Consider the following 43532-nt stretch of genomic DNA (forward strand, 5'->3'; position numbering starts at 1 on the left):
TAAAACTTGATAATATGCTTTCTTTGGTTGTAATTTGGAATCAAATAATAAAGGATAATCCGTTCTTCCGCTAATAGGGAAACCATTTAACCAAGACTGCATATCATTAACTCCCCAGAAGGTAACTCTGCTTATTTTGTCTTTGTGTTTTAGAAATAGTTTAAAGATATCCTCATAACGTTGCGCAAGTTTAACTTGCATGGAATCCGGTAATGATTTAGGATAAGGATTCATTTTTTCATTATTTTCAAATCGCTGACTCACTTCAGCTCCTTGCAATCCATAAGGACTTGGTAATACAGAAACATCAAGTTCAGTAATAGCTACTTTTACACCTAAACTGGAATACGCAAGAATACTTTTTTCTATTTCCTGAATTGTAGGTCTATCAAGATGCCAGTGTCCCTGCATGCCAATACCGTCAATTTTAACTCCTTTTTCCTGTATTTTTTTTACCATTCTGATTACTCCCTCTCTTTTTGCGGGATTTGTCATGCTGTAATCATTATAATAAAGATCAACTTTAGGGTCAGCTGCTGCTGCAAGTTGGAACGCCTTAGCTATAAAATCTTCCCCAAGTGTTTTTAAAAAAACCGATTTTCTTAAACTTCCATCATCGTTGACTGCTTCATTAACAACATCCCAAGAATTAATTTGACCTTTGTATTTTTTTACAATGGTAGTAATGTGATTTTCGAACGCGGCATTCATTTCAGCACTGTCATTTATTTCAGAAAACCATTTCGGTAATTGGCTATGCCAAATCAAGGTATGACCATGGATAAACATGTTGTGCTTTTTTCCAAAGGCAACATATTTATCTGTTGTTTCAAAATCAAATTTGTCTTTTTGCGGATGCACAAACATTGATTTCATAATGTTTTCAGCAGTAATAGCATTAAACTCATTCGAAATTAATTGAGTTGTTTTGGAATCTTTCTCCTCAATTTGATTCACATCTAGTGCCGTTCCTATATAAAAATCACCATTATAGGCGTTTTTAAGCGAAGTATTTACAGCAGATTGGTTGTTAATTTTATTATTGCAGCTACTTAAAGCAAATACTGCTGAGAAGAATAATAAAAAAGGTTTGGTTGGTTTCATATTTAAAATTTAATATTTTGAATTATTTTTTATGTTCAAACTTTGAGGTGGTCCTAAATAGCTTTGTTTTAAATTACTTTCTTCTGTTTCTATAATGATTTTTTGAAGTACCAAGCCTTCGTCAATTCTAAAATAATTTAGAATATGATTGCCTTCTTGAACATCAAATTCGGTTGTAATCACTTTTATATTATCCGATACATTCTTATCCCAAAATTTAGGTACTTTTCCGTTATAATCAAAAATATTAGGTTCTGAGGCATAATTTATTTGACTAGGTTTTTCGTTGTCAAAAGATAATCCATAGTAAAATCCTTCTCTTGTAGAATAGTTTATTGTTGGAGAAAAATACAGCTTAACTTTTACTTTTCCAGCCTTTTGAAAATTCACTTTATAGGAAAGTTTAGGTGAATTTTCAGTCAATGCTACGCGTCCTTTTTGGATAGGTAAGGATATAACTCCTGCGGTACTTTTGCCTAAATTTTCTACCACTTCCCATTTGAAATCTTCAAGCTCTGATTTGTCTGAGAAATTTTCTGCATTAATAACAATATAACCATCATTGGCTACAAAACCTTTAATACCTTCTTTACTGCGATTATTCGTTGTTATTTTTACTGGAATTTTTTCTCCAATTCCTGAAATTATGATTTCTGATGTTTGAATACCTTTAGGTGCTTTTTCCCAGTTTATAGTTACAACAATGCGTTCTTGTTGGTCAATTGTCCCTTTTGTTTTAGAAATTTTTATCCAATTAGATTTTGTACTGATAGTATAATTAAAAGATTTTGAACCTCGATTAAAAATATCAACGTATGAAATACTGTTGGAAAACGCATTAAATTCAGGCAAAACAGCAACTTCGGAGGAGTAAGGCCACCATTGTGTACTGCCTTCAATAGCAATTCCCATTTCCGCTTTTTCCGGAATTGTAATTGTTTTGGTTTCTGGTATAATGTTAGTTCTTGGTTCTTGCCAATTGGTGTAGCCAATATGAGTTTGAGACATCATATGATTCCATTTTCCATTGGCCATTGTTTTGTGGTAATAGTTAGAAAGTTCAGCATCTTTGTCAAACAATGTTTTTACTTTTTCAGCATATTGATTAGTAGCGGACCTTCCTTGGCTGGCATACCAATTATTTTTTGCTGCCGTAACATACAATTCATTTAAATTAGCACTTGCCAAGACAGGATACAATACTAATTGATAAAAAGCATCTTTATATTCAGGACTTAGTTTCGCGTTTATTTCTTGTGCTTTTTGAACCAATTCGTTGTAGCTTGCCACTACGTTTTCGGCTTCTTTATAATTCACTAAACTATAGGTTGAAGCATTCAATAATTCAGGTTTTCTATTTGAATTGTATTTGGTGTACATTTTCAAGATAGTTGCAATGTCATTTGCATTTTGTTCTCCAAAATTTGCTGAAGCCCATTGGATATAATAGTCTTGTAAATTTGTGGCATTCCAATATTCTGGATTCCAAGCATAATCCAAGAAGAATTCAATAGGGAATTCAACAGGTTTGATATCGCCTACATTTACAATCCAAACTTTGTTTGCGCCATGTTCATAAGCGAGATGCATTTGTTCCCAAGTACGTTCAATTTGGTTGGTATTAATCCATTTGTAATTTCTGGGACCACCTACGTAATCAAAGTGGTAATAGATTCCAAAACCTCCTTGACGCGGTTTTGCATTCAATTCAGGTAGTTTTCTTAAATTTCCCCAGTTATCATCGCAAAGTAATAGAGTTACATCGTCAGGGACTTGCATTCCTTTGTCATAGTATTCCTGAACTTCTTTGTATAATGCCCAAATTTGAGGGGTTTTATCCGCAGGTTTTTGGGTTACGTTACTTATGATTTCGCGTTGTGTTTTTACAATTTTTTCTAAAAGTTCTATGGCTGTACCTTCGGTCATAGGTTCATCTCCATCACCGCGCATACCAATGGTAACCAGTGTTTCTTTAGTACCCATTCGTTGCATTCCATCTGTCCAGAATTTCTTTAAACCTTCAGGATTTTTATTAAAATCCCATTCGCCATTAACAGCTTTATTCCATTCCCCATGGGCTTTGGCTAATGGTTCGTGATGCGAAGTTCCCATGACAATACCATATTCGTCAGCCAAAATTCCGTTTTGAGGATCATCAGCATAAAATTTTTCATTCCACATGGCTGGCCATAGATAATTGCCTTTCAGTCTAAGGATTAACTCAAACACTTTATCGTAAAATTTCGCGTTGAATTTTCCATAATTTTCACGAACCCAACCGGTAAGTGCAGGAGCTTCATCATTGATAAAAATGCCTCGGTATTTTACTTTTGGTTCTCCCAAAGTATGAATCCCTGGTAAAACATGTAATTCCGATTGTTTTTTTACAGGAACATCAGCCCAAAAATACCAGGGAGAAATGCCAATTTGATTTGATAAATCATACATGCCGTATATGGTTCCTCTTTTGTCTGAACCTGTTATTACTAAAGCTCTTTTTATGTTTTTTGTTGGATTTTCTACAATTTGAGTGCTGAATTTCTCCCATTTTCCAGTTAGTCCAGCGGCATTTATTTTTCCATCTTTCACTAATTGGTCAATGATAGCACTATGTCCTAATGTACCAATGATAATGACATTTTCTGTTTCCTGATTATTATTATCTAATCTTTTAGCATGCAAATTAGTTACATTATAAAGATCATTTTCTAAATGTCCTGCAACACGTAAAACACCTGCAAAATCATTATCACTTACTAAGATTGAGGCAACTTTACCTTTGCTTACAATAGGAAAACTTCCTGTTGTAATAGAATTAATCACATATTTATTAGGATTGATTGCATAGTTTCTCTGAACAGTGAGAATCAATACTGTCAATAAAGTATAAAAGCTATATTTTTTGATTATGTTGTTCATTCTATTTTTCAATTCTTTATTCTAATTTGTACTATTGCTATTTTGTCAATTCTGAAATGCTGTTTTTTATTAATTATTTCCCGGAGCAAATGGGAATTTGAGTGATTCAAAATACTCTAGGGTTTGTGTGGGTTTTTCAACCCCATTTGGTAATTCTTTACCAGAAAATTGTTGAAAATACAATAAGCAGGCATCACGCCACCATTTGGCCTCTTTGTGTTGAATATTTAAAAGCATTTCCACTTCGTGAAAACGTTGTTCATCAACATAAGGTTTCATCTTGCCCCAAGTACTTTGCATATTGCCAACTTGATTTACACCTTCCTGATATTTTTGTGCTAATCCGTCCCAAAGTGTTGCCCCATTTTTTAGTTTATAATCCCAGGATACATGATGAAACCATAATAGATCTTTTTCCGGGCACTTGGCTATATCGTTAAATTCTTTCGCTATTTCGGGAGCGTATTGTGCTGTTGCATTGCTTCCAGTTGAAGAACGGTCGAATCCAATTCCATTTTTATCGGCTTTGTGATAATAAACAGGATTCCATTCGGGTCTCGATAAATTGCTCACCCATGGTCCGGGACCATAATGATGTCCGGTATCCATAATATGGTGTAAACCTAGTGGTGTCATGTAATTAACTACGGCTTCTCTGGAATCTATCATCATTTCTTGGACTGGTTGAACAAATTTTTCATTATTAGAAAATGTCATTCGCAACCATTCTTCTGCAATAGTTTTGGAGTCTAAATTAGGATTCCATGCCAAGCGTCCAAATCCATACCAATTCGCTTGCGCAAAAGGATGTCCGCACCAATTGATATCGCTACCAATATTAGCAACACCAGCCATTCCGGTAAGCTTATGAGGGTCTAATGAACCATCAATTATTTTAGCTACTGTAGAACCTTTTCCTTTGCTGTAGGTATCTGATTGTAAAACTTCCTGGAATAATTTAGGAAGAAAAACCAAATGTGTACTAAAGCCTAAATATTCTTGAGTAATTTGAAACTCCATCATTAAAGGAGTTTTGGGCATAGCTCCAAACATAGGATGAAAAGGTTCGCGAGGTTGAAAATCGATAGCGCCATTTTTAACCTGTACAATTACATTATCTCTAAATTTTCCATCATAAGGAACAAATTCGCTATAGGCTTGTTTGGCTCTGTCATCAGTATTGTGTTCAGAATATACAAAGGCTCTCCACATCACAATTCCCCCAAAAGGAGCTAAGGCATCTGCAAGCATATTGGCTCCATCCACATGATTTCTGCCATAATTTTGTGGTCCGGGCTGTCCTTCTGAATTGGCTTTTACAAGAAAACCTCCAAAGTCAGGAATTGATTTATAAATTTCAGCGGTTTTGTCTTTCCACCATTTTTGTACTTCAGGGTCATAAGGATCGGCAGTTTTTAATTTTCCTATTTCAATAGGTGCTGAAAAGCGTGCTGTTAAATATACTTTTATTCCATAGGGTCTAAAAGTGTTAGCTAAGGCAGTTACTTTTTCAAAATATTGTGGCGTTAATATTAGGGCATTGGCATTTACATTATTTAAAACGGTACCATTGATCCCTATAGAAGCATTAGCGCGCGCATAATCAATATAACGTTGATCAATAAAATCAGGAAGTTTTTGCCAGTTCCAGATAGAGGAACCTGCATAACCACGCTCAACAGTTTCGTTAAGGTTATCCCAGTGGTTGAGTATTCGAACATTTATTTTAGGAGCATCTGTAATAGCCAAATTGCTAATAGATTGATTGGTTTGTAATAATCTTAAAAAATGAAATACACCATATAAAACAGCTACATCCGTTTTTCCAGTTATTAAAACTTGTTTGTTGTTGTTTAAAGTTTTGATAACATAACCTTCATTGTTTATGATTCTGATGTCTTTTTGTATGTTTTGCTGTAATTCTGCAGAAAGTTCAGATGTCTTTCCTATTACTATTATATTTGCGCTGTTTTCGTTATTTATTTTATGTATTTCTTGTCCTAATAAGCTACTTAAACCTTGTTCTATTTCTTTTGTTGCTATAGCAATCGTCTCTGAATTCCCAAAGGCATGAACTCCTTTTATAGTAGATCGATAACTATTAAGGATTGTAGCATCTTCTACCTTATTGTATTGCAACCATAATTTATAATCTTTTTGAGCAGACATTTTCTGTAAACTCAAAAGTATAAACAGGAATAGAACTGCTTTTTTGTAATTACCCAATATTTGAAATTTTAGAGACATTATCTATTACTTTTTTTATGAAATGAATTTTTGTTTTCTGGATTTGATAATTTACGATTTTAATTTTTTTGTAAATTTAATTTATTTTCCTGTATATTTGCAATCGGTTGCGTAAAAGTAAAACATTAGAATATATAAAAAAAATTTTACTGTGTTTTTTTTATATTCGTAATAAAAACATTAAAAAAACTGATAAATGATAAAGTTATGAGGATTAATTCTAGGTATTTCGTTTTGGTATTGTTGTTGTTTATTGATTTTTGTTGCGTAGGACAAATAACAGCTAATAAAAATCAATCAATGGCTTTTTATAATACATCTTTGTCTATTGATGAGCGGGTACAGGACCTAATATCAAGATTGACATTAGAAGAAAAAGTAAGTCAAATGATGAATAGTACTCCGGCAATAGAACGTTTAAATATCCTATCTTATGACTATTGGAATGAAGCTTTGCATGGAGTTGGACGTTCAGGAGTGGCTACTATTTTTCCACAAGCTATTGGTTTAGGAGCCACTTTTGATAGTGATTTAGCGTATCGGGTTTCTTCTGCAATATCCGATGAAGCAAGAGCAATGTATAATGTGTTTAATGACAAAGGATATCATTTTCAGTATGGAGGATTGACCTTTTGGACACCCAATATTAATATTTTTAGAGACCCAAGATGGGGGCGAGGTCAAGAGACTTATGGAGAAGATCCTTTTTTGACTTCAACAATAGGAACTGCTTTCGTAAAAGGTTTGCAAGGGGATAATCCAAATTATTTAAAAACAGCAGCTTGCGCCAAACATTTTGCAGTACACAGCGGACCGGAAAAATTAAGACATGAGTTTAATGCCGAAGCTACTGCAAAAGATTTATGGGAAACTTATTTGCCTGCTTTTCAATCTTTAGTCGAAGAGGCTCAAGTAGAGTCAGTGATGTGTGCTTACAATAGTACTAATGGAGAGCCTTGTTGTTCTAATAAATATTTAATTTCCGATGTTCTTAGAAAACAATGGAATTTTAAAGGGCACGTAGTAACTGATTGTGGCGCAATAGCAGATTTTTTTGCTGCTAAAGATAAAGGCGGTCATGGAGTTGTTACTACCAAAGCTGAAGCTGCAGCTCTTGTAGTTAAAAGTGGTGTTAGTTTGAACTGTGGAAATTCGTATGATGCATTGCCTGAAGCAATAAACAAAGGCTTGATTACAGAAAAAGAAATAGATGCTCAACTGGGCACTCTTTTAAAAACACGATTCAAGCTAGGTTTGTTTGATAAAATTGGAAGCAATCCTTATGATGCCATACCTTATAAAGTGGTTAATAGTCCGGAACATAGAGCTTTGGCCAAAGAAGTGGCGCAAAAAAGTATAGTTTTGTTGAAAAATAATGGTATTTTACCATTGAGAAATGACCTCCAAAAATATTTTGTTACAGGTCCTAATGCTTCCAGTACAGAAGTGCTTTTAGGAAATTATTATGGAATAAATCCTAATATGGTTACAATATTAGAAGGAATTACTGCGGCTATAAAACCACAAAGTAAATTAGAATACCGATTAGGTGCTATGCTGAATAAACCTTCGATAAACCCTATTAATTATGCTACTGGAAATGCAGGAAATAGTGATGTAACTATTGTTGTATTAGGTGTTTCTAGTACTTTGGAGGGAGAAGAAGGCGATTCTATAGATTCTAATTCAGCGGGAGACAGATTGAATTATGATTTACCTGAAAATCAAATAGAATACCTTAGAGATTTAAGAAAAACAGCTAATAAAAAGCCGGAAAATAAAAAACCAATAGTAGTGATTATTACTGGAGGTAGCCCTATTAATTTAGCGGAAGTGCAAGAACTAGCCGATGCTGTTTTGCTAGTTTGGTATCCGGGAGAAGAGGGTGGAAACGCAGTAGCGGATATTCTTTTTGGAAAAGTTGCCCCTTCGGGAAAATTGCCAATCACTTTCCCAAAATCTTTAGATCAATTGCCTCCTTTTGAGGATTATTCTATGAAAGGCAGAACCTATAAATACATGAATGTTGACCCAATGTATCCTTTTGGTTTTGGGTTGAGCTATACTAATTTTACTTATAGTGGAGCTAAAATTTCTAAAAATAAAATTTCTAAAAAAGAAGACGTAACTGTAACAGTAAAAGTGACCAATACAGGTCAGGTGAAATCAGACGAAGTAGTACAATTGTATGTCTCCGATTTAAAAGCTTCAGTTGATGTTCCGAATTTTCAATTGAATGCAATCAAAAGAGTTAGCCTAGAGGCAGGCGAATCTAAAGAAGTATCTTTTCAGTTGACACCAAAAGCTTTTGAAATTGTGAAAATGGATGGTTCAAAAACAATAGAATCAGGAGAATTTAAAATTTATGTAGGAGGTTCCAGTCCAATGAAAAGAAGTTTTGAATTGGGTGCGCCAAAAATGGCTGAATTAGTAGTAAATGTGAAGTAATCTAATAAAAGTAACGCAATGAAAACAATCAAAAATTTATTTATAGCTTTATTTTTTGTGCAGGTGGGTTCCTTGGTTGCTCAAATTAGATTACCAAAATTGATAAGTGATGGTGTTGTTTTGCAAAGAAATGAAAAAGTAAAAATTTGGGGTTGGGCTGCGCCAAATGAATCCATTCAATTAGAATTTAAAGCTAAAACATATACTGCTAAAGCAAATGCAGAAGGGAATTGGAATATTGTACTTCCTGCCCAAAAAGCAGGTGGACCTTATGAAATGGTTTTTAAGGCAACTAATGAAATCAAAGTAAAAGATATTTTGTTTGGTGATGTTTGGATTTGTTCAGGGCAATCTAATATGGAGTTGCCAATGGAACGTCTAAAAGAAAAATATGGTGCCGTAATTAAGAATGCTAAAAATTCTAATATTAGACAATTCTTAGTGCTTGATAAATATGATTTTAGCCAAGAACAAACCGATTTAGATGCGGGGGAATGGGTTTCAGCAGATCCAAAAACGGTGCTTGAATTTTCTGGAGTTGCTTATTTTTTTGCTAAAGCAATATATGAAAAAGAGCAAATTCCTATTGGTTTGATCAATTCAGCTTTAGGTGGTTCTCCTATAGAATCCTGGTTGAGTGAAGATGCCTTAAAGGCTTTTCCGGAAGCGTATCAGGAAAGTCAAAAATTTAAAAATAAAGAGTTAATCAAAGAGATTGAGTCTGGTGACAAAAAAAGAAATGATGACTGGTATAATTTATTGAATAAAACCGATTTGGGTTTGGGAAATCACTGGGATTTAGCGGGAACTTATGATAAAGATTGGGATATGATGCAAATACCAGCCTATTGGGCTGATTCTTCATTAGGAAATGTAAATGGAGTAGTCTGGTTTCGCAAAGAAATTGAGGTTCCAAAAGCTATGGTTGGTAAGCCAGCTAAATTATTCATGGGACGTATAGTAGATCAGGATTTTGTTTATGTAAATGATCAATTAATTGGAACAACAAGTTATCAATATCCTCCTCGAAGATATGATGTCAATGCTGATGTATTGAAAGAAGGAAAAAATACTATTTCGATTAGAGTAATCAATAATTCAGGCAGAGGTGGTTTTGTAGAAGACAAGCCTTATTTTCTGGCTGTAGGTAATGATACCATTGATTTAAAAGGGACTTGGAAATATAAATTAGGAGCTACAATGAAACCTTTGCAAGGGCCAACATTTATTCGTTGGAAACCCGAGGGATTGTTTAATGCGATGATAGCACCTTTGACTAATTTAAAAATTAAAGGAGTGTTGTGGTACCAAGGAGAATCAAATGCGGGAAATCCAAAAATGTATGCTAAAGCATTGCCTGCTTTAATTCAGGATTGGAGAAAAAAATGGGGGCAAGGAAACTTTCCTTTTTTATATGTTCAATTGCCTAATTATATGGAAACTTATGCCGAACCAAGAGAAAGCAATTGGGCTGTTTTAAGACAAGCACAGCTTGAATCTTTAAGTGTTCCTAATACGGCTATGGCTGTTGCTATCGATTTGGGGGAATGGAATGATATTCATCCTTTAAACAAAGAAGACGTTGGAAACCGTTTGGCATTGTTGGCTCGTAAAATAGCTTATGGAGAAAAGAGTTTAAATGCCGAAAGTCCGATGCCCTTACAATCTGTGTTTGAAAAAGATAAAGTGATTATTACTTTTAAAAATATTGGCGGTGGATTGATTGCTAAAAATGGAACAGAATTAAAATCTTTTGCGATTTCCAATGATGGTAAACACTTTGTTTGGGCAAATGCTAAGATAATTGGAGATAAAGTGGAAGTTTGGAATGATAAAATAAGCAATCCCACTGTAGTCCGATATGCTTGGGATAATAATCCGGATGAAGCTAACTTATATTCTAAAGATGGTTTACCTTCGACTCCTTTTGAAGTAAAAAAGTAAATAAAAAACTCATTGATAATCCAATTTGTCAATGAGTTTTTTTTCAATTATTTTCTTTTAGAAGATTCTCTTATTAGTACTTCGGTATTTAAAAAAGTAATTTCTTTAACATCTTCTTTTTTAGGAGATTTTATGTTTTTTAAAATAATTTCGGCCGAAATTTGTCCCATTTTAGCTGCGGGATGTGTAATTGTAGACAAATTAGGATCAATAATTTCTGAAATAGGATCATTATTGAAACCAATAATTGCAATATCTTCCGGAACTCTCATTCCTTTTTTCTTGGCACTTTGTATAGCACTTACCGCCATAATATCTCCTGAAGCAAAAATTCCGTCAGGGGGAGTTTTTAAGCTCAGTAGTTTATTACTTGCTTTTACACCTTCGGTGTAGGTAACCGTCTGAAGGTCTACAATGAGTTCTTTACTTTCAGATAAATTATGTTTTTTAAGTGCGTCTAAATAACCCCGCATTCTTTCGGTATATAAATTTCCAAATTTAGATCCTGCCGTGAGATGCCCAATTCGGGTGCATCCTTGCTCTATAAGATGTTCTGTAGCTTTAAAACCTGCAGCATAATTGTCAATGATTACCCTAAATGTATTAAATTCTTTTGGAACCCTGTCCACAAAGACTAAAGGTATATTATTGCTTACAAATTGTTGAAAATGAGAAGTGTCAGTTGTTTTCATTGCTAATGAACAAATTACACCACTAACTCTGCTCCCGTATAATGATTTTGCCATACTGACTTCTGCCTCATAGGAGTCATTGGATTGCATAATAATAACATTATAACCTGACTTTTGTGCGGTTATTTCTATACCACTAATTAACGAAGATAAGAAAGGTTGTGTTACAGTAGGAATTAATACGCCTATTGTTTTTGTTTTGTTACCGCGTAATCCTGCTGCTAAAGTATTAGGAACATATCCCATTTCTTCAGCAGTTTTTTTTACTTTTTTTATAGTTTTTTCACTAATTGAATGGTGGTCTTTTAAGGCTCTCGATATAGTGGATGTTGCTAAATTTAACTTGCTTGCTATATCGTAGATAGTAATGTCTTTATTTTCTTCCATAAAAATTAGTGTATGAATTGCAAATGTACATATTTTAAAGTTTAGTTGTAATGCTTATAGTTTAGTTGTAATAACAAAATATAAACTCATTTTCAATCTGTTGCCTAAATTAGGAATAAAGTTTAATTGAGCAAAAAAGCTAACAAAAATTGTTATGGTAAATTTAACAAAAACAGTGGCAGAACAAAAAATCAGCAATAGCAAGGTTGCTTCCGGTAATATTTTACAATGCGGAAACCTTTGGGTTATGATTGCTTCATTACGTATTTGTTCTAACTGGTCTTTCTGCCCATTAACAGTAAGGCAACACCAATACCAATTCCTGTAAATAAAGCCAGACCGAGTTTATGAGTTGTTTTTGACGGCGGATTTCCGTACACCCGTAAAGGCTCTTTAGAATTTGTTATTATATTTCCGGGGTCATTTTCTTTGTTTTTATTCAGTTTCATTTTCATTCGCAGTGCTGCAGATGCTGAATTCATAATAAGTTTTGGAAATAATTTATAAGTCTTTGTCAGAGCGGCGGCTCTTAAATCAGGAAAACTGTCTTTTTTGGGATGTTTTGCTAAATCTACCATTGCAGCTGCGGTATCACGTGGGTCTGAAGCAATAAAAGGGATGGAGATATCAAAACCGGAATATTTGGCTGAATGTAAATTACCGGTAGAGTTTTGTAACTGCGGATACAGATTACAGATATGGATATGCTTTCGGTTTGATATTTCTCCTTGCAGGCATTCCATCATTCCTCTGATTCCATATTTAGTAGCGGAATACACAGCACTGTATGGCGCAGGCATAAATCCTCCAATGGATACATTATTAATTAAAATGCCTTCGTTTTGCTTTTTAAATATTTTGAGTGCAATATAAGCTCCGTGCATATAGCCAAACAAATTAGTTTTAATGAGCTGTTGGTGAATTTCCAACGGGATTTCTTCAAATTTTCCACTTGCCATTACGCCGGCATTATTTACCCATATGTCAATTTTTCCACCCATTGAAAGCGCTTCTTCAACTACTTTTTCAACATCCTTGGCAACAGACATATCAGCATATACACCCACCGCAAGAACATTTAATGTTTGACAGTATGCTACTACATCATCTATTCCTTTTTTACCTCTTGCTACTGCTATTATATTGCATCCCTGAGCGGCAAAAGCTTCTGCAGCTGCACGACCAACACCACTACTGGCACCTGTAATGACAACGTTTTTTCCTTTGAGACTGTTATTTGTGTTTTTTATATCTTCCATAATATTAACTGTTTATAGTTTAGATGTATTAAATTACTAAAATATTTTTTGGTGTGTATCCATTTAAGAAAACTTTAATTATAAACAATCGTCTTTATTTAAAAAGAAGTAAAAAATAAATAAACTAAATCTTCGATGATGAACTTAGTTGCTTTAAAAAGTTTGCTAATGGCGTAGTTTAAAACCGTTATTTTTTAATTTCCACAGAGACCTAAAAAATAAATTTTATTAAAAACAGTATAAAAAATCATTCAGTTATTAAATAATTATATGCTTATAGCTTAGATTTACTGTTTTTTTATATTTTTATAAAATGGAATTTAGAAACTTACTTTTGATTGATGATGATACTGATGATCAGGAAATATTTATCAGTGCCATCGAAATTATATCATCTGAGATGATATGTACAGCTATGACAGACGCAAGTGCTGCTTTAGAAAAATTACTGACTAGTGAACTACAACCTGATGTTATATTTGTAGATTTAAATATGCCTATTATGAACGGACAGGAATTTGTTTCCAGGCTTAAAAAAGTTGAGCAATTCCAGTCGGTGCCAGTAATCATATTTTCAACTTCGGCAAGTCCGGAAACTATTGCAAATACTAAGGAATTAGGAGCTGCTGATTTTATAACGAAGCCTAATAGTTTTAATGACCTGGTAAAAATTCTTTCATCATTATTCACTAATTAAATAACTGGTCTTGGGTAAAAAAAAATATGAAGACTTTCTCAGTGGAGGAGGAGAAATGGGAGCATTGATACGCGATTTTGACTGGGAAAATTCTCCTTTAGGAAGCCCGGATAAGTGGCCTTTGAGTCTGCATATTACTTTGGCTACCATTCTTCATTCAGCCTTTCCCATGTTTTTGTTTTGGGATGAAGATCATTTTTGCTTTTATAATGATGCTTACAGACCAAGTCTGGGTCAGGCAGGGAAGCATCCTATGATTGGAAAAAAAGGAAAGGAATCCTGGACCGAAACCTGGGAATTTATAGGACCTCTTATAGAAAAAGTAAAAGCTACGGGAGAATCCTTTAAATATGAGGATATGTTAGTACCTATTTACAGAAACGGTTCGCTCGAAGATGTGTACTGGACATTCACTTACAGTCCCGCTTATGGAGACCTTGGCGAAATAAGAGGGGTGATTGTAACCTGTATGGAAACTACAGAAAAAATGACCACATTTAATATCATTTCTGCTGCTAATGAAAAGCTTCGGCAAAATGAAAATCTTCTTCAGCAAAGCAGAGACCAGTTACAATTTGCTATTGATGCAGCAGAATTAGGAACCTGGGAACTGGATCCAGTGACGAATAAATTCAGAGGTAATTCCAGACTAAAGGAATGGTTTGGGTTACAATCTGATGAAGAAGTACAATTATCTTCAGGCATACAGGTTATTGCTGAAAAAGACAGAAAAAGAGTCAGTGATGCCATATCATATGCGTTATCTTATGAATCCGGTGGAAATTATGATATTGAATATACCATTGAAAATCCGGTAAGCGGGAAGGAAATTATTGTAAAAGCGAAAGGGAAAGCAATATTTAATGCTGAAAAGCTGCCTTATGCGTTTAATGGTACTCTTGAAGATATCACAGAACAAACTAATATTAAGCAGCAACTGGAATTAGAAGCAGCTGAACAGAAAATAGCCAAGCAGAAACTGGAAGAAGCTGAATTATTTTCAAGAGATATATTTGAAAATTCTCCGGTAGCTAAATTAGTGCTTTTAGGCCCTGAAATGAAAATTGACAGAATTAATGAGTATATGCTTGAAATTCTTGGTCGGGATCGTTCGGTTGTTGGTTTGCCGTTTTACACAGCAATACCGGAACTAATGTCAACAGAGCATAAAAATCGTTTAGAAAAAGTATACAACAGTGGCGAAACCTTTTATCAGCTTGAAGAAGAGATTACAATATTACGTTCTGGCGTACCTTATACCGGATACTATAATTATGCTTACAAAGCACTTTCACTATCAGGCGCTATTTACGGTATAATAGTTACGGCAACTGAAGTTAGCAGGCAGGTAGAATCCAGACGCATCATTGAAGCAAAAGAGAAAGAACTTAGGGATTTAATTACAGCTGCACCCATAGGAATATGTGTGGTGAGCGGTGATCCTGTATGGGCAGAGGAAATAAATGACCGCTTTTTGTTAATATCCGGAAAAACAAGAGAGCAGTATGCTACTAAACCTTATTGGGAAGTCTTAAAGGAAGTGGAGGCTATTTTTAAACCCGAACTCGATAAAGTGTTTCAGACAGGAGAAAAATATTCAACAGAAGAACATGAAATGCTTCTTATTCGCGACGGAATAGAAGAAAATATTTACCTGACTTTTGATTATATACCGCTTAAAAATAAAGAAGGAATTACCATTAAGGTTATTATTTTAGTTGTTGAGGTCACACATCAGGTTGAGACACGCAGAAAAATTGAACTGGCAGTGGAAGAACGCACAAAAGAACTGGCAGAAATGAATTATAGCTTAATGCGTTCGAATGCTGAACTGGAGCAGTTTGCCTATATAGCTTCTCATGATTTGCAGGAACCTGTTCGTAAAATCAGTACTTTTCTTGAAATGCTGCACCATAGTCTGGGCGATATAAGCGAAAAATCAGAAGGCTATTTTAAAAAGATACTGAATTCTACCAACCGCATGACCCAATTAATACGTGATGTACTGGCTTATTCCAAGGTATCAGAGAATAACGATGCTTTTGTCGAAGTAAATCTTAACTCAATTATAGAAACGATAAAAACCGACTTCGAGCTACCCATAGCAAGTAAAGGGGCTATAATTAAAACTAAAAATTTGCCAGTCATTGAAGGAATTCCATCACAGTTGGTACAACTTTTTAGTAACTTACTGTCCAATTCCCTGAAATTTGCCAAACCGGATATCACACCGATTATACAAATTTCAGCAGTTGTAGCCGGAAAAAAGATAATCGAAAAATATCCTGAACTTACTCATAAAGAATACTATCATTTACAGTTTAAAGACAATGGTATTGGTTTTGATCAGGATTATGCAGACAGAATTTTTAAGATTTTCCAACGACTCCATAATAAGATGGATTATGAAGGTACCGGTATCGGATTATCCATTTGTCGCAAAATTGTACAGACTCATAAAGGACATATTTCGGCAAGTTCCAGTGAAGACGGAGGTGCTACTTTTCATATTTTGTTTCCCAAATACTGAAAACCAACCGACTGGACACATTTCAAAATTAGATCGTTTAGTATCATAATATTTTGATTTCGTCTACTTCCCGATACAGAAATTTGCAAAAATATTCCCAAGTAACTCATCGTTAGTCACCTGCCCGGTAATCATTCCGAAGTGGTATAAGGCTTCGCGAATATCTAATGCCATCAGATCACTGGAAAGATTGGTTTCAAGACCAAATCTTACTTTCTGGATTTCATCCAAGGCTTTTAAAAGCGAATCATAGTGACGGGTGTTAGTCACAATTGTTTCGTTGTTGCGTAAAGCTCCGGTGTTGACAAAAGATAGGAGTTGGTTTTTGAGTTCGTCAATTCCTACTTTGTTTTTGGCAGAAATAAATTGAAGTTGTGTGTTATGTGTTGTGAGTTGTGTTTCAATTAACTTAATTTTTTCTTCTGAAAGTAAATCCATTTTATTGATAACAATCAAAAGTGGTTTTAAGGGAAATTGGTTTTTAACTTTTTCAATCTCAATTTTTAGTGCTTCCAAACTCACAACGGACAACTCATAACTGTCAACTAAATATAAAACCACCTGAGCCTGTTCGATTTTTTCGAAAGTTTTTTTGATTCCGATGCTTTCTACTACGTCTTGAGTTTCACGAATTCCGGCCGTATCGATGAAACGGAATCCGATTCCGCCAATGACTAATTCGTCTTCGATAGTATCACGTGTTGTTCCGGCAATGTCCGAAACAATGGCACGTTCTTCGTTCAATAAAGCGTTTAAAAGTGTTGATTTCCCAACGTTTGGTTCGCCTACGATGGCTACAGGAATTCCGTTTTTGATGACGTTCCCAATAGCAAAGGAGTCAATCAGTCGTTTTAAAACAAATTCAATGCGGTTAATCAGTTCGTTAAACTGAGTTCTATCGGCAAATTCGACATCTTCTTCAGCAAAATCCAGTTCGAGTTCGATTAAAGAAGCAAAATTCAATAGTTCTTCACGCAGTTTGGCAATTTCATTCGAAAATCCGCCGCGCATTTGCTGCATTGCAATTTGATGCGAAGCTTCATTATCAGATGAAATTAAATCGGCAACCGCTTCGGCTTGCGATAAATCCAGTTTTCCGTTTAAGAAAGCTCTAAGTGTAAACTCCCCTGCATCGGCCATGCGACAGCCTTTTCGAAGGAGTAACTGAATAATCTGCTGCTGGATATAAGTAGAACCGTGACAGGAAATTTCAACGGTATTTTCGCCCGTATAAGAATTAGGCCCTTTGAATATAGAAACCAATACCTGATCCAGTGTTTTGGAGCCGTCAATAATATGCCCCAGATGCAGGGTATGGGATTTTTGCTTTGTTAAATCTTTGTTTTTGATGGATTTAAATACCGAATTGGCAATTACAATCGCATCCTGACCTGAAATACGAATAATTGCTATGGCGCCGGAACCGGAAGCTGTGGCCAGTGCTACTATAGAATCGTTGTTTAGCATTTTCTTAATTATTGGCTGTAAAGGTACTAAATCTACTGAAGTATTGTGGAAAGCCTGAATATAAAACCACAATTTTTTGGAAACTAAAGCGTTAAAATCGTATCTTTAATTCAGTTACCGAATGTTTAATTTTAAAAGCTGTTTAAAATGAAACGTATTTTATTTCCTACCGATTTTTCTGAAGCGGCAACGAACGCATTTGTACATGCTTTAGAATTTGCTAATAGTGTTGACGGTGAGCTGGTATTATTACATGCCTTTGATTTGCCTGTTTTTGACAATCAGTATTTTCCCGAAAATTACATGATCATTTACGAATCAGTAGAATTGAGTCAGTTTGAAATGTTTAAGGATGAATTACCTAAACTTAGAGATATTGCCCAAAAACGCAATTTAGATGCTGTTAAAATGACACACCGCCTAATGGATGGGAGTTTATTATACAATATTGAAAAAACAATTGCAGAAGACCAAATCGATTATATTATTATGGGAACCGAAGGAGCATCAGGCTGGTCTAAATTGTTTCTGGGAACCCACACGACCGATGTTATTTCGGATGTCTCCATTCCGGTGCTGAGTATTCCTCTGAAAGCACATTATAAATCGGTTAAAAATATTGCTTTTACTACCCGTTACCGACCTAAAGATAAAGCTGCGTTGAGAGAAGTTATAGCAATTGCTAAAAAAATGAAGGCAAAAGTCAGACTGGTGTATGTCAAAACCAGTTATTCGGATGTGAAAAAAGAAACAATGAAAGAATGGGAAACTGAATTTGCCGGTGAACCCGTAGAATTTAGCGTTATTTACAGTGATGATGTAAAAGAAAGTATCACCGATTTTATTTTGTTTAAACAAATTTCAATTTTAGCGATGCTTACCTACAAACGAAACTTTTTTGAAAGTTTATTCCACCATAGTCTCACCCAGGATTATGCTTCAGAATTGGATATTCCTATTTTAGCCATTCCCATTAAATGAATTTTAGCTGTTGATTTTGCAGATTAAATTTAAAATATGCCAATTTGAGCTTTAGCTCCTTTATATTTGTATTTCATTTGATACATTATGGATATTTATAAGTCTAAAGTTGATTTTTTTACTGGCGAATTAAGCAAAATTAATACAAGATATAACACTGTTAGTGTGCTACGGCTTTCCAGCATTGTGCTGTTGCTGTTTGCTTTATATTATTATTTTCAAAATCAGGAAATTACTTTATTGCTTGCAGCGGTGCTGTGTTTTACAGCCTTTGTTGTTTTGATGCGAATGCATTCGAAATTACAGTTCAAGCGAAAAATCACTCAGGCATTATTCAGCATCAATCAGGACGAGATTCATTTTCTGGAAAGAAAAACAATTCCATTTGAAAATGGCGAAGAATTTCAGGATTTTCAGCATCCGTATGCGTATGATTTGGATATTTTTGGGAATCATTCTTTGTTTCAGCATCTTAACAGAAGTGCCACATTTATTGGAAAAAAAACACTCGCTAAAGATTTATTACATATAGCAGGCAATCATGATATTCTGGATAATCAACAGGCAGTAAAGGAACTGACTCAAAAATTAGACTGGCGTCAGGAGTTTTTGGCTTTCGCCAAAGTAACTAATGACAGCGAATCCAGTTATAAGACATTATTGCAGTGGAGTACTTTCAATAGTGAGTCTTTGCCTAAATGGCTGGTGTTTTTTTCCTATGTAAGTCCGTTGTTTTTTGTTGTAATTTTTCTAAGTTATTTATTTACTTCTAATCTTTTTTTACTGAGTTGTTTGTCGTATTTGTTTGTTTTGAATTTGATGGTTCTGGGGCGGTTTTTTAAACGAATTCAATTAGAAATTGCTAATTCAGATAATATTGATAAATTAATTGGACAATATGGTCTATTGCTGGAGAAAATAGAAACAGAGCAATTTGTATCTAAAAGTCTTTTGGATTTACAGCAAAAACTAAAATTCAAAACTGAAAATGCCAGTGTTCATTTGAAAAAATTATCCGAATTATTTTCCAGAAATGATGCTATTGCCAATTTATTTACGGCTACTTTATTTAATGGAACTTTCTTGTTTAATATCCATGTTTTAAAAGCATTATTACAATGGAAAAAGGAACATGCAGCAGCTCTGGAAGATTGGTTAATTGTAATTGGCGAATTCGAGAAATTAAATAGTTTAGCTAATTTCTCTTATAATAATCCTGATTACGTCTTCCCGGAATTGAATACTGATTATAAAATTAATTTTTCTGATCTCAGCCATCCACTGTTAAATCCGGAAACCAGAGTAGGGAATGAGGTGGCTTTTCATCCGCAGTCGTTTATGATTTTAACCGGCTCTAATATGTCCGGAAAAAGTACGTTTTTGCGCAGTTTAGGAGTAAATATGGTTTTAGCGGGTATAGGTTCAGTGGTGTGCGCCAGTGCAGCTCATGTGTATCCTTTACCGGTTTTAGTATCCATGAGACTTTCAGATTCTTTATCAGATAGCGAATCTTACTTTTTTGCCGAAATCAAACGCTTGAAGCAAATTATGGATGCTTTAGAACAACAGCCGGCATTTGTTTTACTGGACGAAATTTTAAGAGGAACAAATTCGGATGATAAACGAAACGGAACCATCGAAGTACTGAAAAAAGTAATTGCTAAAAAAGCCATTGGTGCCATTGCGACGCATGATATTGAAGTTTGTCTAACTACTAATGATTATCCCGAAATTTTAAGTAATAATTGTTTTGAAGTGGAAATACAAGACAACGAACTGCATTTTGATTACAGACTAAGAGAAGGTGTTTGCCGCAATAAAAGTGCTACTTTCTTAATGAAAAAAATGGGAGTTATTTAAATTTCAGCCACGAATTCACGAATGTTTTTTTAACACTTATGTATTTGGGATTAAATTTCTCCAATCAGACTTTTGATAAATATGATTTATAAAAATTTATTCTTAAACAATTTGTGTATTCATGATTACTAATCAAAAAAAAACCGCTTACCTAATGGATTCGCGGTTTTTTTAAATATAAAAAATGGTTGGTTAACAGTGCAATAGTAAGTATAAAATTTGGATATCAAAAATTTTATACCAAAAAAAATGCAATATTCTTAACTATTTAGCATAACAGGCATAACAAGCATCGTTACTGTTTCACCATCTTCTAGCCCGTCTACAGGAGTTAAAATTCCGGCACGGTTAGGCAATGACATTTCCAGCATGATCATGTCTGATTGTAAGTTAGTCAGCATCTCAGTCAGGAAACGGGAGTTGTAACCTATTTGCATATCGTCTCCCTGATAATCACAGGTCAGGCGCTCTTCAGCCTTATTAGAATAGTCGATATCTTCTGCAGAAACATTCAATTCAGCTCCTGCAATTTTTAGGCGAATCTGATGCGTAGTTTTGTTAGAAAAAATAGCGACACGACGTACCGAACTCAAAAACTGAGAGCGGTCAATCATTAATTTATTTGGATTTTCTTTTGGAATTACTGCTTCGTAATTTGGATATTTTCCATCAATAAGACGGCACATCAATACATAGTTGTCAAAAGAAAAAGTAGCATTCGAATCGTTGTATTCAATTTTTACTTCAGCATCAGATGTGGACAGAATATTTTTTAAAATTGTCAACGGCTTTTTAGGCATGATAAAATCAGCTACCTGAGAAGCAGTAACATCGGTACGGGCATATTTAACTAATTTATGAGCATCTGTTGCTACAAAAGTCAAACCTTGTGGAGAAAACTGGAAGAATACTCCTGACATAACCGGACGTAAATCATCATTACCGGCAGCAAAAATAGTTTTACTTACTGCAGTAGCTAATACATCAGCAGGCACTAATGTTACAGATGGTTCGTCTAAATTTACGGCTTTAGGGAATTCTTCGCCCGGAGCATACGCTAAGGCATATTTTCCTGAATTTGAACTTATTTCTATAGTGTTGTTTTCTTCTACTGTAAAAGTCAACGGCTGTTCCGGAAATGTTTTCAGGATTTCCAAAAGCAATTTTGCCTGTACAGCAACACTTCCCTGGCTCGTAGAATCGATAGACAAAGTAGCAGACATGGTTGTTTCTAAATCAGAAGCAGAAACGGTTAACTCGTTATTGTCTAATTCAAATAAAAAATTATCCAGGATAGGTAATGTATTGCTGCTGTTGATAACACTTCCTAAAACTTGTAATTGCTTTAATAAGTACGAACTCGATACTATAAATTTCATATGAAGATTATATTTGTTTTTTTATTGGAATTTGGTCACCGTCATTATTTGTGTTTGAAAACAGAACGGTTTCAGCTCTTTTATTTTATTTTTTAAGTATTTTTTTTTAAAATTGGCAAAGGATACATTTTTACAAATATATCGTAAACAAATCTAGTTTTGAAAAATTTTTATTAACATCTATTTGCTGTATTTGTATTTTCTCATAAAGCTGAATGCTACGCCAAAAACACCTAAAATTAGGATTGGAAGCCCGATAGTTAAGACTTGGGTTCGGGTATAATTTTGATAAACTTTCTCTTTGTCCAATAAAGGTAAATCTAAATCCTTAGAACGAATGTTAATAAGTCCCGTATCATCAAGCAAATAATTAACGCAATTGAGCAGAAAATCTTTGTTATCATATACATTTCCGGAACGTTGATCAAAACCCAGTTCTACGGGTTCGTAATTTTTGTCCAGTTGATTTTTGATGACATCACCATCTGAAATTACAATCATTTTACCGGTTTTTCCAGTAGGTTCAAAATTGCTCTGGTCAAAAGCTAAAACCCGGTTTTCAAATGCCGAATGGAAGTTGCCTTCTAGTAAAACCGCCATAGGAAGATTTCCAGTATTTGGGTAATGATTTGGACTGGTTTCTTCGGTTACAATATTCAAATTAATTTCGGCAGGTGTTCCCACTTTTTTAGAATACTGAGATGATTTTAGCAACACTGTTTTCTTGATTCCGTTTTTCAAAGTATCAATTGGATTAGCAAAATCAAATTTAATACCGCCCAGATTTTTCACAATTGGATGCTGGCTTTCCGGATATACCAATGGTGCATATTTCCAGTTAAAAGTCTGGTATTGTGCAGCGCTTCCTTGTTCTCCCGTAGCCAGTTTTATGGGACTTCCCTGCTCGTCTTTTACAATATCAGGATTGATTCTGATGCCGTATTTGAAAAACATATCGTTTAAATTCAAATCTCTTGGAAAAGCAAAAGCAGCTCCAGCATCGTTGTATAAACTATCCATTTCTATGGCAACCTGATCTAAGAGCCAGATTGTTTTCCCTCCATGAATAATGTATTGATCTAAAACCTGTTTTTCTGCATCGGTGAATGTTTCGGTAGGTTTGGCAATGATAGCCAAATCATATTTTTTTAAAGATTCTAAAGTTGGCACAGGACTTTTGGCAACAGAATCTAACGTAAAAGGACCAATGTGGTAGCTTTCTCTTATTTGCAATAAAAATTTAGCTATAAAAACATCCTGAATTTCTCCGTTTCCTTTGATTACAGCAATCTTTTTTTGTTTTTCTTTAGTCACTTTATTCAAAGCATCGGCAATAGAATATTCTAAATGCTGTACAGACCCGATTACTTTTTCAGTCGTGGAAGCCCCCATGATATTTTTGAGCAAGGGGATATTCACTTCTTTATTATGATAAACCGCAATTGCCCACGGAAAAACCATTGCCTGAGACTGCTTTCCTTTGTCGTCTACTGTTATGTTTACAGGAGTCAGACCTTTCATGTACAACGCTTTTATGTTGTCCATACTGGCTTCTTCATTTTCTAAAGGATTGACAAATTCAAAATTAATATTCGAATTATATGCCTGGAATTCTTCGAGTAATTCTCGGGTTTCCTGTTGCAGTCTTTTGAATTCAGCCGGCAAATCGCCTTCCATATAAATTTTTACTGAAAGGGGTTCCTCTACCTGTTTAATAATATCTAATGAAGTTTGTGATAAAGTATACCGATGATCCTTAGTTAAATCAAACCGATGAAAAAATGAGTTTCCTGTAATATTTAGAATGAGTAGTATTACTACGGTAACTAATACTGATTTCAGATTTCTTTTTTTAGTTGCTTTCATTACAGTTTAAAAGATTTAAGTTGGTAAACAGTAAACGAAAGAAAAGCCACCATAAGGCTTATAAAATAAAGGATATCACGGGTGTCAATGACGCCCCGACTCATACTTTTAAAATGATTTTGCATTCCTAAAACCGAAATTAATGATGAAAAAGAAGGGATTAGAGATGAAAATCCTTCGAATCCAAAATAAAAAAAGAAACATAAAAAAACCGCCAGAATAAAAGCGACAATCTGATTGTCAGTAAGGGCAGAGGTGAAAATTCCGATAGCGGTGTAAGCACCAATTAAGAATAAAAGTCCAAAATAAGAACCAATTGTACTTCCCATATCGATGTTGCCTTCGGGCATCCCTAAATTAGATATAACAGCAACATAAGTAAAAGTAGGGATGATGGCGATGATAATTAATAAAAGAGCTCCAATAAATTTTCCGTTTGCTATTTGCCATACCGATAATGGTTTTGTTAGAAGCAATTCAAGAGTTCCCTGTTTTCTTTCATCAGAGAATGAACGCATAGTGACCGCCGGAATTAAGAAAATAAAAATCCATGGTGCAAGGGTGAAAAAGGGAGTCATATCGGCAAAACCCGAATTCAGAATATTGTAATCACCTTCAAAAACCCACAGGAATAATCCGTTGATAATAAGAAAAATGGCAATCACTAAATAAGCTGTCGGAGAACCAAAAAAGGATTTAATTTCACGTAATAATAAGGCTTTCATTCTTCTTTAGTTATGAGTTATGAGTTGTGCGTTAATTCTGTTTAGATATTTATCAAATCTGCAATCTAAAATCATAATTCTTAATTCTTAAATTCGATAGTAACTGCGTCGCGATAATTAAGTCCTAATAAGCTACTGGCTGAACCAATTTTAGAAGGATTACTTCTGAAAATGGCAATTTCTAAATACCCGGCTTCATTAAAAATGGCGAGTTTTTCACCTTCGTAATTTTTAATTGGATATTTATCTGAAATAGCAATTGCCGAATAATTAGGTAATATGGTTTTGATGTTTTTAGTTTTCATCTGGATTTCGTAGGGTCTTCCTTTGGCTACTTCCAGAAATTGTTTTTTGGTAATATTAGTCACCACATTCCCAAAATGATCAATGTAAATCACATGACCTTTTAAGCTGTTATTATCATTGGCAGTCACGGCTTTCATTTCGGTGACTTCTTTTACCGAAGGTATTTCCCTGCCAATAACATTCAGTAAACCACCTCTGGCAATATGACAGGCCACAGTTACAAAAACATCCAGTCCCGAAGCATCGCTGGGCAAACGGTCGTGAATGTTGATAGCAACAATTTTTTGCGGAACAATCTTTTGCGAAAGCATACTTAAAATTCCATTATCGGCAGCAATAAAGTAAGAATCATTCCATTGCATTACGATATGCTGATTTTCTTTGTTTAATTCCATGTCAACCCCAATAAGATGTACCGTTCCTTTAGGGAAACTGGAATAGGCAGCACTGATAATATAGCTGGCTTCTACGATATTAAACGGATCTATGTCATGTGAAATATCTACAATCTGTGCTTCCGGATATTCCGATAAAATTTTCCCTTTCAATGCACCTACAAAGTGATCTTTTAAGCCATAATCGGTAGTAAGGGTAATTATTGACATATTTTTGTTTATAACTATTGGTGAAATCTAAAATTAATTTTCATTAAATTTGAGAAATGCAAAGCTAATAATAGTAATCTCAAAAACGCAAAAAAGCCAAAATAAATTCTAAATAGTAACCAAATAAAACCAGGATGAAAGACATTTTGGAAGAGTTTTTAAATTGAATTAGTAATACTATAAAATTATACCCTTTGAACGAAAGAATTATCGAGCTCATAGACATCGCTCCAAAAGAGTTTTGGGGTGCTCAAGACACTCATCTTGAAACGATTAAAAAATATTATCCAAAATTAAAAATAGTTGCCAGAGGGACAACTTTAAAAGCATTTGGAGAAAAAGACATTCTGGACGAGTTCGAAAGGCGTTTTCAAAGATTAATGCTTCATTTTACCCGTTACAATAATATTGATGATAATGTAATTGAGCGTGTAATATTAGGAGACGTACAGGACGACAAACGCATGAGTCCAAATGACAAAATTTTAGTTCACGGAGTAGGAGGCAAAATTGTAAAAGCCATGACTCCTAATCAACAATTACTGGTAGATACCATTAATAAAAATGACATGGTTTTTGCAGTTGGACCGGCTGGTACCGGAAAAACCTATACCGGTGTGGCTATGGCGGTAAAAGCTTTGAAAGAAAAACAAGTCAAGCGTATTATTCTCACGCGTCCGGCAGTGGAAGCAGGAGAAAATTTAGGATTTCTTCCAGGAGATATGAAAGAAAAACTGGACCCTTACATGCAGCCGCTTTATGATGCGTTGCGTGATATGATTCCGAATGAGAAACTGGAAGATTATATTTCCAAAGGAATTATTCAGATTGCTCCATTGGCTTTTATGCGGGGGAGGACTTTAGATAATGCTTTTGTAATTCTGGATGAAGCTCAAAATACGACGCATTCGCAAATGAAAATGTTTTTAACCCGTATGGGGAAAAATGCAAAATTTATGGTTACCGGTGATCCCGGACAGGTAGATTTGCCCAGAAGAACCATTTCCGGACTTAAAGAAGCCTTACTGGTTTTGAAAGATATTGAAGGAATCGGAATTATTTATCTGGATGATAAAGACATTGTAAGACACCGATTAGTTAAAAAAGTAATTGATGCTTATAAATATACTGAAAATCAGGATTAAACAGTAATTGATTTCTCCGTTTTACATCATTTTTAGAAAATAATTCTAAAAGAAAACCGGTGAAATTTTTTTTAATCTGTAGTTAATTTTGTTGTTTTGCCACAACTTTATTGATAATGTATAGTAAAAAAATAATATTCTAACTGCGGCCTCAACTGAGGTCGCATCTTTTTAATAAATACCACAACTATTGAAGAACGTAATCATAACAGGCGCATCAGGAGGAATAGGAAAGGAATTAGCGGTACATTTTGCAAAAAATAACTGGAATGTTATCGCTACAATGCTCTGTTTGGAACAAGGAAAAGAATTAAGAAACATACCTAATATTCACTGCTACTTACTCGATGTAACTTCGACAGAAAGTATAACTGTAGCCAAGCAAAAAATTCTGCAGGATTTTAAAACCATTGATGTGGTTATAAATAATGCCGGAATAGGATACAGAAGTTTTGTTGAATTCTCCGAAGATGAAGAAATTAATAATATAGTTGATGTCAACTGGTTAGGAGTGGTTAAAGTTTGTCGCGCTTTTACATCTGTTTTCAGAAAGCAGAATAAAGGTCATTTTATTAATATTTCTTCTATTGCGGGTTTAGTGAATTTACCATTAGGGAGTTTTTATCATTCTACCAAGCATGCCGTGGAGAGTTTTTCTGAATGCATGGCATATGAATTAATGAATTTTAATATCAGCGTTTCTACAGTACAATTTGGAAATACACCTTCTAATTTTCAAAAAAATGTAACCAGATGTAATCGTACTCCTGTGAAATGTTACAATGAACTGATGGAAAAAATAAGTACGGTTGTAGAAGGTAAAACCAAGAAAAATGTAGATTTAAAACAAAATATTATTACTAAAGTATTCGAAATCGCCGAAAATCCACCTAAGAAATTTAAGCGTAATACTATTGGTTTTGATGCCAATGCTCTGAACGTGTTGCGTAATTTCCTTGGATACAGATTGTTTGGAAGAATTATACGGTATTCGGTTTTTAAATGATACCTGATTTAAGTAACATTTTATAGAGTTTTTTTATATTAACAATTCCCTATTTATACCTGTTCCCTTTTTCAAAAAACATTCAACTTACAAGAAAAAACTGCCTCCTGACTCAGCAGTTGTACTTCATTTTGTAAAATAAAGTATTAACTTGTTAATTTTTTTAATTTTTGACTTTAAACGTTTTTTTACGTCCTTAAACGATTAAATGGTCCCGGATTTATTTTATGAATAAGTAACTTTATATAAAGTTATGTTTTCTTGAAATGCTTATTTAAGTATTAAAAAACAGATAATTGGAATACATTTCTTGCGAGCTTTTTATTTACAAATTTGAAATAAAATGAAAATAAGATACCTCTACATTATCTACTGTACACTTTACTGCAAATTTAGTTTTGCACAAGAGATTCATGATATTCAATTTACGCCACCACCACCGGGACTTCCCCCACCACCCGGATTGCCATTTAAAGCTGGAATTGAAATCATTTTCATTACAATCATCCTAGGTTTGTTTTTGATTGCAAGAAAAGTAAGGTAAAGAAATACTCCTAATTCTACAGAAAGAAATAGTTAGATAATAAGAAACCGTTTAATAAAGTATCAGGGATGAAGAATAAAATTTTACTTTTATTGCTGAGCATAACCACAAGCAGTATTTCTCAAATATATTTTAGTCCAAACGCTAATATGTATGTGAAAAATGAGGTTCTGTTCGTAAATCAAAATGTCAATTTAGATACCGGTTCTAATTTGTATCTCAGGAGTAATGGGCAGCTGGTACAAGGGACAAACGCTACTTCTGCTAATAGTGGGGAAGGGGTAGTTTCTGTTTATCAGGAAGGTACTGCGGATAATTTTGATTACAATTACTGGTGTTCACCCGTGGGTACTGCCTCTTCAGGATCAGGAAACGGAAACTTTGGGATAAGCATGCTACAACAGCCTCAAACCGCTGTAACTTCTAATCCGGTAACTATTTTAAATTCTGACCTTGATGGTATTTCTAATCCTTTATCAATTTCAGCACGCTGGATTTATAAATTAGTAAACGCAAGTGGTTATTCTCAATGGACATTAGTTGGTTCGCTTTCAAGCTTAGCACCCGGTGAAGGATTTACAATGAAAGGTACCAGCGGAACAGATGCAACTGATCCCGAAGGTACCGGGATTGTTAATAATCCCGGAAGTGCCCAGCGATATGATTTTAGGGGCAAACCTAATGATGGTACTATTACCATTAATCTTGGAGCTAATAATTCTACTTTAACAGGAAATCCATATCCTTCCTCGTTACACCTAAATGCTTTTCTTTTAGACCCCGGCAATACTGCTACTGGTGGTATCGCTTATTTTTGGGAACAGGATAAAACGGTAAATTCGCATTATCTTGCGGATTATCGTGGGGGATATGGGGCGTATTCGCCTATCAGTCTGGCTTCAAACGGTATTTATGTTCCAGCGACTTTTAATTCTTATAATCCGGATGGTTCTCTTAATACAGTTGGTTTGTCATCAGGGCTATCCATAGAGCGCAAATATTCTCCTATCGGACAGGGATTTATTATTTATGCTTCTGCAAATGGTACAGCAACATTTAAAAATGCACACCGTGAATTCTACAGAGAAAGTAATGCTTTGTCCCAGTTTGAAAAACAGACGTTAAAAGCAGATAAAACAGCTGTTGAAGAAAACTCCGGGAACGAAGTAACAGAAGTTTCTCATTTTAAGTTAAACACCATTATCAATAATCAGTTTACGAGACAACTGGCATTGGCTTTTGTTCCGGAAGCTACTGATGGAGCAGACCCGGGAATAGATGCTTTACATTTGGATGAAGCATTACCCAATGATGTAACCTTTCTGATAGCTAATAACAACTATATTATTCAGGGAATTCCATTTGATAATACCAAAAAAGTACCCTTACGGGTAAAAGCCGCTGTACCTACAACTTTAAAATTCTATGTACCGGAAGTTGTTAATTTTGATTCTTCTCAGCAAATTTTCCTCTACGATTCCTTAGATAGTTCTTATCATGATATTAAAAATGACAGTTACCAGATAACAGTTGCTGCAGGCGTTTATTCTGAGCGTTTTAAAATTGCCTTTAAAGACGAAAATATATTGGCAGAAGAAAATAAAAATACTCCAAAAATAATAATTGTTCAGGATAATAAAAACCGCATTATTAAAGCTTATAATCCCGAAAATATAACTGTAGAATCATTTATACTCTATGATATGCTGGGCAGAACAGTGATTTCAAAGAAGGATTTACCACTTCGTCAGGAGTATTCTTTTTCTACCGGGAATTTGCATAATGGAATTTATATTGCAAAATTGATTACTGCTGATAAAAGAGAAATAAAACAAAAAGTAATCCTGAAAAACTGAGATATTAATTAACAAACCAAAGAATATGATACCTAAAAATACCTTAACCAATTACAGAATAGTTTTACCGTTACTTTGTTTTTTAATGAGCTTTTTGGTAAAAGCACAAATAGGAATCGGTACGACCAGTCCGGCTGCTTCTTCTATGCTTGATATTCAATCTACTTCTAAAGGATTGCTAACACCAAGAATGACCACCTTACAACGAAATGCAATTACGAGTCCTGCCGAAAGTTTACTGGTTTTTGATACTACCGAGAAAGCATTTTACTATTATAATAGCACCACATCTTCGTGGATTAAATTAGCGGATGATAGTATCAAGAGAAATAATTATAAACTGGTAAAATCAGCAGCAGATTTGGCACCGGAACTGGCAGCGGGAGGAGGAACAACTTATTTATTAAGTACCAATACTTATTATGAAATTAATGGAACCATAACCTTGACAAGATCTATTAATTTAAATAATGCCTACGTTTCCGGACTGGATGCTAATGAAGATGTTCTGTCTTACACCGGTGGAACAATTTTTCAGGGAAATACAGGAGGCAGTGTCAGAAATGTGACATTAAGAGGAGGTAAAGCTTTTGAAATTACAGGTCCAGGAATAACGTCTTCATCCTCTTTACTCGTTCAGAATACTGTTGTGTCCGGTATGACTACCAGTGTAGGAAGTATATCAGGAATCGGACTTTATTTTGGTAATATTATTCAGTTTGTGAGTAATACGACCGGTATTACGTATTCAAATATTGGTAATTTACTTCTTAATAATCAGGCCTGGCTGGATAGTAATAATGGTACATTTGAAACATTTTCCGGTAACTTTGGATTAATTCAAAAAGCCAGTGGTTTTAGTACGGTAAATGGTAGTGATGTTGCAATGGATGTTAGTACTGCAGGATTAAATGTAGGAACCGGTATTGTAGAAGGAACTGTTTTTTCAGGTACTACTTCAAATGCTTCCGGATATATAAGAGGTTATGCCGCAGCCTCGACTTATCCGGGCTATTATTTTAGTACCGTCTGGACAGTAAATGCTCCGGGTATTCCCAGAGAAGGAGACGAAGTGGCTACAGGGGATATTAATCTGGATGCAGCAGTAGGAAGCGGTCAGGTCACTTCTTTCACGGGAACAGGAACATCGAGCAGAACAAAATTAGTTGGTACTACTACTTCTAATAATTTGTTTCGCTTTACAAGGGATGGAAATAACAGAATTACATACAGAGGAAATAAAACGAGATATTTTCAGGTAACCGCTTCGGTTTCCTATCAGGGAAGTGCTGCCGATATGACTTTAATTCTTTATTTTGCCAAAAACGGTACAGTGATTACAGATACTAAAGTTTATGGAAGACCCTCTACAGGATTCTTTTCATCAGCAGGTATCTTAGCGTTACCCATAGTAGGAACAGTACAATTAAAGAAAGATGATTATATTGAAATCTGGGGTGAAAGATATGACGGAAGCGGAAATATGTCTACCGTTTCATTAAATCTAACTGCCAGATAATTTTAGCAATACGTTAATTTGCTGTTATTTCAACCTCTGTTTACTACGCCTTCTTCTGATTTTCAATATTTTTGTACTGAATTAGAGTATAAGAATATATGATAAAAGAAAATATAAAAGTAATTATAAGCGACTTAGACGGAACATTACTTAACAGTGATCACCGAATTTCAGAATATACCAAGGAAATTTTCAGAGAATTACACAATCAGAATTATTTAATCATTGTAGCCACAGGACGTCATCATCTGGATGCGATGCCGATAATTGAAACATTAGGTTTTCCAATTTATCTGGTTACTTCTAATGGTGCCCGAATACATTGTCCCAAAAAAGAATTGCTTTTTTCTATTAATATGGTAGCCGAAGCCGTAAAATCAGTTCTGGAGATGGATATTCCGGCTGAATATACTACGGTGCTTTTTAAAGAAAATGTATGGCAAACGAATAAACACAACGATAAATTACTGGAATTTCAAACGGAACTGAATTATATTCCTGAATTAGTAAACTACAAAGAAGTGACTGATTTTGATGTAATAAAAATATTCTTTACACACGAAAGCCATGGGAAATTACTGGAGTTAAGAGAAAAAATTCTGGAAAAGCATCCTGATATTTTTAGTCATGCTTTTAGCTTACCTCATTGTTTAGAATTTATGGATAAATCCGTGGATAAAAGTGTAGCCATTGCACGTATCCTGGAAATAGAAGGATATGATTTTCATCAGGCGATTTCCTTTGGAGACGGATATAATGATGAAAAAATGTTAACTACTACCGCTAAAGGTTTGATAATGGGGAATGCTCCTGATAGTCTAAAGAATAAGTTGTCGCATCTGGAAGTTATTTCTAATAATCATAAAGACGGAGTTGCAAGTTATTTGGTGGAAAAATTATTAAACAACATAAGTCTGGAAACTAAATAAGAAACGCCTGTAGGTCAATAAGAATATAAAATTAACTTGTGAAAGCTGTTATAAAAACGGAGTGAGAGTTAAAAGTATTTATAGAAACAGCACTTTCTTTGTTTTTCTGTGTAAAATAATCCTAAATTTGCATTCTTATAAAATCAACGCAATACGTATCTACAATGAGCAATACAATCACTACAACTAATTTTAATTTTCCGGGTCAGAAGTCAGTTTACAGAGGAAAAGTAAGAGAAGTTTATAATATAAATGACAAATTATTAGTAATGGTGGCAACCGACAGGCTTTCGGCATTTGATGTGGTTTTGCCAAAAGGAATTCCTTACAAAGGACAGATTCTAAACCAGATTGCTACCAAATTCATGGAATTAACAGCAGATATTGTTCCTAACTGGTTGATTGCTACTCCGGATCCAAGCGTTGCTGTAGGGCATTTATGTGAACCTTTTAAGGTAGAAATGGTTATTCGGGGGTATTTATCAGGTCACGCTTCACGCGAATATGCCGCAGGCAAAAGAACTATTTGCGGAGTACCCATGGCAGAAGGCTTAAAAGAAAATGATAAATTTTTAGAGCCTATTATTACTCCGACTACCAAAGCCGATAACGGAGAACACGATGCCGATATTTCCAGAGAAGAAATCCTTTCTAAGGGAATTGTAAGTGAGGAAGATTACATTATTTTAGAAAAATATACCAGAGCTTTGTTTCAAAGAGGTACTGAAATTGCTGCCAGTCGCGGATTAATTTTAGTAGATACCAAATATGAATTTGGAAAAACTAAAGATGGTGAAATTGTTCTAATTGACGAAATTCATACACCGGATTCTTCTCGTTATTTTTATTCTGAAGGATATCAGGAAAGACAAAATAAAGGGGAAGAGCAAAAACAATTGTCTAAAGAATTTGTACGCCGCTGGTTAATAGAAAATGGTTTTCAGGGTAAAGAAGGGCAACAAATCCCCGAAATGACGGATGCTTATATTGAGACAGTTTCAGACAGATATATTGAATTATACGAAAACATTATTGGAGAAAAATTTGTAAAAGCAGATATTTCGAACATCAATGAAAGAATTGAAAAAAACGTTTTAGCTTATTTAGAAGAAAGAAAATAGAAGAAAGAGTCAAGAGAAAAGATAATCCAAAGCCGCAATTTCTAATTTTTGAAATTGTGGCTTTGTTTTTGTAAATAATTTCAATTTTATTTTTTAGGGGAAAATAAAAACGATAAATCTTTAAATCGCTAAGTTTGTAAAAAATAGAATTATGAATATCCTACTTGTTGAAGATGATAAAAGAATTAGCGACTTTGTTACCAAAGGGCTTCAGGAAAATGGTTTTCATGTTCATTTGAGTGAAAATGGTGTTGAAGCCAGAGAATTACTTTTATCAGCACAATGGGATATTATTTTAATGGATATTATGCTTCCTGATATTAGTGGTGTAGAATTGGTAAAACTTATTCGCTACAAAAAGAAAACTACTCCTGTTATTATGCTTAGTGCATTAGGTGATGCTGATGACAAAGTAGATGCACTGGATTCAGGTGCAGATGATTATCTGGTAAAACCATTTCATTTTAAAGAATTAATTTCCCGGATAAATGCACTTGCAAGAAGGACGAAATTAAAATATGAAGAAAACAACAATTCTTATAGCTGTGGAAGTATATCTGTTAATACTGATGAACATAAAGTGATGCTTGACCATGTAGAGGTTGAGCTTTCTCCGCGGGAATATAAATTACTTTTATATTTGATAGAAAATAAAAACAAAGTATTAGCGCGTACGCAGATACTGATAAATGTCTGGGGTATTAATTATGATACTAATACCAATGTAGTTGATGTTTATATCTCTTATCTCAGAAATAAAATGAAACTTAATTCAGGTGTTTTACAGACTATTGTAGGTACAGGGTATATGCTTAAAGAGGTGTAGATGAAAATTAAAAACAGACTTACTATTCTTTCTTCTGTTACTTTTGGCGTAGTTTTCATAATTGCTGCGTTAATTATTTATGTTGCATTTTATCGCAGTTCTGAAAAAAGAATTTATGATAATATGCAAAAAAACTGTTTGCTTTCGGCCATCTATTATCTTGAAAAAGATGAATTACCTATTAGTGAACACAAGCAGATAAAAGAACAATATAATGAGAATGTTAAAGATATAACGGTTGGGATTTATAATGATAAAAATGAAGTTCAATACGGTTCAAATCTGAGTTTAAAAACAATTACTCCGGCAGTATTAGAGAAGGCAAGGAAGAATAAAAAGGTGATGTTTGAATCAGATAATCATTTTTATTTTGGAATTTTTTATCAGGATAATCAGGGAGATTTTGTGGTTTTTGTTCAGGCCAATGATTATGAATTTAAAACTCAGAACCATCAGTTAATGATAATTATGACGGTTGTGTTGTTTACCGGATTATTGGTTATTTATCTTTTGAGTTTGTTTTTGTCTAAAATAGCCTATAAACCTATCGATACTATTATCAAACAGGTAAATGAAATTGAAGCTTCGTCTTTAGACCAACAAATTGTAAATCTGAATACTAATGATGAAATTCAGAATTTAATTGAAAGCTATAATAATCTTTTTCAGAGGTTATCTAATACTTTTAAAACGCAGAAAAATTTCATTAATTATATTTCTCACGAATTTAAAACACCATTGGCATCGATATCAGGACATTTAGAAGTTTTTGCGCAAAAAGAACGTACGCCTCAGGAGTATCAGGAAACAACAGCAAAGGTTTTAAATAACGTTTATGAAATTGAAGAAATATTGAATACGCTGATGATTGTTTCGGGACTTAAATCGGAAATGGTACAAAAAGAAAGTTTCAGAATCGATGAACTGATATGGAATTGCAGTGATAAAATCACCAATACCAATAAATTTTCTGCTGCCAGACTTCGTATAGAATTAGAAATAGAGGAAGAAAGTAATCTTACAGTAAAAGGAAATGAGTCAGAAATTAGCATAGCTATTTATAATATTATTGAAAATGCAATTAAATATTCGGATGAACTTGTTGTAATAACGCTTTTGTTATTTCAAAAACAAATCCAAATAAAGATTAAAGACTTTGGCAGGGGAATTAAAGAAAAGGACTTGCATCACATTCATGAAACTTTCTATCGGGGCAGTAATGTTGGAAAAGTGCAGGGAAGTGGTATCGGACTTTCACTGGCTTCTGTTTTATTTGCTAAAAATAATATCAATTTTCAGATTACTTCAAAAGAGAACGAGGGGACACAAGCTGTCATAACTTTTGCAAAACTCTAATCAGTTTCTAATACCGTTCTTACTTCTTTCTAATTTGGTTTAAAGATGGGTTTAATACGGGCAGTATAACTTTGCTTATTATTAAATCAGAAAGCTTTGAAACAACTTATTTTACCCACAATTTTTCTTTTTTCTGTTTTGGCATCAGCACAAAATATAGTAAACGATACTATATTTTTAAGCCGTAAGAATGCCGAAACGATTTTTTTACAAAACAACCTCAGTTTGATTTCTGAAAGGTTAAATATTGATATTGCTCAGGCTCAAATTATTCAGGCTAAAGTATGGCCTAACCCGACATTTTCAGTAAATGAATTCAATCTCTGGCGTAATACTGGTTCAGAGGAATTACCTGCCATTTGGGGGGATTATGGCCGCTATCAGGAATTCGGTGCCAGTTTAGAACAATTAGTTTACACTGCAGGAAAGCGAAAAAAAATGATTGCCATTGAAAAAGTGGGAGCAGAAATGGCTGTGGAATATTATAAAAATTTCCTAAGAAATTTAAAAATGGAATTCCGCAACAACCTCACGGCAATGCAATACAATCAGGCTAAAAAGATTGTTTATTTAAAGCAACTTCAATCCGTACAAAATCTAACAAAATCATATGCTATACAAATGGAGCTGGGTAATATTAGCCCCGGAGATTACATTCGGTTAAAAGCCTCGGAAGTAGAATTTCTCAATGAATTGAATACAATTGAAATAGAAAATAATGCATTGCAAAGTGAAATGAAAAAACTATTGCATCTTAATCCTATGAGTTATGTAAAAATTAGTGAGGATGACGCTATTCCGGACATGGATAAGATAAACAATTTAAATATTGAGAATAGCATCGCCCAAATTGAGAATTACAGACCTGATGTAAAGCTGGCAAAACTCAACGAGAAGTACAGTCAAAACAAATATGCTTATGAAAAAGCTTTGAAAACTCCCGATATAACTTTGGAAGCATCTTATGACAGAGGAGGAAACATTATGCAAAATTTCTTCGGACTTGGTTTTTCCATAGACCTTCCCGTTTTTGATAGAAATCAGGGAAATATTAAAGCTGCACAATTTTCAGTAGAACAAAGTAAATTGAATAAGGAGGAAGTTTTAAACAATGCGCAGACTGAAATTATGGAAGCCTATAATAATTTTAAAGCTGTACAAAATCTATATAAAAACATTGGTGATGACTACCAGACAAAACTAGATAAAATGTTAGATAATTATCTGATGAGTTTCAAAAACAGAAATATAAGCCTGCTGGTTTATTTAGATTATGTTGAAGCCTATCTGAATAATAAGATGATTTTATTAGACACACAGAAAGAATTAAATAATTGTCTGGAAGAATTTAAAAATGCCAGCGGACAAGAATTAAACTAAAAAATATGAAAAACACTATTTTATTATCCATAACGCTTATTCTGCTAATTTGTGGATGTGCTAAAAACAAAGAAGAAGAGAAAGCAACTGTTGAAAAATTTTGTCTTACACCTAAATTAAAAGAAAAAATAAGTATTGAAACGGCTCAGTTATTGCCTGTAACAGAAAGCTTTTCTTTAACAGGAAACGTTGCTTATAATGCCGATGATGTTGTACAATTTTCCAGCTTAGTTAACGGCTTAATAACTACTACTTTTTTCTCATTAGGAGATTATGTAAAAAAAGGCCAGATTTTAGCTGAAATTAAAAGTACAGAATTGAATAGTTTGCAGGCAGAACACAAATCGCTAAAATCACAACTATTAGTGGCAAAAAGAAAACTGCAAGCCACACAGTCGATGTATGAAAATGAAATAGCTTCTCAAAGTGATCTTATTCAGGGGCAAAGTGAAGTGGATGTTTTAAAATCATCAATCGACAATGTAGAACAAAATCTTGCATTATACAGTGCCAGTGGAGAAAAATCTGTCTTCCAAATCAAAGCACCCGTAAACGGTTATATTGTTTCTAAAAACATGAGTCCCGGAACTCAGATTAATGACAACGAAGGCTCACTTTTTACTATTTCTAATCTTTCTAAAGTATGGGTAATGGTTAATATATATTCCACAAATTTAAAAGATGTTCACGAGGGAATGGATGTTAAAATTACCACACCTGCTTATCCTGATCAAACTTTTGATGGAAAAATTGACAAATTATCTCAGGTTTTTCAGTCAGATGAACATGTACTTAAAGCAAGAATTGTAATGGATAATTCTAATTTAAAACTCAAACCAGGTTTAACTGTAGATGTTTTGATAAATAAAAAAGTAAATCAGAAAGATATGGTTGCGGTACCGGCGAAAACTTTAATTTTTGATAACAATCAAAATTATGTCTTGATATACAAAGATGACTGCCATTTAGAAAGAAGACAAATAACTCCAACTATAAAAAATAAGGATTTTATATACTTTGAAAACGGACTTGATGCAGGTGAAAAAGTAATTGTTAAAAATCATTTACTTATTTCAGAGCAGTTAAAAGACAATGAGTTAAAAAGCGGTAATAAAAATCAGTTAAGACAAGATTAATTATGCAAAAAATTGTTCAAAATATTGTGTCCTTTTCCCTTAAAAATTCGCTCATTATATTTTTTATGACTGCTGCGTTATTTATTGGAGGAGTCTACAGTTATATTCATACCCCCATAGAGGCATTCCCCGATGTAACAAATACCAGAGCCAGAATCATTACGCAATGGCCGGGTAGAAGTGCTGAAGAAGTAGAAAAATTCATCACATTACCCATTACTAATGCGATGAATACTATTCCCAAAAAAGCAGAAGTCCGTTCCATATCTTTATTTGGATTATCTGTAGTAACAGTATTATTTAATGATGATGTAGATGATTTTTATGCACAACAATATGCATCAAATCGGATGAATAATATCGACTTACCGGAAGGAAGTGATCCTGAGATTGATCCTCCATCCGGTGCAACAGGAGAAATTTTCAGGTATGTAATAAAAAGTGATCTTCCTATAAAAGAAGTTACAGCATTACAGGATTGGGTAATTGAACGCGAATTAGTTTCTGTTCCAGGAGTGGCCGATGTAGTTAGTTTTGGCGGAGAAGAAAAAACTTTTGAAATCAAGATTAATCCATCAGAATTGAATAATTATGATATTTCTCCTTTAGATGTTTTTGATGCGGTATCTAAAAGTAATATCAATGTGGGTGGAGATGTAATTCAGCGTGGCGATCAGGCTTATGTCGTTCGTGGTGTAGGTTTAATCGATAAAGTAGAAGATATTGGAAATATCTTGATTAAAACCGTTGGAAACACAGCTGTTCTAGTGAAACATGTGGCTGATGTTTCTATTTCTGCAAAACCCAGATTAGGACAGGCAGGTTTAGATAATGATACTGATGTTGTCGAAGGAATCGTTATTATGCTTCGTGGTGAAAACCCTGGTGATGTAATTGAAAATTTACGTGCAAGAGTGGACGAGCTAAATGAGAGAATACTACCTTCTAATGTAAAAATTATCCCTTTCATTGACCGTACTGAGCTGGTGGATCATACTGTTCATACTGTAAGTAAAAATCTTGTTGAGGGAGTATTATTAGTATCGTTGATTGTTTTTATTTTCCTGTATAATTGGAGAACAACGGTAATTGTGGCATCGGTAATTCCATTGGCATTTCTTTTTGCAATTATAATGTTGCGTATTCAGGGTTTGCCCGCCAATCTTATTTCGATGGGAGCACTTGATTTTGGGTTACTGCTCGAAGGAACATTAGTAATTGTGGAGACCGTCTTTGTGTCGCTCGAAACAAAAGCGCATAAAATAGGCATGGAGCGCTTTAATAAAATGTCAAAAATGGGATTAATTAAGAAAAGTGTGGGTAGCGTGGCAACGTATATTTTCTTTGCATTAATTATTTTGATAGTAGCACTTTTACCTATTTTTTCTTTCCAAAAAGTGGAAGGTAAAATGTTTTCTCCATTAGCATTTACTTTAGGTTATGCATTATTAGGTTCTTTAATTTTGTGTATTACTTATGTTCCGGCAATGTGCAAAGTGTTGCTGACCAAAAATATAGTCGAAAGAGAAAATAAAATCAGCCACTTTTTTAGAGAAAATCTTTTTAAATTATTTCAATGGAGTACAAAATACAGAAAAGCGACTCTTATTATATTCTTCAGTTTGTTAGCCATTTGTATAGGACGTTTTGTTTTTTATGGTTCAGAATTTATTCCTAAGCTAAATGAAGGGGCTATATATCTAAGAGCGACTTTGCCTAATAGTGTGAATTTGGACGAATCGGTTCGACTGACTCAGGAAATGAAAAAAGAGATGCAGAAATTTGATGAGGTCAAATTTATTCTTTCGCAAACAGGAAGGCCAAATGATGGTACAGACCCAACAGGTTTCTTTAATATTGAGTTTCATATCGAATTAAAACAGGAATCGGAATGGAAACGAAAAATCAGCAAAGAACAACTAATTGCTGAAATGAAGGAAAAACTGGAACTATATCCGGGAATTAATTTCGGGTTCAGTCAGCCTATTCAGGATAATGTTGAAGAATATGTAGCAGGGGTTAAAAGTCCATTGGTAATTAAAATCTTCGGAAATGATTTATTCGAATTAGAGTCAATGGCACAAGAAGTAGCCAATTCTATAAAAGATGTAAAAGGAATTGAAGATATAAATGTCTATAAAAACATTGGTTTACCGGAACTTCGAATCCAGCTTCACGACGAAAAAATGGCACGTTATGCAATCACTACTGCCGATGCACAAGCAGTAATAGCTATGGCGATAGGTGGGCAGGCAGCATCTACTTTCTATGATGATGAAAAAATGTTTGATATTCGAATTCGTTTTCAAAAAGAATACAGAGATTCTAAAGAAAAAATAGAAAAAATTCTAATTCCGACGATGGACGGAAAACGTATTCCTTTAATGGAAATAGCCACTATAGATTATAAAACAGGACCTACCTTTATTTACCGTGAAGGAAACAGCAGGTATATTGCCATCGGCTTTAATATTGCCGGTCGCGATTTAGGAAGTACAATTACTGAAGCCCAAAAGAAAGTGGCAAAGGATATGAAATTGCCTAAAGAAAATGTAATGGAATGGGCAGGAGAATTTGAAAGTAAAGAACGCGCTACAAAACAGTTAGCTCTTATAGTTCCTGTAGTTTTGATATTAATCTTATTCTTACTGTATTTCAATTTTGGTAATTTTAAAGACACACTTATTGCCGTAAGTACCATGCCTTATGCTTTCATTGGCGGATTTATTTCTCTATGGATAACAGGTACAGTATTTGGGATTTCTGCAGGAATAGGATTCATTATTTTATTTGGAGTCAGCGCCATTGACAGTATAGTTTTAATTGGCGTAATAAAAGAAAATCTTGCCAAAAGAATGCCACTGAAAGAAGCCATTAATAATGGAGTTTATAGTAGAATCAGACCTATTGTTATGATTGCGTTGATGGGGTCCTTAGGACTCTTACCGGCAGCACTTTCAACAGGAATGGGGTCTGAAATTCAGAAACCATTGGCAATTATGATTGTGGGAGGATTGCTGGTTTGTATGATATTGTCTTTAACAGTATTACCTCAGGTATTTTATTTAAGTTACAGAAATAGCAAAAAATAATAGTTAATCAATTAATTCAAAAAAAAGACTATTCTTTATCTTAGGACAGTCTGTTTCTAAAAACAAAAAACTTTTTTCAGTTTTCCAAAATTTAAAAATCCGTCTCGTTCTGTTATGAACAAGACGGATTTTTTTACCCCGATAGTTTCCTTCCGGATTTCGGAATTGGAAGAAATCCTCTTGTGGTGCGATAGCTAAAACAAGAGATATGGCGGATAGCAGGATTAGCTCCTGAAAATATTATTTAAAATAGGAAAATGTTTCGTTATTTTCTATTTTAAGTAAGGATTCATAAATTAACCGAATCACATTTTCTACATCTTCTTTATGTACCATCTCAACAGTGGTATGCATGTAACGCAGTGGAAGCGAAATCAATGCCGAAGCTACACCGCCATTGCTGTAAGCAAAAGCATCGGTATCTGTTCCTGTTACGCGGGAAGAAGCCAAACGCTGAAAAGGAATTTTTTTCTCTTCGGCAGTACTTACAATTAAATCTCTTAAATTATTTTGTACAGCAGGAGCGTAGGTAATAACCGGACCACTGCCTATTTTTGTTTCTCCCTCAATCTTTTTATCAATCATTGGAGTAGTAGAGTCGTGGCATACATCAGTAATAATGGCTACGTTTGGCTTAATGGTTTGAGTAATCATTTCGGCACCACGCAAGCCTACTTCTTCCTGGACGGCATTTGTAATATACAGACCAAAAGGCAATTTTACTTTGTTTTCGTGTAATAAACGAGCCACTTCGGCAATCATAAATCCTCCCATACGGTTATCGATAGCGCGACAAACAAATTTATTGTCGTTTAAAACCATAAATTCGTCAGGATAAGTGATCACACAGCCCACATGAACACCCAGTTTTTCAACCTGTTCTTTGGTTTCACAACCTAAATCAATAAAGATATTGCTGATTTTTGGATTTTCTTCTTTGTCTCTGTTTCGGGTGTGAATTGCCGGCCAGCCAAAAACACCTTTTACAATTCCGTTTTTAGTATGAATGTTAACACGTTTTGAAGGCGCAATCTGATGATCAGAACCTCCGTTTCTGATAACGTAAATTAAACCGTCTTCGGTAATATAATTTACATACCAGGAAATTTCGTCAGCGTGTCCTTCTATGACAACTTTAAAAGGCGCATCAGGGTTTATAATTCCTACAGCTGTTCCGTAAGTGTCTGTTATAAATGTGTCTACATAAGGTTTAAGATAATCCATCCAAAGTTGTTGACCACTACTCTCATAACCAGTGGGAGAAGCATTATTAAGGTAGCTTTCTAAAAAAGCCATTGAATGGTTGTTTAGTATTGATTTTATGCTCATAAAAATATTTTTTTGCTAAATTATAAATTTGGTATTACAGTTGTGTATATAATGTATAATTTTACAGCAAAATATTGTCTTTATGAAATCAATTTATTTTTTAATATTCTTTTTATTACTGTCATTATCCGGCTTTAGTCAGGTAGAAACTCCTTATGATCCAAATGCAATGGGGTATGTATTGACGGAAAAGGACAGTGTATTAAATGATACTATAAAGTTACCCGAAATTATAGTTGCAAAAGATAAACAAGATCCCGAAGCAAAAAAACAATTTCTGATTTTACAAAGCAGGGTTTACAGAACCTATCCTTATGCAAAACTGGCAGCAGACAGATTGACTAACTTAAATAAAGGAATGGAACGACTTTCCTCTGAAAGAGAAAAGAAGAAATATTTTAAAATAGTAGAAGACTATCTTACTAACGAGTTTGAGGCAAGATTGAAAAAATTATCCCGAAGCCAGGGACGTATTTTAGTTAGATTAATTGACAGACAAACAGGTAAAACTACTTACGAACTGATAAAAACATTAAAAAGCGGATGGAAAGCCTTCTGGTCTAACACCACAGCAAGTGTATTTGATATTAATTTGAAATCTAAATATGCACCTTTTGAATCCAATGAAGATTATCTGATAGAGAATATTCTTAAAGAAGCCTTCGAAACAGGAAGATTGCAAAATCAGCCCGCCGCTGTTCCTATAGATATTGATAAATTGAACGAATACTGGGATACTAAATTATCTTCCAAGCCTAAAATCTAAATTATAAGAAGCTCGTACTACAATATAGTGCGAGTTTTTTTATGTAGCATTCTCCTGCTATCCGCTTCAATCTTACTCGCCGAACCCCGGCAAGTAAGGATTTCCGCTGCT

General features: G+C 34.2%; 29 protein-coding genes (1 of these 29 only partly in view). 18 read left to right on the top strand and 11 right to left on the bottom strand.

Features of this window, described 5'->3' with window-relative positions; all coding sequences use genetic code 11:
* The 3 genes from ABS764_RS15530 to ABS764_RS15540 all read right to left on the bottom strand — a co-directional run.
* Positions 1–1104, bottom strand: the 5' portion of a protein-coding gene (locus ABS764_RS15530; RefSeq protein WP_408082711.1) for an endo-1,4-beta-xylanase. It extends 12 nt beyond the left edge of the window; the window shows 1104 of its 1116 coding nt (coding positions 1–1104); its start codon is at positions 1102–1104; the stop codon falls past the left edge of the window.
* A 9-nt stretch (positions 1105–1113) separates the two neighbouring features.
* Positions 1114–4023 (bottom strand): glycosyl hydrolase 115 family protein, encoded by a 2910-nt coding sequence (locus ABS764_RS15535; protein ID WP_408082712.1) that lies wholly within the window; start codon positions 4021–4023, stop codon positions 1114–1116.
* A 69-nt stretch (positions 4024–4092) separates the two neighbouring features.
* Entirely contained in the window at positions 4093–6270 is a 2178-nt protein-coding gene (locus tag ABS764_RS15540) for an alpha-glucuronidase family glycosyl hydrolase (RefSeq protein ID WP_408082713.1), read from the bottom strand.
* Between the two features lie 207 nt (positions 6271–6477).
* On the opposite strand from ABS764_RS15540, the gene ABS764_RS15545 reads away from it, so the two are divergent.
* Both ABS764_RS15545 and ABS764_RS15550 read left to right on the top strand, forming a co-directional pair.
* On the top strand, positions 6478–8718 hold the full coding sequence (locus ABS764_RS15545) for a glycoside hydrolase family 3 C-terminal domain-containing protein (RefSeq protein ID WP_408082714.1): 2241 nt from the start codon (positions 6478–6480) through the stop codon (positions 8716–8718).
* Positions 8719–8736: 18 nt separating this feature from the next.
* Positions 8737–10662: a sialate O-acetylesterase gene (locus ABS764_RS15550; protein ID WP_408082715.1), complete on the top strand. Its 1926-nt coding sequence runs from the start codon at positions 8737–8739 to the stop codon at positions 10660–10662.
* Positions 10663–10709: 47 nt separating this feature from the next.
* Here the strand turns inward: ABS764_RS15550 and ABS764_RS15555 are convergent, their stop codons facing one another.
* Positions 10710–11741 (bottom strand): LacI family DNA-binding transcriptional regulator, encoded by a 1032-nt coding sequence (locus tag ABS764_RS15555; RefSeq protein WP_408082716.1) that lies wholly within the window; start codon positions 11739–11741, stop codon positions 10710–10712.
* A gap of 272 nt (positions 11742–12013) precedes the next feature.
* Positions 12014–13000: an SDR family NAD(P)-dependent oxidoreductase gene (locus ABS764_RS15560; protein ID WP_408082717.1), complete on the bottom strand. Its 987-nt coding sequence runs from the start codon at positions 12998–13000 to the stop codon at positions 12014–12016.
* Between the two features lie 313 nt (positions 13001–13313).
* On the opposite strand from ABS764_RS15560, the gene ABS764_RS15565 reads away from it, so the two are divergent.
* Together ABS764_RS15565 and ABS764_RS15570 are read left to right on the top strand one after the other, a co-directional pair.
* The gene (locus ABS764_RS15565; protein ID WP_408082718.1) at positions 13314–13697 is read left to right on the top strand and encodes a response regulator; all 384 of its coding nucleotides are present in this window, start codon (positions 13314–13316) and stop codon (positions 13695–13697) included.
* Positions 13698–13707: 10 nt separating this feature from the next.
* Positions 13708–16227 carry an ATP-binding protein gene (locus ABS764_RS15570; RefSeq protein ID WP_408082719.1) on the top strand — a complete coding sequence of 840 codons (2520 nt, stop codon included), beginning with the start codon at positions 13708–13710 and terminating at the stop codon, positions 16225–16227.
* A 63-nt stretch (positions 16228–16290) separates the two neighbouring features.
* Here the strand turns inward: ABS764_RS15570 and mnmE are convergent, their stop codons facing one another.
* Entirely contained in the window at positions 16291–17694 is a 1404-nt protein-coding gene (gene mnmE / locus ABS764_RS15575; RefSeq protein ID WP_408082720.1) for a tRNA uridine-5-carboxymethylaminomethyl(34) synthesis GTPase MnmE, read from the bottom strand.
* Positions 17695–17841: 147 nt separating this feature from the next.
* Here mnmE and ABS764_RS15580 point away from each other — a divergent pair, with 147 nt between their 5' ends.
* Complete coding sequence (locus tag ABS764_RS15580) at positions 17842–18675, top strand: universal stress protein (RefSeq protein WP_408082721.1); 834 nt, start codon at positions 17842–17844, stop codon at positions 18673–18675.
* Positions 18676–18762: 87 nt separating this feature from the next.
* Entirely contained in the window at positions 18763–20535 is a 1773-nt protein-coding gene (locus tag ABS764_RS15585; protein ID WP_408082722.1) for a MutS-related protein, read from the top strand.
* Between the two features lie 260 nt (positions 20536–20795).
* Here ABS764_RS15585 and dnaN read toward each other — a convergent pair whose 3' ends face one another.
* From dnaN to ABS764_RS15605, 4 genes are all read right to left on the bottom strand, one after another.
* On the bottom strand, positions 20796–21914 hold the full coding sequence (gene dnaN / locus ABS764_RS15590) for a DNA polymerase III subunit beta (RefSeq protein ID WP_408082723.1): 1119 nt from the start codon (positions 21912–21914) through the stop codon (positions 20796–20798).
* A gap of 180 nt (positions 21915–22094) precedes the next feature.
* Positions 22095–23780, bottom strand: a complete 1686-nt coding sequence (gene gldG, locus ABS764_RS15595) for a gliding motility-associated ABC transporter substrate-binding protein GldG (protein WP_408082724.1) — start codon at positions 23778–23780, stop codon at positions 22095–22097.
* A complete protein-coding gene (gene gldF / locus ABS764_RS15600; protein ID WP_408082725.1) occupies positions 23780–24505 on the bottom strand; it encodes a gliding motility-associated ABC transporter permease subunit GldF in 726 nt (241 codons plus the stop codon). The genes gldG and gldF overlap by 1 nt, the downstream gene beginning before the upstream one ends.
* A gap of 80 nt (positions 24506–24585) precedes the next feature.
* Positions 24586–25416: an SAM hydrolase/SAM-dependent halogenase family protein gene (locus ABS764_RS15605; RefSeq protein ID WP_408082726.1), complete on the bottom strand. Its 831-nt coding sequence runs from the start codon at positions 25414–25416 to the stop codon at positions 24586–24588.
* A 194-nt stretch (positions 25417–25610) separates the two neighbouring features.
* On the opposite strand from ABS764_RS15605, the gene ABS764_RS15610 reads away from it, so the two are divergent.
* From ABS764_RS15610 to ABS764_RS15660, 11 genes are all read left to right on the top strand, one after another.
* A complete protein-coding gene (locus tag ABS764_RS15610) occupies positions 25611–26561 on the top strand; it encodes a PhoH family protein (protein ID WP_408082727.1) in 951 nt (316 codons plus the stop codon).
* A 190-nt stretch (positions 26562–26751) separates the two neighbouring features.
* Positions 26752–27567: an SDR family NAD(P)-dependent oxidoreductase gene (locus tag ABS764_RS15615; protein ID WP_408082728.1), complete on the top strand. Its 816-nt coding sequence runs from the start codon at positions 26752–26754 to the stop codon at positions 27565–27567.
* Positions 27568–28179: 612 nt separating this feature from the next.
* A complete protein-coding gene (locus tag ABS764_RS15620) occupies positions 28180–29967 on the top strand; it encodes a T9SS type A sorting domain-containing protein (RefSeq protein WP_408082729.1) in 1788 nt (595 codons plus the stop codon).
* Between the two features lie 25 nt (positions 29968–29992).
* Positions 29993–31486, top strand: coding sequence for a hypothetical protein (locus ABS764_RS15625; RefSeq protein WP_408082730.1), 1494 nt, complete (start codon positions 29993–29995; stop codon positions 31484–31486).
* 98 nt (positions 31487–31584) lie between these two features.
* The gene (locus tag ABS764_RS15630; RefSeq protein ID WP_408082731.1) at positions 31585–32415 is read left to right on the top strand and encodes a Cof-type HAD-IIB family hydrolase; all 831 of its coding nucleotides are present in this window, start codon (positions 31585–31587) and stop codon (positions 32413–32415) included.
* A gap of 164 nt (positions 32416–32579) precedes the next feature.
* Complete coding sequence (locus tag ABS764_RS15635) at positions 32580–33536, top strand: phosphoribosylaminoimidazolesuccinocarboxamide synthase (RefSeq protein ID WP_408082732.1); 957 nt, start codon at positions 32580–32582, stop codon at positions 33534–33536.
* A gap of 151 nt (positions 33537–33687) precedes the next feature.
* The gene (locus tag ABS764_RS15640) at positions 33688–34362 is read left to right on the top strand and encodes a response regulator transcription factor (RefSeq protein WP_408082733.1); all 675 of its coding nucleotides are present in this window, start codon (positions 33688–33690) and stop codon (positions 34360–34362) included.
* Positions 34363–35718, top strand: coding sequence for an ATP-binding protein (locus ABS764_RS15645; RefSeq protein ID WP_408082734.1), 1356 nt, complete (start codon positions 34363–34365; stop codon positions 35716–35718).
* 96 nt (positions 35719–35814) lie between these two features.
* Complete coding sequence (locus ABS764_RS15650) at positions 35815–37098, top strand: TolC family protein (protein WP_408082735.1); 1284 nt, start codon at positions 35815–35817, stop codon at positions 37096–37098.
* Between the two features lie 5 nt (positions 37099–37103).
* Positions 37104–38234, top strand: a complete 1131-nt coding sequence (locus tag ABS764_RS15655; RefSeq protein ID WP_408082736.1) for an efflux RND transporter periplasmic adaptor subunit — start codon at positions 37104–37106, stop codon at positions 38232–38234.
* 2 nt (positions 38235–38236) lie between these two features.
* Entirely contained in the window at positions 38237–41326 is a 3090-nt protein-coding gene (locus ABS764_RS15660; RefSeq protein ID WP_408082737.1) for an efflux RND transporter permease subunit, read from the top strand.
* A 240-nt stretch (positions 41327–41566) separates the two neighbouring features.
* Here ABS764_RS15660 and ABS764_RS15665 read toward each other — a convergent pair whose 3' ends face one another.
* Positions 41567–42655 carry a M42 family metallopeptidase gene (locus ABS764_RS15665; protein ID WP_408082738.1) on the bottom strand — a complete coding sequence of 363 codons (1089 nt, stop codon included), beginning with the start codon at positions 42653–42655 and terminating at the stop codon, positions 41567–41569.
* Between the two features lie 82 nt (positions 42656–42737).
* On the opposite strand from ABS764_RS15665, the gene ABS764_RS15670 reads away from it, so the two are divergent.
* The gene (locus tag ABS764_RS15670) at positions 42738–43421 is read left to right on the top strand and encodes a DUF4294 domain-containing protein (RefSeq protein ID WP_408082739.1); all 684 of its coding nucleotides are present in this window, start codon (positions 42738–42740) and stop codon (positions 43419–43421) included.
* The last annotated feature ends 111 nt before the right edge of the window (positions 43422–43532 follow it).

The organism is Flavobacterium plantiphilum (assembly GCF_046000495.1).
Lineage (GTDB): Bacteria > Bacteroidota > Bacteroidia > Flavobacteriales > Flavobacteriaceae > Flavobacterium > Flavobacterium plantiphilum.

Excerpts from the sequence above, each read along its gene's own strand:
- ABS764_RS15625 (WP_408082730.1), top strand. The coding sequence starts at position 29,993 with ATGATACCTAAAAATACCTTAACCAATTACAGAATAGTTTTACCGTTA.
- ABS764_RS15580 (WP_408082721.1), top strand. The coding sequence starts at position 17,842 with ATGAAACGTATTTTATTTCCTACCGATTTTTCTGAAGCGGCAACGAAC.
- ABS764_RS15620 (WP_408082729.1), top strand. The coding sequence starts at position 28,180 with ATGAAGAATAAAATTTTACTTTTATTGCTGAGCATAACCACAAGCAGT.
- gldF (WP_408082725.1), bottom strand. The coding sequence starts at position 24,505 with ATGAAAGCCTTATTATTACGTGAAATTAAATCCTTTTTTGGTTCTCCG.
- dnaN (WP_408082723.1), bottom strand. The coding sequence starts at position 21,914 with ATGAAATTTATAGTATCGAGTTCGTACTTATTAAAGCAATTACAAGTT.
- ABS764_RS15630 (WP_408082731.1), top strand. The coding sequence starts at position 31,585 with ATGATAAAAGAAAATATAAAAGTAATTATAAGCGACTTAGACGGAACA.
- ABS764_RS15670 (WP_408082739.1), top strand. The coding sequence starts at position 42,738 with ATGAAATCAATTTATTTTTTAATATTCTTTTTATTACTGTCATTATCC.
- ABS764_RS15560 (WP_408082717.1), bottom strand. The coding sequence starts at position 13,000 with ATGGAAGATATAAAAAACACAAATAACAGTCTCAAAGGAAAAAACGTT.
- mnmE (WP_408082720.1), bottom strand. The coding sequence starts at position 17,694 with ATGCTAAACAACGATTCTATAGTAGCACTGGCCACAGCTTCCGGTTCC.
- ABS764_RS15565 (WP_408082718.1), top strand. The coding sequence starts at position 13,314 with ATGGAATTTAGAAACTTACTTTTGATTGATGATGATACTGATGATCAG.
- ABS764_RS15665 (WP_408082738.1), bottom strand. The coding sequence starts at position 42,655 with ATGAGCATAAAATCAATACTAAACAACCATTCAATGGCTTTTTTAGAA.
- ABS764_RS15550 (WP_408082715.1), top strand. The coding sequence starts at position 8,737 with ATGAAAACAATCAAAAATTTATTTATAGCTTTATTTTTTGTGCAGGTG.
- gldG (WP_408082724.1), bottom strand. The coding sequence starts at position 23,780 with ATGAAAGCAACTAAAAAAAGAAATCTGAAATCAGTATTAGTTACCGTA.
- ABS764_RS15545 (WP_408082714.1), top strand. The coding sequence starts at position 6,478 with ATGAGGATTAATTCTAGGTATTTCGTTTTGGTATTGTTGTTGTTTATT.
- ABS764_RS15635 (WP_408082732.1), top strand. The coding sequence starts at position 32,580 with ATGAGCAATACAATCACTACAACTAATTTTAATTTTCCGGGTCAGAAG.
- ABS764_RS15640 (WP_408082733.1), top strand. The coding sequence starts at position 33,688 with ATGAATATCCTACTTGTTGAAGATGATAAAAGAATTAGCGACTTTGTT.
- ABS764_RS15655 (WP_408082736.1), top strand. The coding sequence starts at position 37,104 with ATGAAAAACACTATTTTATTATCCATAACGCTTATTCTGCTAATTTGT.
- ABS764_RS15660 (WP_408082737.1), top strand. The coding sequence starts at position 38,237 with ATGCAAAAAATTGTTCAAAATATTGTGTCCTTTTCCCTTAAAAATTCG.
- ABS764_RS15555 (WP_408082716.1), bottom strand. The coding sequence starts at position 11,741 with ATGGAAGAAAATAAAGACATTACTATCTACGATATAGCAAGCAAGTTA.
- ABS764_RS15540 (WP_408082713.1), bottom strand. The coding sequence starts at position 6,270 with ATGTCTCTAAAATTTCAAATATTGGGTAATTACAAAAAAGCAGTTCTA.
- ABS764_RS15585 (WP_408082722.1), top strand. The coding sequence starts at position 18,763 with ATGGATATTTATAAGTCTAAAGTTGATTTTTTTACTGGCGAATTAAGC.
- ABS764_RS15645 (WP_408082734.1), top strand. The coding sequence starts at position 34,363 with ATGAAAATTAAAAACAGACTTACTATTCTTTCTTCTGTTACTTTTGGC.
- ABS764_RS15605 (WP_408082726.1), bottom strand. The coding sequence starts at position 25,416 with ATGTCAATAATTACCCTTACTACCGATTATGGCTTAAAAGATCACTTT.
- ABS764_RS15535 (WP_408082712.1), bottom strand. The coding sequence starts at position 4,023 with ATGAACAACATAATCAAAAAATATAGCTTTTATACTTTATTGACAGTA.